General features: G+C 59.6%; 52 protein-coding genes and 1 pseudogene (1 of these 53 running past the window's edge). 14 read left to right on the top strand and 39 right to left on the bottom strand.

Annotation, left to right across the window (positions count from 1 at the left end; genetic code table 11):
- A protein-coding gene (locus tag JQ632_RS07980) for a Gfo/Idh/MocA family protein (protein WP_212401747.1) crosses the window boundary here: on the bottom strand, window positions 1-570 show its 5' portion. 438 nt of this gene lie to the left of the window's left edge; the window shows 570 of its 1,008 coding nt (coding positions 1-570); the start codon lies at window positions 568-570; its stop codon lies beyond the left edge, outside the window.
- Between the two features lie 33 nt (window positions 571-603).
- Entirely contained in the window at window positions 604-1,356 is a 753-nt protein-coding gene (locus tag JQ632_RS07975; protein ID WP_212401746.1) for an SDR family NAD(P)-dependent oxidoreductase, read from the bottom strand.
- Between the two features lie 107 nt (window positions 1,357-1,463).
- Between JQ632_RS07975 and JQ632_RS40410 the strand changes: the two genes are divergently transcribed.
- The 7 genes from JQ632_RS40410 (at window position 1,464) to JQ632_RS07940 (ending at window position 8,524) form a co-directional block, all read left to right on the top strand.
- On the top strand, window positions 1,464-2,264 hold the full coding sequence (locus JQ632_RS40410; protein WP_212401745.1) for an IclR family transcriptional regulator: 801 nt from the start codon (window positions 1,464-1,466) through the stop codon (window positions 2,262-2,264).
- 163 nt (window positions 2,265-2,427) lie between these two features.
- Window positions 2,428-3,480, top strand: a complete 1,053-nt coding sequence (locus tag JQ632_RS07965; protein ID WP_212401744.1) for an ABC transporter ATP-binding protein — start codon at window positions 2,428-2,430, stop codon at window positions 3,478-3,480.
- Between the two features lie 71 nt (window positions 3,481-3,551).
- Entirely contained in the window at window positions 3,552-4,487 is a 936-nt protein-coding gene (locus JQ632_RS07960) for a carbohydrate ABC transporter permease (protein ID WP_212401743.1), read from the top strand.
- Between the two features lie 10 nt (window positions 4,488-4,497).
- Window positions 4,498-5,346 carry a carbohydrate ABC transporter permease gene (locus JQ632_RS07955; RefSeq protein WP_212401742.1) on the top strand — a complete coding sequence of 283 codons (849 nt, stop codon included), beginning with the start codon at window positions 4,498-4,500 and terminating at the stop codon, window positions 5,344-5,346.
- An 82-nt stretch (window positions 5,347-5,428) separates the two neighbouring features.
- Window positions 5,429-6,703 (top strand): ABC transporter substrate-binding protein, encoded by a 1,275-nt coding sequence (locus tag JQ632_RS07950; protein ID WP_212401741.1) that lies wholly within the window; start codon window positions 5,429-5,431, stop codon window positions 6,701-6,703.
- Between the two features lie 71 nt (window positions 6,704-6,774).
- Entirely contained in the window at window positions 6,775-7,623 is an 849-nt protein-coding gene (locus JQ632_RS07945; protein ID WP_212401740.1) for a fumarylacetoacetate hydrolase family protein, read from the top strand.
- Between the two features lie 304 nt (window positions 7,624-7,927).
- Window positions 7,928-8,524, top strand: coding sequence for a fumarylacetoacetate hydrolase family protein (locus tag JQ632_RS07940; RefSeq protein WP_212401739.1), 597 nt, complete (start codon window positions 7,928-7,930; stop codon window positions 8,522-8,524).
- Between the two features lie 290 nt (window positions 8,525-8,814).
- On the opposite strand, the gene JQ632_RS07935 is transcribed toward JQ632_RS07940, so the two are convergent.
- The 22 genes from JQ632_RS07935 to JQ632_RS07830 all read right to left on the bottom strand — a co-directional run bounded on the left by JQ632_RS07935 (window position 8,815) and on the right by JQ632_RS07830 (window position 31,343).
- Window positions 8,815-9,951, bottom strand: coding sequence for a CaiB/BaiF CoA-transferase family protein (locus tag JQ632_RS07935; RefSeq protein WP_212401738.1), 1,137 nt, complete (start codon window positions 9,949-9,951; stop codon window positions 8,815-8,817).
- Between the two features lie 33 nt (window positions 9,952-9,984).
- A complete protein-coding gene (locus JQ632_RS07930; RefSeq protein ID WP_212401737.1) occupies window positions 9,985-11,133 on the bottom strand; it encodes a thiolase C-terminal domain-containing protein in 1,149 nt (382 codons plus the stop codon).
- Window positions 11,130-11,546 (bottom strand): Zn-ribbon domain-containing OB-fold protein, encoded by a 417-nt coding sequence (locus tag JQ632_RS07925; RefSeq protein ID WP_212401736.1) that lies wholly within the window; start codon window positions 11,544-11,546, stop codon window positions 11,130-11,132. Before JQ632_RS07925 ends, JQ632_RS07930 begins: the two co-directional genes overlap by 4 nt.
- An 11-nt stretch (window positions 11,547-11,557) precedes the next feature.
- The gene (locus tag JQ632_RS07920) at window positions 11,558-12,463 is read right to left on the bottom strand and encodes a MaoC/PaaZ C-terminal domain-containing protein (protein WP_212401735.1); all 906 of its coding nucleotides are present in this window, start codon (window positions 12,461-12,463) and stop codon (window positions 11,558-11,560) included.
- A 9-nt stretch (window positions 12,464-12,472) separates the two neighbouring features.
- Window positions 12,473-13,393: an SDR family NAD(P)-dependent oxidoreductase gene (locus tag JQ632_RS07915; RefSeq protein ID WP_212401734.1), complete on the bottom strand. Its 921-nt coding sequence runs from the start codon at window positions 13,391-13,393 to the stop codon at window positions 12,473-12,475.
- Between the two features lie 93 nt (window positions 13,394-13,486).
- Window positions 13,487-14,194: a TetR/AcrR family transcriptional regulator gene (locus tag JQ632_RS07910; protein ID WP_212401733.1), complete on the bottom strand. Its 708-nt coding sequence runs from the start codon at window positions 14,192-14,194 to the stop codon at window positions 13,487-13,489.
- A gap of 249 nt (window positions 14,195-14,443) precedes the next feature.
- Complete coding sequence (locus tag JQ632_RS07905; RefSeq protein ID WP_212401732.1) at window positions 14,444-14,902, bottom strand: DUF3237 domain-containing protein; 459 nt, start codon at window positions 14,900-14,902, stop codon at window positions 14,444-14,446.
- Between the two features lie 178 nt (window positions 14,903-15,080).
- On the bottom strand, window positions 15,081-16,271 hold the full coding sequence (locus JQ632_RS07900) for an ABC transporter substrate-binding protein (RefSeq protein WP_212401731.1): 1,191 nt from the start codon (window positions 16,269-16,271) through the stop codon (window positions 15,081-15,083).
- A gap of 448 nt (window positions 16,272-16,719) precedes the next feature.
- The gene (locus tag JQ632_RS07895) at window positions 16,720-17,721 is read right to left on the bottom strand and encodes a branched-chain amino acid ABC transporter permease (RefSeq protein ID WP_212401730.1); all 1,002 of its coding nucleotides are present in this window, start codon (window positions 17,719-17,721) and stop codon (window positions 16,720-16,722) included.
- Window positions 17,722-17,723: 2 nt separating this feature from the next.
- Complete coding sequence (locus JQ632_RS07890; RefSeq protein ID WP_212401729.1) at window positions 17,724-18,602, bottom strand: branched-chain amino acid ABC transporter permease; 879 nt, start codon at window positions 18,600-18,602, stop codon at window positions 17,724-17,726.
- A gap of 11 nt (window positions 18,603-18,613) precedes the next feature.
- Window positions 18,614-19,327 carry an ABC transporter ATP-binding protein gene (locus tag JQ632_RS07885; RefSeq protein WP_212401728.1) on the bottom strand — a complete coding sequence of 238 codons (714 nt, stop codon included), beginning with the start codon at window positions 19,325-19,327 and terminating at the stop codon, window positions 18,614-18,616.
- Entirely contained in the window at window positions 19,324-20,112 is a 789-nt protein-coding gene (locus JQ632_RS07880; protein ID WP_212401727.1) for an ABC transporter ATP-binding protein, read from the bottom strand. The genes JQ632_RS07885 and JQ632_RS07880 overlap by 4 nt, the downstream gene beginning before the upstream one ends.
- 188 nt (window positions 20,113-20,300) lie before the next feature.
- Window positions 20,301-20,969 (bottom strand): nitroreductase, encoded by a 669-nt coding sequence (locus JQ632_RS07875; protein WP_249151568.1) that lies wholly within the window; start codon window positions 20,967-20,969, stop codon window positions 20,301-20,303.
- Window positions 20,970-21,695: 726 nt separating this feature from the next.
- Entirely contained in the window at window positions 21,696-22,898 is a 1,203-nt protein-coding gene (locus tag JQ632_RS07870; protein ID WP_212401726.1) for an ABC transporter substrate-binding protein, read from the bottom strand.
- 57 nt (window positions 22,899-22,955) lie between these two features.
- On the bottom strand, window positions 22,956-23,657 hold the full coding sequence (locus JQ632_RS07865) for an SDR family NAD(P)-dependent oxidoreductase (protein ID WP_212401725.1): 702 nt from the start codon (window positions 23,655-23,657) through the stop codon (window positions 22,956-22,958).
- A 71-nt stretch (window positions 23,658-23,728) separates the two neighbouring features.
- Window positions 23,729-24,739, bottom strand: a complete 1,011-nt coding sequence (locus tag JQ632_RS07860; RefSeq protein ID WP_212401724.1) for a nitronate monooxygenase family protein — start codon at window positions 24,737-24,739, stop codon at window positions 23,729-23,731.
- Between the two features lie 24 nt (window positions 24,740-24,763).
- The gene (locus JQ632_RS07855; RefSeq protein ID WP_212401723.1) at window positions 24,764-25,951 is read right to left on the bottom strand and encodes an acetyl-CoA C-acyltransferase; all 1,188 of its coding nucleotides are present in this window, start codon (window positions 25,949-25,951) and stop codon (window positions 24,764-24,766) included.
- A 14-nt stretch (window positions 25,952-25,965) separates the two neighbouring features.
- The gene (locus tag JQ632_RS07850) at window positions 25,966-27,096 is read right to left on the bottom strand and encodes an acyl-CoA dehydrogenase family protein (RefSeq protein ID WP_212401722.1); all 1,131 of its coding nucleotides are present in this window, start codon (window positions 27,094-27,096) and stop codon (window positions 25,966-25,968) included.
- A gap of 24 nt (window positions 27,097-27,120) precedes the next feature.
- Window positions 27,121-28,302 (bottom strand): acyl-CoA dehydrogenase family protein, encoded by a 1,182-nt coding sequence (locus JQ632_RS07845; RefSeq protein ID WP_212401721.1) that lies wholly within the window; start codon window positions 28,300-28,302, stop codon window positions 27,121-27,123.
- Window positions 28,303-28,313: 11 nt separating this feature from the next.
- A complete protein-coding gene (locus tag JQ632_RS07840; protein ID WP_212401720.1) occupies window positions 28,314-29,051 on the bottom strand; it encodes an SDR family oxidoreductase in 738 nt (245 codons plus the stop codon).
- 44 nt (window positions 29,052-29,095) lie between these two features.
- Window positions 29,096-30,583 (bottom strand): class I adenylate-forming enzyme family protein, encoded by a 1,488-nt coding sequence (locus JQ632_RS07835; protein WP_212401885.1) that lies wholly within the window; start codon window positions 30,581-30,583, stop codon window positions 29,096-29,098.
- 121 nt (window positions 30,584-30,704) lie between these two features.
- Window positions 30,705-31,343 (bottom strand): 2-hydroxychromene-2-carboxylate isomerase, encoded by a 639-nt coding sequence (locus tag JQ632_RS07830; RefSeq protein ID WP_212401719.1) that lies wholly within the window; start codon window positions 31,341-31,343, stop codon window positions 30,705-30,707.
- Window positions 31,344-31,534: 191 nt separating this feature from the next.
- Between JQ632_RS07830 and JQ632_RS07825 the strand changes: the two genes are divergently transcribed.
- Complete coding sequence (locus tag JQ632_RS07825; protein WP_212401718.1) at window positions 31,535-32,050, top strand: helix-turn-helix domain-containing protein; 516 nt, start codon at window positions 31,535-31,537, stop codon at window positions 32,048-32,050.
- 68 nt (window positions 32,051-32,118) lie between these two features.
- Here the strand turns inward: JQ632_RS07825 and panC are convergent, their stop codons facing one another.
- The 6 genes from panC to JQ632_RS07795 all read right to left on the bottom strand — a co-directional run bounded on the left by panC (window position 32,119) and on the right by JQ632_RS07795 (window position 40,343).
- Window positions 32,119-32,967, bottom strand: coding sequence for a pantoate--beta-alanine ligase (gene panC, locus JQ632_RS07820; protein WP_212401717.1), 849 nt, complete (start codon window positions 32,965-32,967; stop codon window positions 32,119-32,121).
- Complete coding sequence (gene panB, locus JQ632_RS07815; protein WP_212401716.1) at window positions 32,964-33,848, bottom strand: 3-methyl-2-oxobutanoate hydroxymethyltransferase; 885 nt, start codon at window positions 33,846-33,848, stop codon at window positions 32,964-32,966. Before panB ends, panC begins: the two co-directional genes overlap by 4 nt.
- Window positions 33,849-33,875: 27 nt before the next feature.
- Window positions 33,876-34,331, bottom strand: a complete 456-nt coding sequence (gene panD, locus JQ632_RS07810) for an aspartate 1-decarboxylase (protein ID WP_212401715.1) — start codon at window positions 34,329-34,331, stop codon at window positions 33,876-33,878.
- A 242-nt stretch (window positions 34,332-34,573) separates the two neighbouring features.
- A complete protein-coding gene (scpA, locus tag JQ632_RS07805) occupies window positions 34,574-36,709 on the bottom strand; it encodes a methylmalonyl-CoA mutase (RefSeq protein ID WP_312015580.1) in 2,136 nt (711 codons plus the stop codon).
- An 83-nt stretch (window positions 36,710-36,792) separates the two neighbouring features.
- Window positions 36,793-38,808: an acetyl/propionyl/methylcrotonyl-CoA carboxylase subunit alpha gene (locus JQ632_RS07800; protein ID WP_212401883.1), complete on the bottom strand. Its 2,016-nt coding sequence runs from the start codon at window positions 38,806-38,808 to the stop codon at window positions 36,793-36,795.
- 2 nt (window positions 38,809-38,810) lie between these two features.
- Window positions 38,811-40,343, bottom strand: a complete 1,533-nt coding sequence (locus JQ632_RS07795) for an acyl-CoA carboxylase subunit beta (RefSeq protein ID WP_212401714.1) — start codon at window positions 40,341-40,343, stop codon at window positions 38,811-38,813.
- Window positions 40,344-40,562: 219 nt separating this feature from the next.
- Here JQ632_RS07795 and JQ632_RS07790 point away from each other — a divergent pair, with 219 nt between their 5' ends.
- A complete protein-coding gene (locus tag JQ632_RS07790) occupies window positions 40,563-41,969 on the top strand; it encodes a short-chain fatty acyl-CoA regulator family protein (protein WP_212401713.1) in 1,407 nt (468 codons plus the stop codon).
- Window positions 41,970-42,168: 199 nt separating this feature from the next.
- Here JQ632_RS07790 and JQ632_RS07785 read toward each other — a convergent pair whose 3' ends face one another.
- A complete protein-coding gene (locus tag JQ632_RS07785; RefSeq protein WP_212401712.1) occupies window positions 42,169-43,053 on the bottom strand; it encodes an SDR family oxidoreductase in 885 nt (294 codons plus the stop codon).
- Window positions 43,054-43,133: 80 nt separating this feature from the next.
- On the opposite strand from JQ632_RS07785, the gene JQ632_RS07780 reads away from it, so the two are divergent.
- Window positions 43,134-43,754, top strand: a complete 621-nt coding sequence (locus JQ632_RS07780) for a TetR/AcrR family transcriptional regulator (RefSeq protein WP_212401711.1) — start codon at window positions 43,134-43,136, stop codon at window positions 43,752-43,754.
- Between the two features lie 89 nt (window positions 43,755-43,843).
- Here JQ632_RS07780 and JQ632_RS07775 read toward each other — a convergent pair.
- The 3 genes and pseudogenes from JQ632_RS07775 to JQ632_RS07765 form a co-directional block, all read right to left on the bottom strand.
- Window positions 43,844-44,666: pseudogene (locus tag JQ632_RS07775) on the bottom strand (altronate dehydratase); the annotation flags it as partial.
- A gap of 366 nt (window positions 44,667-45,032) precedes the next feature.
- The gene (locus JQ632_RS07770; RefSeq protein ID WP_212401710.1) at window positions 45,033-46,148 is read right to left on the bottom strand and encodes an NADH:flavin oxidoreductase; all 1,116 of its coding nucleotides are present in this window, start codon (window positions 46,146-46,148) and stop codon (window positions 45,033-45,035) included.
- A gap of 268 nt (window positions 46,149-46,416) precedes the next feature.
- Window positions 46,417-48,360: an AMP-binding protein gene (locus tag JQ632_RS07765; protein WP_212401709.1), complete on the bottom strand. Its 1,944-nt coding sequence runs from the start codon at window positions 48,358-48,360 to the stop codon at window positions 46,417-46,419.
- A gap of 333 nt (window positions 48,361-48,693) precedes the next feature.
- Here JQ632_RS07765 and JQ632_RS07760 point away from each other — a divergent pair, with 333 nt between their 5' ends.
- Together JQ632_RS07760 and JQ632_RS07755 are read left to right on the top strand one after the other, a co-directional pair.
- On the top strand, window positions 48,694-50,373 hold the full coding sequence (locus JQ632_RS07760; RefSeq protein ID WP_212401708.1) for a tannase/feruloyl esterase family alpha/beta hydrolase: 1,680 nt from the start codon (window positions 48,694-48,696) through the stop codon (window positions 50,371-50,373).
- Between the two features lie 236 nt (window positions 50,374-50,609).
- On the top strand, window positions 50,610-51,020 hold the full coding sequence (locus JQ632_RS07755; RefSeq protein WP_212401707.1) for a hypothetical protein: 411 nt from the start codon (window positions 50,610-50,612) through the stop codon (window positions 51,018-51,020).
- A gap of 127 nt (window positions 51,021-51,147) precedes the next feature.
- Here JQ632_RS07755 and JQ632_RS07750 read toward each other — a convergent pair whose 3' ends face one another.
- Window positions 51,148-52,152, bottom strand: a complete 1,005-nt coding sequence (locus JQ632_RS07750; protein WP_212401706.1) for an NADP-dependent oxidoreductase — start codon at window positions 52,150-52,152, stop codon at window positions 51,148-51,150.
- Window positions 52,153-52,183: 31 nt separating this feature from the next.
- The gene (locus JQ632_RS07745; RefSeq protein ID WP_212401705.1) at window positions 52,184-53,047 is read right to left on the bottom strand and encodes an alpha/beta fold hydrolase; all 864 of its coding nucleotides are present in this window, start codon (window positions 53,045-53,047) and stop codon (window positions 52,184-52,186) included.
- Between the two features lie 278 nt (window positions 53,048-53,325).
- Here JQ632_RS07745 and JQ632_RS07740 point away from each other — a divergent pair, with 278 nt between their 5' ends.
- Window positions 53,326-53,757 (top strand): helix-turn-helix domain-containing protein, encoded by a 432-nt coding sequence (locus tag JQ632_RS07740; protein ID WP_212401704.1) that lies wholly within the window; start codon window positions 53,326-53,328, stop codon window positions 53,755-53,757.
- Between the two features lie 183 nt (window positions 53,758-53,940).
- Here the strand turns inward: JQ632_RS07740 and JQ632_RS07735 are convergent, their stop codons facing one another.
- Window positions 53,941-54,123, bottom strand: a complete 183-nt coding sequence (locus tag JQ632_RS07735) for a hypothetical protein (protein ID WP_212401703.1) — start codon at window positions 54,121-54,123, stop codon at window positions 53,941-53,943.
- A gap of 383 nt (window positions 54,124-54,506) precedes the next feature.
- Between JQ632_RS07735 and JQ632_RS07730 the strand changes: the two genes are divergently transcribed.
- The gene (locus JQ632_RS07730; protein WP_212401702.1) at window positions 54,507-54,743 is read left to right on the top strand and encodes a helix-turn-helix domain-containing protein; all 237 of its coding nucleotides are present in this window, start codon (window positions 54,507-54,509) and stop codon (window positions 54,741-54,743) included.
- A 94-nt stretch (window positions 54,744-54,837) separates the two neighbouring features.
- On the opposite strand, the gene JQ632_RS07725 is transcribed toward JQ632_RS07730, so the two are convergent.
- Window positions 54,838-55,518 carry a response regulator transcription factor gene (locus JQ632_RS07725; RefSeq protein WP_212401882.1) on the bottom strand — a complete coding sequence of 227 codons (681 nt, stop codon included), beginning with the start codon at window positions 55,516-55,518 and terminating at the stop codon, window positions 54,838-54,840.
- 271 nt (window positions 55,519-55,789) lie between these two features.
- Complete coding sequence (locus tag JQ632_RS07720; protein WP_212401701.1) at window positions 55,790-57,370, bottom strand: Do family serine endopeptidase; 1,581 nt, start codon at window positions 57,368-57,370, stop codon at window positions 55,790-55,792.
- Window positions 57,371-57,671: the final 301 nt, after the last annotated feature.

Genomic DNA, 57,671 nt, shown 5'->3' with positions numbered 1-57,671 from the left:
GCCAGTCAGAGTCGCGATCAGGTCGATAAAATGAATTCCAACATTCAGCAGTGAACCGCCGCCTGCATGCTGCTTGTCCAGCATCCAGTTGCACCCGTTGCGCTCATAGCGCTCGACAGAGCCAACAACGAATCTGAACGAGAAATGCTGAAAGCCTTCCGGCGTAAATCCCTCGGCGGGCGAAAGTCGCGAAGCCCAGTCGCTTACACGATTAATAAACGGAACGCTGACGTAAACGCCACGCTGCTCCGCCAATTGCCGGATCCGACGAACTTCTTGAAGATTGAGTCCGCAGGGCTTCTCGATCAGAAACGGAATACCACGGTCGATTAGCCGCTCGGCCAGTTCCGCCATCCTGGAATGACGACTGAACACCAAGGCAAAGTCGAAATCTTGTTCAAGAAGATCCTTGTTAGAGTCGAAGAGTTTACAGTTCAATTGCCGCGCAAAACGTGCGCCAGCAAACACCTCGCTATCTGAGATGCCCACCACCTGGATATCAGGATCTCCCAGCGGTGAGAGATACAAAGGGAAATGCCAGTGGCTGACGTCGAATATTGCGACCTTCATAGGAGCTCCGTGACAACCCGATTGTCGAGGCAATCAATCCATGTAGGAGCCGCCATTGACGCTTAAGGTCTCTCCGAAGATGTAGCTTGCGTCTTCTGACACGAGGAAAGCAGTGGCCCGCGCGATCTCCTCTGGGCGACCAAGGCGACCAGCGGGAATGCGCGAGATGGTCGTCGCCTTCATCTCGCCGCTCATTTCGTCGCTAAGCTCCGTTGCAACCAATCCTGGCGCGATGGCATTGACGTTGATGCCAAATGGGGCCGCGTAGAGCGCGAGAGATTTCGTCAAGCCAATAATTCCAGCTTTGGCAGCGGTATAATGCGCGTTTCCGATAAAATCGCCGCGCTTACCGGCCACTGAACTCACGTTGACGATCTTGCCGTATTTTTGCTCCTTCATCCCAGCAAGAACCGCCTGGCAGCAGTTGAAAGAACCTTTCAAATGGATGTTGATCATACGGTCCCATTTTTCAGGGCTAATCTCCGGAAAACTGACAAAATCACCGATCCCAGCATTGTTGATCAGGATGTCGACACGATCGTAAGCCTCCCGGATTTTTCGGAAGGCTTCTTCGACTTGTCTCTGCTCCGCCACGTCGAAGGCGATCGGGCTGGCTCTCTCACCTCGAGCGCGGACGACGTCCGCGGCTTCTTCTGCGGGTTTGAGTGTGCGATCGGTTATGACCACATGAGCGCCGCGGCCCGCCAGAACATCGGCGATGGCCTTCCCCAATCCGCGGCCAGCTCCCGTGACCACGGCGATTTTTCCCGACAGGTCTTGCTGCATGGTAGCTCCCGGTTTCTTTCAGCGGGTATTGGGTAGCCAAGGTTTGCGAAACTCAGCGAATTATGCTAATGGAATGACGTTCCAGTAATCACCTTCTAAGTGGTGTCATGCGGCTTGTCAAATCCCTCGTCGAACACTGCTTCGACCTCATCACCCTGCTAAGCGAGAACGCCGGCGCTATGTCGCTCGGCGAGATCAGCCGACGTCTTGACGTGCCAAAGAGCGGAGCTCATCGGCTCCTAACCACCCTGTGCGACTTGGGCTGGGCTGAGCAGGAGGCTGACAGCGGCTTCTATCGCTTGTCCTTGCGCTTGGCAGTGGTGGGGCAGCGCCTCTTGGTAGGAACGCGCATACCTGACATTTGCCAGCCAATCCTCGATCGATTGGCAAACACAACAGAGGGCCTCGGTAGAATCGCGATTGTCGACCCCGACGGATTGACGTGGATTGCTCACTCGCAAGGCGCCCGCTCCGGCTTGATTTACCAGCCAGAGCTCGTTGCGAAGGTGCCCCTTCATATGACAGCGAATGGAAAAGCTTGGCTGTCTACTCTCGATCGAGACGAAGCTCTGGCCCGCGCAGTCGCCAGCGGACTAGGACGCACGGACATCGGAGGGCCTCGGGTCATTACGACAAAACAAACATTCTCGGCCGCCCTGGACGAGACACTGGAGCGAGGCTGGGGCTCCGCAATCGAAGAGGCCGAGCCGGGAGTCGCTGCCGTGGCGGCCCCAATCCGCGTGGCCGACCAGGTCGTAGGAACCGTAAGTGTCGCGGGTCCGATCCATCGCTTTTCTCCGCTCGTCGTTCCGCAGTTGGGGGAACAGGTAAAGGCAGCCGCACAAGAGCTTTCGGCCCTTTGGCCATACCGAATCGCCTCTCCTGCGAAGCAGGCGAGGACGGTGTAATCTACCCCAACCTCTTGATCTAACTATCCGATTCTGACTTGCCTCGCGACATCGTGCTGAGGCGAGAAGTTCGCATTGACAAACGACTCACTAACGGAATAGCATTCCATTAACGATCGGACGCCAAGCAAAACAACCGCTCTGCGGACTAGGGAGGAAACTAGTGGCGAACGTTGAGCTCAAGGCGGTCCGGAAGACGTACGGGACCGCACCAGTGATCCACGGCGTGACAGTCGACATTCGTGACGGCGAGTTCGTGACGCTGGTCGGGCCGTCCGGATGTGGGAAGTCGACGTTGCTGCGCATGATCGCCGGCCTCGAAGATATCTCGGGCGGGGAGATCCAGATCGGTGGCCGCACCGTGAATAGCGTTCCACCAAAGGAGCGTGACATCGCGATGGTCTTCCAAAACTACGCGCTGTATCCCCACATGACCGTCGCGGAGAACATGGGCTTCTCCCTGAAGCTGAAAAAGGCTCCGCGTGAGCAGCGCGAAGCGGGCGTAGGGCGTGCTGCGGAGATCCTCAGCCTCACCAAGCTTCTCGACCGATATCCTCGCGAACTCTCGGGCGGCCAGCGCCAGCGCGTCGCGATGGGCCGCGCCATCGTCAGAAATCCGCAGGTCTTCCTCTTCGATGAGCCGCTGTCGAACCTGGATGCGAAACTCCGCGTGCAGATGCGCACCGAGATCAAGGAGTTGCATCAGCGCCTCAAGACCACGACCGTTTACGTAACCCACGACCAAGTCGAGGCCATGACCATGGCTGATAAGATCGTCGTGATGCATGATGGAATTGTCGAGCAAGTTGGCGCTCCGCTTGAGCTCTACAACCATCCTGCAAATATGTTTGTGGCTGGTTTCATCGGCTCTCCAGCAATGAACTTTCTGAAAGGCCGCTGCGAACGAGGCAGGTTCCTGCTTGAAGACGGGTCGGCTCTGGCCCTGCCGGCCAGCTTGGAACATCTGTCTTCCGACGCTGTCTACGGCGTCCGGCCGGAGCATCTGGTTCGGAGCGATGACGGATTGCCTCTCACAGTAGCAGTCGTCGAACCGACGGGAGCCGAGACGCAGGTCATTGCTCGCCACGGATCTCAGAGCATCGTTTGCATTTTTCGAGATTCGGTTCTTCCACAACCCGGCGAAACCATTCGAGTCAGGCCGGATGTTTCGCGCGTTCACGTCTTCAGCGAACGCGACGGCCGCCGCCTTTCCTAAGTGCCGAATAATTTGCTCCCTGGCTGCATCGACAAAGCGGCCGTGGTCGAGAGAACTCACACGGAACTACAATGTTAGCAAGCCGCACACAGGCCGCGACCACCTCCCCCGGGGTTGGTGTTGGGGACACGCCGGACACCCACAACGGAGTTCGTTTTTCATGGATTCCCTATCTCTGGTTCGCACCAGCGATATTGGTCCTGTTTCTGATTACGCTCTATCCTACATTCTTTGTTGGTTGGTTGAGCTTTCAAAAGACAAGGTACTATGAGCTCACGGGATTTGTGGGCCTCGCCAATTATGCGGAGGTCCTCAGCTCCTCCGCGTTCTGGAACACTGTGTTTGTCTCGCTGACTTACGTCGTGGGGTCGCTCACAGGCGCGGTGGTTCTGGGCATGGCCGCGGCCCTCGTCCTGAACAACGCGGGCCCAACCGGCTCTGTCTTGCGCGTGTTCATTCTATTCCCCTGGACGCTGTCAATGTCAGTCGTGGGCAGCATCTGGCTTTGGCTTCTAAACCCGTCGTTCGGGCCTATTCCCTACTTGATGCAGGTCATTGGGCTTGAGCCTGGCCTCATGTTGGGTGACCCGGGCCTTGCATTGCCCCTGATCATTATCGTCACCGCTTGGTGGTCGTTTCCCTACGTCATGGTCATGGCCACCGCTGCCATGCAGTCAATTCCGCAAGAGCTTTACGAAGCAGTGGAAATTGACGGTGGTGGGGCGCTCGTCAAGTTTCGATATGTCACCCTGACGCACATCCTTCCGACGTTGGGTAGCACTGCACTTACCCTGTCGATTATGTATCTGACCCTTATGACGCTGATTATCGTCATGACTGGCGGCGGTCCGCTGGGTTCAACGACGACATTAAGCTTCGAAGCGTTCCGTGGAACCGTCCAAGCCGTCAATATTGGACCCACGGCGGTCGTCTCGATCGTTGTTCTTTTGATCAACGTAGCCCTGGGTGTGGTCTACACCCGGCTCACTGGTCGCGTCACTGGATAGGATTTATTAAATGAGTGCCGCCATGTCCTCTGGCCGTCCAAGTGGGCGGTTTCCCGCAATCCTCCTGTCTTTCGTCTTTGCCGTCATTGTGCTCGGGCCTGTGGCGTGGGCTCTGGCGACTTCGTTCAAGACCGAAGTCGAAGCTGTGGCCGTCCCGCCGACGCTTTGGCCCAGTACTGCAACGTTGGAAAACTACCTGAAAGTTTTCCGCGACCAGTCGTTCCTTCGAGATTTCTGGAACTCCGTCGCCTACTCCGTCGGCGCCGTGGCTCTCGCACTCCTGGTCGGGATCCCCGCGGGCTACGCAGCCGCGCGGTTTTCCTTCAAAGGCAAGCGGGCGCTGATGCTCACGATTCTTGCAACCTCAATGGTGCCGGGCGTCGCACTCTTGGTCCCCACGTTCTACCTGCTCGACTCGATTGGGCTGCTCAATAGCGGGATCGTTGTGACGATCATTCTGTCGGCGAGAATTATTCCCCAAACCGTGTGGTTTATTGCGAACTTCGTCGAAGCCGTCCCCGTGGAGATTGAAGACTCCGCCTTCATGGATGGCGCCAACCGGTTTCAAATCATCTGGAACCTCATCCTTCCGCTGATCCGGCCGGGCATCGCTGCAGTCGCGACGATCGGCATCGTCACGACTTGGAATGACTACATCACGGTTGCGGTCTTTGCACCCGACGTAGCCAAGCGAACTCTTCAAGTTGCCCTGGTCAACCAAGTTTTCGACGCGGTCGGCATCTCCTGGTCGTACATGATGGCCTTCGTCGTCATCGCATCGATGCCGGTCATTCTCATGTTCGGCCTTGTTCAAAAGTGGTTCATCTCCGGCCTTACGGCAGGAGCTGTGAAAGGCTGACGCCACGAAATCTCGGACCTGCACGTCAGCGTAACAAACGAGAGAAAGGCGAACACCCATGAATGCTACGTCACGACGCGCAATGATCAAGGCAGCAGCGGCACTAACTATCAGCGCTAGCGTATCCGCCTCATTCATGGAGCGTGCCGCCGCCCAAGCGACGGAAGTCGTCTACTCGACATTTCTCGATCCAAACAATACCAATGATCCTCGATCTGCAGCCCAGACGAAGATGATCCAGGCTTTCGAGAATAAGCACCCGGACATCAAAATTCGCCTTCTGGTCGACCCTACCGGCCAATCGGTCACTAGGGCAGTAAAATCCCGCAGCGATACGCCAGATGTTATCCGTGTTGTCAGCTTCGGGCTTCCCGAGTACGCGGCGACGGGCAATCTCGTCCCGCTCAACGACCTCGTCAAAAAGGAGGGGATTCCGGATGATGACTGGCTGTTGCCCCTATCGACGGCGCAGATCGACGGAAAGCTCTATGGCATTCCTCAGGATTTTCGCATCCCCATCCTTGTTTACCGCAAGGGCGCCCTTCAAGAAGCGGGTGTGACGCCGCCGAAGACGTGGGACGACGTTTGCGCGGCCGGCTCGAAATTTAAGCAGCCGAACGTCATTGGATTTGCCGTCCCGCTTGGCGCGACCGGGGGTATCGGAGGCGCACAAAGCCTCGCTGAGTTCTTCCTGAGCACGATGCTTGTTGGCCCGACCGGTCAGTACTTCGCTCCGGATGGAAAGATCGCGTTCTCAAAAGAGAATTTTATCCGCGCCGGAGAATCGATCAAGGACTTCTTTACAAAATGCAAGGTCACGTCACTGCGTAGCGCACAGATGGGGATCAACGAGGTTCATGACGGCCTCAGGTCCGGGACCATAGCGATGACCAATTTTGGTTTGTATCGCTTCAAGACTATTCAGGCGCAAGGGGCGGGTGACGATCTGGGTTGGGCTCCTGCACCATCGTTCTCGGATGCGGACAAGCAGACTGTCTACAGCTATTCCATCGCCTTGAACAAGCATTCGAAGAAACAGGATGCCGCTTGGACCTTCATGAAGTTTGTGATTTCGCCAGAGGCACAGGCGATCGCCGCCGAAGGCGGCGAGGTGGTGTCCAGAAAATCGGCATATACTACGCCGTATCTGCAAAGCGATGCAGGCAAGAATCAAAAGCAGTGGGCTGAGTTGGTGAGCCAGCGCGGCCGTGCCGTGGCTTATTCCCCGATCCTATCAACCTTCCACACTATTCTTGGCGAAGCTTTCCAGCGGATGGTGCTGAAAGATGAGTCACCCGAGAACGCCTACGCAGAAGTCGTCAAGCGCTATGACGAGGCGCTGACCAAGGCGCAATGATCGCACCATAAAGCCAAGCGTGTGGGATGGTAGCCTTCTTCACTCCACTCACCGTTCATGGAGATTCAAATATGAAGTTGTTTCGCTACGGACCGCCTCGCGAGGAGCGGCCTGCTCTTCTCGAAAGTGACGGCACAATTCGGGATCTCAGCGGGATCATCCAAGACGTGGATGGGGCGTCTGTGACCCCCGATGGGCTTCGACAGATTGCAGCACGCGATCCCAAAACGCTGCCTATCGTGAGCCAAGTAGATCGGATCGGCCCCTGTCTCGGCGGCGTGGGCAAGTTCATCTGCATTGGGCTCAATTACATCGATCACGCACAAGAGACGGGTAATCAGGCGCCCGCCGAGCCCGTCGTGTTCATGAAAGCGACGAGCGCCATCGTCGGTCCCAATGACAACATCGTCCAACCGCGCGGGTCCAACAAACTGGACTGGGAGGTCGAGTTGGGGGTCGTAATCGGAACGAAGGCAAAATATGTGTCCGAGGAGCGTGCCCTCGAACATGTGGCGGGCTACTTCCTTGCCAATGATGTCTCTGAAAGGGCGCTGCAGAGCGAGGGTACCGGTCAGTGGACCAAGGGCAAGAGCTGCGATACCTTCGGGCCGATCGGACCTTGGTTCGTCACCGCCGATGAGATCCCGAACCCCCAAGCGCTCCGGCTCTGGCTCGATGTTGACGGCGTCCGGCGCCAGGACGGCACGACTGCGAACATGATCTTTAGCGTTGCCCAGCTTGTGAGCTATCTCAGCGGGCTCATGACGCTTCACCCTGGTGACGTGATTATCACGGGAACACCCGCCGGCGTCGCCCAAGGGATGAAACCTCCAGCCTATCTACGCCCCGGCCAAATCATCACGCTCGGTATCGAAGGACTGGGCGAACAGAGGCAGACCGTCGTAGCTGACGCAGCCTGATAGTACGTCCGCGGTGAGCGGTCCCTTCCGCACTTGCAGTGTCCATGCGATCGCTCCCTGACTGGGGCAGCGCGCTAGCAGTCGATTCGTCGTGTCATCATCGGCCGGGATAGGGTCAACAGGTAACGAGGTCAGAATGGCTCTTCAGCATTCGCCCCCTTCCGAAGGACAATCTCTCGCAGACGAGTTGGTTCGCGCCCACTTGACCGGAAGGGGAGTTGTTTCCTCCTCTCTTCCTGTGCCGCATAGTCCAGCGAGTGCCATGCAAGTACAAGCTTTGGTGCAGGAGCGCCTAGCTAGGCCCGTGGGCGGCTGGAAAGTGGCGATAGGGCCGCAGCAATTGCCGGTCGCCGCCCCGCTCTTGGATTTATATCCAGACTCATCAGACATTTCGTTATTTCGCAACTGCACGATAGAGGTCGAACTTGCGGTTCGCCTCCGTACAGATCTTCCAAGGCGTGAGGCCGGGACTTACGAGCGCTCCGATATTCTCGACGCGATCGAAAACGCTGTGTTGGGCATTGAGGTGATCGGGGGACGGTTCGATAGCGTGGCAAATGTGTCTTTCTTATCATTTCTCGCGGATAACCTTGGAAACCGGGCCTATGTCGTCGGCGACAGCGTGCCGCTCTCTGCCCTCAGCGAGGTCAATGGCCTCGACTGTCTTGTGACGCTGGATGGACAACCTCTCTATCAGGCCCCTGCATCCCATCCCGCCGGGGATCCGCTATTGCCTTTGCTGGCTTATGCGAACGCGCAAAGCGACTATCTCGGGGGATTGAAGGCGGGACAGCTCGTGACGACAGGGAGCCTTAGCGGCGTCCTGCCGGTCCGTGCCACTGGCCTGTTAGAAGCTCGTATTTCGCAGGTCGGCCGGACTTCCGTGCGGTTTTCTGATTAGCGCCGATTCTCGTTCGTCGCGTGCATCAGGTCCGGACGCTCTTCGCACGCCCCAGTCGGGACGGAGCGGCACTCGAAGCCGGCGCCAAGACGATGTCTCTGAAGCGCGTGATCGAACCATGATGTCGCTTCGGCGGTTTTGGCCTGCATCGCTCACCTTAACGCCAGCACGGGCTCGCGTATCGTCGTAGACGACGAGAGACATCTATGAGCCCAGCGCGCCACTCGACGGCTCCTGCGGCCTCACCAAAGCTTAAGTACAAGACTCCCAAGTGCCCTTTGCTTAAGGGCCTATGAAAGCACCGTACGTTGGCTGGGTCGTTGTTTCGGGTCGATCTGCCATTCACGCAGCAGATCATCGACGCCCACACCTAGCTCCGGAACCGGACCCGGATCATTCGCCGGCGTGCGGCTAAAGCGAGGCGCTGCGGCCGGTTGCACAACCCCCTCAACGTCAACGAAAGTCCGGCGATGACGCAGGTGCGGATGTGTCGGGGCTTCCGACATCGACAGCACCGGCGCGGCGCAAACGTCGAGAGGCTCGAGTTGCGCCTGCCATGCGTCGCGTGTTCTCGTACGAAATCGCTCCTTCAGCAGCTCCCGCATGCGCGGCCAGTTCTCTCGATTCGCTCGTGAATCGGCCAGACCTGGATCAATGCCAATCTGTCGCAGCAATTCGTCATGGAAACGCTGTTCGAGCGCACCAATTGCCAGCCATTTGCCATCTGCGCACTCATACACGTCATAGAAGTACGCGCCAGAATCGAGCAAATTGGTTCCACGCTCGGACGTCAAGTTGCCTGCCGCCGCCATGCCAAAAAAGGCAGCCATCAGCGACGCAGTGCCGTCGATCATCGCGGCATCAACTACCTGCCCGAGACCTGACTTCTGACGCTCCACCAACGCTGACAGGATACCCAAAGCAAGATACAGCGCCCCGCCGGCAAAGTCGCTCACCAGATTGAGTGGAACCGTCGGGGGTTGATTCCTGCGACCTATCGCGTTCAACGCGCCGCTCAACGCCAGATACGTGATGTCATGGCCGGCTCGCATCGCCAGCGGACCGTCTTGTCCCCAACCAGTCATGCGGCCGTAAACCAGCTTCGGATTGAGCGCCATGGCGGGCTCCGGTCCGATTCCGAGCCGCTCCGCGACTCCGGGGCGGAAACCTTCAATCAGCACATCGGCTTTTCCCACTACGCTGAGCACGAAATCACGAGCATCGCTGTTCTTAAGATCGAGTTGCAGCGATGGCCGCCCGCGTAGAATTATGTTGCAGCCGCGAGGAAGATCATCAACGAGATCGGGGCTTCCATCGCGCTCGATGCGAAGTACGGATGCACCGAGGTCGGCCAACAACATCGTGCACATTGGCGCCGGGCCAATTCCAGCAATCTCAACAACACGGATCCCGCTCAACGGTCCCATTTTGTCATGCTCCGCAGTGATACGCGAGCGCACTTAGGGAACGAGGTTGCCGAGCACGATAGTGCTGCTTACGCTGAACATTCCGCCGACACCATGGGCCACCGAGATCTTTGCGTTCGGGACCTGAGCAGGCGCAATTCCTCGAACTTGGCGGACGCTCTCCTGCAACGCGTACATGCCGTACATGCCCGAATGCATGTAGCTTAGTCCGCCCCCATTCGTGTTTACGGGCAGAGAGCCGCCGGGTGCCGTATGGCCCTCCGCAATCATGTCCGCAGCTTCACCGCGTCCGCAGAAGCCCAGATCCTCCAAGCCATAGAGCGGCAGGTGAGCGAAGGCGTCGTAAATCATCAGGTGATCGACGTCGTGGTGGCTAATACCGGCGTCTTTGAACGCCGCCGCGCCCGAGCTTCTGAAGGCCGCCGAGGACGTAAAGTCCTCCATCTGACTGATCATCGTTGTCTCGCTCGCTTCGCCCGACCCTAACACGTAGACCGGGCTGCTGGAGAATTCGGTGGCACGCTCCGGCGCAGTTATGATCAACGCCCCCCCTCCGTCAGTCTGCGGACAGCACATCAGCAGCGTGAAAGGATAAGCAACCATGCGAGAGGCGAGCACGTCGTCGACGGTGATTGGATCTTTGAACGTGGCCTTCGGATTCAACGCCGCCCACTGCCGCTGGATGACCGGCACCATGGCCAATTTCTCCAGGGATATCCCGTAGGTCTTCAGGTATCTCAGGACAGGTATGGTGAACATGGTGGGAGCGCCGACAACTCCGAACGGCGCCTCGAACTGACCAACCAGACTCATCGGTTGGGGAGGCCAAGGAAAGAAGGGGGCTGGGACCCTCGACTTTCCGCTCTCCCCGTGAGTGATGAGCACGGTGCTGCACAGGCCCTGCCGGATGGCGGCGACGGCATGGCGCACGTGCATCATGAACGAGCACCCACCGACCGCCGTACCGTCGATCCAAGTCGGCTTGATGCCCAGATAGTGTGCTAACAGGACAGGATCTTCGCCTGCCGTTGCTAAGCCGTCGATTTTTCCAGCGGCGATTCCGGCGTCCGCAAGCGCGTTAATCGCCGCGTCGGCGTGAAGCTGCAACTGCGACATGTCCGGCACGACGCCGATCCTAGTGGTTTCCGCTGCTCCGACGATGGCCGCTTGCGCCTTGCTCAAGATGCTTCTCCTTGGGGTTCGAAGAGCGGGAGTGTTATCTCGTTGGAGAGTTCCTTGAACGTCACTCGCAACGGCATGTCCAGGACGAGCGCCTCCGGAGTCTGCGGGACGTTGATGATATTCGTCATCAACCGTGGCCCCTCTTCCAGTTCGACGACCGCGATTGAATAAGGCGCTTCGAAGCCAGGTGCTGCGCGATGGCTGATCACATAGCTGTACAGCCGAGCCCGCCCGCTGCATTCTCTTGGAGCGACATCGCGGCTACCGCATTTGCAGCAAAACGGTCGCGGCGGAAAATAGGTATGCTCGCATTGGCGGCACTGTTGAAGCACGAGACGACCTTGACGCGTACCGTCCCAAAAGTGCTTCGTCTCGGGCGTCGCGGTCGGAACGTAACGTTTTCCCTTGTCCATGTAGATGTTCCTTAGTGACTGGCTGAGCCGCTCGGATCGACGGTGGCGTTCGTAGCCGCGTACTCGACAAAACCGTTGTCGAGCACCACCCGGTTGCGCTCGATCACCTTGCAGCGGAAAAGGGCTGAGCCCTGATGCTCTCGCCAGATTTCCGTTTGGATGGTTTCTCCGGGAAACACGGGCGCCGTGAATCGAACGTCCATCCGTTGAAGGCGCTGAGGTTCGTAGTCGCACAACACTTTCAGCAAGGCATGCCCCGCGATGCCGTAGGCACATGAGCCGTGCAAGATCGGGCGCTCAAATCCAGCGCCCGTTGCGACACTGGGATCGGCATGCAACGGATTGCGATCTCCTGTCAGTCGGTACAGCAGCGCACTCTGCGGCAGAGTCGACAGCGCACAGACGTGGTCGGGAGCGCGATCCGGAACAGCGCGAGGGGATGGCGTCTTTCTAACCTCGCCGGAAAAGCCACCGTTACCCCGTAATACGAAACAGCCCAGCTCGGTGGCTAACGGATAATTGCTCTCAGCGTCCCGGATGCCACGCTCGAAGTAGAGCATCGCTCCCTTGCCTGCCCCCTTGTCGACGATGTCCAAGATGCGCATTCGGCTGATAATTCCGCCCACGGGCGAAAGAGGAGCATGAATCGTAAGGCTCGATTCGCCATGCAGCATCTTGCGCAAGTCGATGCCGATAGCCGGGTCAGTCAGGAATCCCGTGTCCGTCATGCCCAGAACGATGGGCATTGTCGGAAATGCCTGAAGGCTCTTCTCGTAGACGAACTTGAGTTGACGCGGATCGACCGGATCTGCCCCGACCCCCAAGCTGAGCGCGTAAAGGATAGTATCCTTGTCGTCGTAATGGCGAACGACGTCCTTGAAGGGCCAGTTCATCAGGCGGCTATGGTCAAGTGTCATGTCGAAGCCTCAGACCGGATCCCAGCTGAACACGTCCAGGTGCGACGTCAGCGGGAAGAAAGACGGCGAAAGCGCGGGCAGCATGACATCCGCAAGACTTTGCATGCCCCACCCGCCATCCCGATGAACCGATCGGATGGGCCGGGGCTGGCTCATCAGAAATATCTCGTTGCCGCGCACCTTGAAGATCTGACCGCTGACCGACTTGGCAGCGTCACTTGCCAGGAAGGCGCAGAGCGGAGCGATCTTTTCCGGCCCCATCTTCTTCTGGAACATGGCCGCCCGCTCTTCCTCCTCCTTGGACCGTATCGGGACACTTGCGAGCAGACGGCTCCATGCCGAAGGAGCGATACAGTTCGATCTGACATTGTATTTGGCCATGTCGAACGCAATTCCGGTCGACATTCCCACGATGCCCATCTTTGCGGCGGCGTAGTTCGCCTGTCCGACCGCCCCGATCAATCCCGCCGGAGACGTGAAGTGGATGTAAGATCCGGAAGCCTGCGCCTTGAAGTGCGGCGCGGCCGCTCTCGAAACATAGAAGTAACCGAAAAGATGGACCTGCATGACCGAGGCCCACTCCTCCTCCGTCATGTTGTAGAACATGCGGTCACGCAGCATTCCGGCATTGTTCACGACCGCGTCGATGCGACCGTAGTTGTCGAGTGCCGCTGCAATGATTTGCTTGGCCGAAGCTTCGCTAGCGATGCTGTCGCTGTTCGCCACGGCCGTTCCCCCGGCCCGTTTGATTTCGGCAACAACCTCCTCGGCGATGGAGGCGTCGCTGCCGGAGCCGCTGGGTGCGCTCCCCAAATCGTTGACCACGACCCGAGCGCCTTCTTTTGCCGCAAAGAGCGCAATTTCACGGCCTATACCGCGCCCTCCGCCGGTCACCAGAAGAACCTTGTCAACGAGATCGATCTCGCTCATGCGGCGCCTCTCCCGAATTTCCTATGTGTTCGACTAGCATTCCTATTAGATCAACCAGTCACAGCCGTCAACATCCGCGCATGATTAAAGTCACTATTGCCGCAACAGGCCGCCGAGGAAAAAGTCGAGCAGTGCGTCTGGGATCGCACCAGCAGCCTTCCGATCCTTCATGTCCACGCCGTGCGCAAGCCTTATCAGCGGAGCCAGGCAGAAGATGAACGAAGACGAAAGAAGTATGCCGTGAGTAACCAGGAAGGGGGGCAAGTCCTTCGCAACCCCTGTGGCTATCGCCGCCTTCACAATATTCTCAAGCACATCTATTCTTTTTTGAAAATGCCTGCGCACAAGCCACTCCAGCCTCTCGCTATCCGCGATCGACTCTAGCACCAAAATGCTCGCAAGCTCGGTCCTCGACGCCGACATGGCGATGAACCTCCGCACAATGACACGGAGTTGATCTACGGGATTTAGATCACGCAGTTCCTGAAGATCTAATGGAAATCGCTTGTCAAGATCGTGCATCAGATAAGTCATGGCATCCTTCCACAACTGATCTTTCGACCCGAAATGATAGTGTATGATGGCCTGAGAGAACCCTGCGGCGGCCGCGATATCTCCGGTCGAAACGCCATCGAAGCCCTTTTTGGCAAACAGCTCAACTGCCGTCTGCAGCAAACTGTCGCGAGAGCTGAGGCTTGCCGCATCGGGCTCCGCTCCACGCTTCCCTGCGGCCCGTTTTGGTTTCTTATTGGGCCGGACAGCGGACGACTGCACCCTCTGATTCTTGCTGCTAAATCCCACAACCGATTCCTCTCGTGCCTCCAAGGCCCGTAGGATGGTTGTAAAGCATTTTTGGGCGACGGTACAACGAGTTCGTCGCTACCGTAATCGCGAAGGGGCTTGCGAGCACCGATGATTGGAAGTTACCGCAGATTCGGTTGTGGGTGTTGACTGAGAGCTTGGATCAAAGACGACCACCAAGAATGGTTTCATGCGAAATAAGGATCTTGGGTTGATGGCCGCTGTTTCGCGGGCGGCACTGTGAAAGACTTACAGCACTTGGTGCACGTCGATCACTACGCGGTCACCGAGGCGGGCGATGGAGGCAATGAAGATATGCTGCATCAACCACTTATATTTTTCGTGACCGGTCTCAAATCTTGGCGCGGTACGACAGTATACTAGCTTGGGATCGACCGCCTCGCCGCGACTCAGCTTTTGCAACAATTCGGCGGGACCGAAGCGGAGGCCTCTATTTTCGACATAGACAACGGCACCGTCGTCCGTCTCAAAAGCATACTTGGCTTCGATCTCCATCAATCCGTTGGGTCGGATCATCTGGAAGTCGGCACCGGCAGCGCAGAACTTACCGTTGATCTTGCCCCTCACCTCGCCGCCCAATATCGGAACGATCCGGCGGATGCCGGTACCGATGTCGCCCGCGGAGGTTACTTCGCCGACATGTGCCGTGATGGTGAATACGTATTTTGTTTCGAGGGCTGGGGTCATGATCTATATCCTTCGATGTCGACTAAGATGCTGAGGGAAAAAAAGCCCGGTATTCACTTATACCGGGCTTAGTTGAAGGACTCGCCGGCGCGAGCCCTTGGTCCGGCCGGGAGGCGGCCGAAGCGTAGAGTGGGCCCGGACACCCGGCTCAGAGCCGCAGCGCCCGGCGCTCGGCGGTTCATTCAATTGGAACGAATCTTTTCCCGTCGAACTGCGTGAGTATTTGATCTGAGATGAGATGTCTTTGTGTAGGCGAGGTGTTTATCTTCACGCCCGGCAGCAGGAGACCGCCGAGGTCCACATTGTGGAGATTCATGGAGATGGAGTTGATATTCTCCCGCGTGAGGTTGTTGCCAGCTTCGCGCAGGATATGAGCGAGAAGTCGCCCGTATAGATAGCCTTGCACATTGATCACGGAATACAGATTTGCGCCGGGACGATACTTCTTCATGAACTCCTTGTACTCGAGCGCAGCCGGTTCTGTCTCCCAGGTCGGATCGTACGCGGATTGGATGTATTGATATGAGATAATGCCGACCGCCTTTTCCATTCCGACCGGCTCGAATACGTCGATATTGGCCCACTTCCCGTTCAAAAGGTGAAGTGGCTTCCATTTTAGGTTTGAGAGCGTGCGAATTGATTGGACTGCCGCCCTGCCCGCACTGACGTTCAACAGGACGTCTGCTTCTGTCGCGGCGAGCTGAGTGATCTGAGAATCGATCGTCGGCTCCGTAACCTCGTAGGCAGCCTCCTTCACTATCTGAATGCCGGGAGACGACGCAATCGCGTCCTTAAATCCTTTTGCGTAGTCCTTGCCGAAGTCATCATTCTGAAACAGGATCGCGACTTTTGCAGTCTTGAACTTTTCGGCTACATATTTCCCGAGCGCGACCCCTTCCGCAAGATTGCTGGGAATGACGGAACTGCTCCAAGGGAAGGCTGGATCGTTGAACCGCGAACTACCAGTACCCGCGAATAGCTGCGGGACCTTCTTGGCGTTGAGGTATTTTTGAGTAGCAGTGGCGGTTGGAGTTCCGAACGGGTTGAATATCGCAAGTACTTCGTCCTGCTCAACAAGCTTACGCGTCTGTTCAATGGCTTTCGCGGGGCTGTAATTGTCGTCCAGCGAGATGAAGGTCACTTTCCTTCCGTTTATGCCGCCGCGCTCATTGATCATGGCCATGTAGGCCGCTTCAGTAAGCCCCAGCTCGCCGACCGATGAGAGCGGACCGCTATACGGATAGGTCTGGCCGATCTTGATTTCGCTGTCCGAAGCGCCCGGGTCGTATTTGCTGGGCGACTGAGCAAGGACTGCGTTTCCTATCAGCCCGAACATGCAAGCGAAGCTAAGGCACCTCAATGCGTTCATCTAAAGTCCTCCCCACTAAATGGTTGATTGCTTCATTGCGATCTGCGTTTGAGACGTGCCGCTCACCGCGATCTTTTCCTACTTGTTCGCATATTTTTCCTACTTAAACAACCAGTTTTTGAAATCGAGTGTCTCGGCGCGCTACCCCGATTGGGCCGAACGCCGGGGAGATGCGCCCGGATAGCAATCGGCTCGACCCTCCGGTCACTCTCGCGACGCGATACTGTTCTCTAGGGGCAAATCCGAGCTTGTCGTTCCACGTGGCGTAAAGGTACCCAAATGGGCGGGAGAAACAGCAGACGGTCCGCCTTACGCATACTGATGCTCTCGAACGCGCACCTTCGCGACGAACTCATGTACGTCCGAAAAGGTCAAGCGCGACGGACTGGATCATTGACTCAAAAGTAGGAGTGATGGCCTTAGAGAAATAGCCGCGCCAGATATGCCTTCAGGTTCTCCTCCGCTCCACGAGTCTTAGAATATCCCTCGCCCCATGCGGCACGAGGTAGATGACGAGGAACAGCAGGACACCGAACACCGCGCCGGAGAGGCCCTTGGAGATGCCCTCCGCGATATTCGGCACGAAGATGATGAAGGCCGCGCCGACGATCGAGCCGGGCAGCCAGCCGACGCCGCCGACGACCATGCCGAGGAACAGCGAGATCGCCAGCGTGATGGTGTAGCCGTCGGGCGCCACGAACTGTACCGCGATGGCGCCAAGGCCGCCGGCGACGCCGGTGATGCCCGCGGAGACGCCGAAGGCCAGCGTCTTGTACAGCGCGACGTCAACGCCCATTGCGGAGGCCGCGATCTCGTTGTCGCGGATCGCCATGAAGGCACGGCCCGAGCGCGAGCGCAGCAGGTTGACCGAGGCGACGTAAATCGCGATCGTAATTGCCAGGGAGAAATAATACAGCCATAGGTCCTGCGAAATCGGCAGGCCGAATGGCGCGTCGGGCTTGGTGACGACGAGGCCCTGCACGCCGCCGGTCCAGCCCTCGAAATAACCGAGCTTCAGCAGTTGCGGCAAGGCGGTGGCGAGCGCGAACGTCGCGAGCGCGAGATAGACCCCGGAAAGCCGCAGCGCAGGCTGCCCGAACAGGTAGCCGAAGCCGAAGCAGACCACGCCGGCAATCGGCAGCGTCAGCGCGTAGTTGACATTGAATTGCTCCATTAACACGGCGGTCGTATAGGCGCCGATGGCGTAGAACGCGCTCTGGCCCAGCGAGAACTGGCCCGAGCCACCTGTCAGGATGTTCAACGCCAGCACCGCGAGCCCGTAGATCAGAAGCATCGTCATCTGGAAGATGATGAAGTTCTTGACGAAGACCGGCAGGATGACTAGTGCCGCGAGCACCACCAGCGAGGTGCCGGTACCCAACGTCATGACTCGCTTCGGAACAGCCTCTACGGCTTGACCTTCCGTGACGACGTCTTCTGCTGCGCTCATGATCACACTCGCTTGACGATAGGCCGGCCGAACAAGCCCGCCGGTTTCACGACCAGGACGGAGATGATCAGCGCGAGCGCGATCGGAAGCTTCAGCTCATTGCCGACGCCGGGGATGTAGGTTCCGACCAGGTTCTCGAAGATGCCAACCAGGAAGCCACCGGTGACGGCGCCGAGCGGTGAGCTCAGGCCGCCGAGTACCGCGGCGGCGAAGCCGTAGATCAGCACGCCGCCCATCATGTTGGGCTCGAGGAAGACGACCGGTGCGACCAGCATGCCGGCGATCGAGCCGATCGCGGTCGCCATGCCCCAGCCGAGCGCGACCATCCAGCTCGTGTTGATGCCGACGAGGCGAGCCGATTCCGGCACCGAAGCGGCCGCACGCATCGCCAGGCCGATACGGGTATACTGGAAGAAAAAATAGAGGCCGAGCAGCAGCAGCACGGTAACCCCGATCATGCCGGCTTGGTGGGTCGAGATTAGCTGGCTGCCGAGGAGCGGCGCGGAGCCGAACGGAGTCGGATATTGCTTGATGGTGAAGTCCCAGATCAGGCCCGCCGACGAGTTGATGATCGCAAACAGCGCGATGAAGCCGGCGACGTTGGTCAGCACCGGCGCCTTCGCGAGCGGCTTGAACAGGATGCGTTCGATCGCAATGCCGCCGACGAAGGAGAGCGCCAGCGTAATCACGAAGGCGCCCCAATAGGGCACGCCCCATTGCATCAGCTGCCAGGAGATGAAGGTCGCGAACATCGCCATCTCGCCCTGCGCGAAATTGAGATGGTCGATCGCCTGGTAGATCATGACCACGGCGAGCGCCATGCAGGCATAGATGGCGCCGGTGGCAATGCCGGCCAGCACCTGGTTGGTAAAAAGCTCCATCGGCCGGCTCCTCAGTAACCCAGATAGGATTTGCGGATTTCTTCGTTGTTCGCGATGTCCTTGGCCTTGCCGGACATCACGATACGGCCGGTCTCGATCACATAGGCCTGGTCGGCGAGCTCGAGCGCGAGCTGGGCGTTCTGCTCGACCACCAGGATCGACACCTTGTCCTCGCGGTTGATCTTGCCGAGGATGCCGAACAGGTCGCGCACCACGAGTGGCGCCAGGCCGAAGGACGGCTCGTCGAGCAGCATCAGCCGCGGCCGCAGCATCAGTGCACGCGCGACCGCAAGCATCTGCTGCTCGCCGCCGGAGAGCGTGCCGGCCTGCTGCGTGTGGCGCTGCTTCAGCACCGGGAAATGCGCATACATGCGCTCGATGTCGGAGATGATGCCGGCATTGTCCTTGCGGGTGATGGCCCCCAGTTGGAGATTCTCCTCCACCGTCATGGTGGTGAAGGTGCCGCGCCCCTGCGGCACATGCGCGATGCCGAAGCGCACGATGTTCTCGGTCGATTTGTTGTTCAGCGGCTTGCCGTCGAACTCGATGCCGCCGGTGGAGCGTACCATGTTGCAGATCGCACGCAACGTGGTGGTCTTGCCGGCACCGTTGGCACCCAGCAGCGTCGTCAGCGAGCCCTCGTTGAGCGAGAAGGAAAGGCCATGAAGCGCCTGGACCTGGCCGTAATAGGCGCGCAGGTCCTTGACGTTGAGCAGCGTCGTCATTGGTCCTTGCTCCCGAGATAGGCCTTGATGACGTCGGGATCTGCCTGCACCTGGGCGGGCGTGCCTTCCGCGAGCTTCTTGCCGAAATTCAGCGCCACGACGTGATCTGCGATCGACATCACGAGGCCCATGTGATGCTCGACCAGCAGCACGGTCATGTGGCGGTCGTCGCGGATGCGGCGGATGAGGTCGCCGAGCACATAGACTTCCTCATGATTGAGACCGCCGGCGGGCTCGTCGAGCAGCAGGATCTTTGGATCCGCCGCCAGCGCCCGCGCCAATTCGACGCGCTTCTGGGTGCCGAACGGCAGGCCGGAGACGGTCGTATGGGCGACCTCTTCGAGGTCGAGATAGGCGAGGATCTCCTGCACCTTCTTGTTGACGCTGGTCTCGCTGCGCCGGACCCAGGCGAGCCTCAGAGAGTCGCTGATGATGTCGCTCGAAGTCTTCGAATGGGCGCCGACGCGAACGTTGTCCATCACCGACAGGTTCGGAAAGAGCGCCACGTTCTGGAAGGTGCGGCCGATGCCGATTTCGGCGATCCGGTGCGGCGGTCGCGTCAGGATGCTCGCGCCTTCCATCAGGATGTCGCCGGACGACGGCTGGTACAGGCGCGAGAGGCAGTTGAAGAGCGTGGTCTTGCCGGCGCCGTTGGGGCCGATCAATCCGAGGATCTGACCCTTGTGCATGTCGAACGACACGCCGTTGAGCGCGATGATGCCGCCGAACACGACGCTGACGTCGCGAACCGCGAGCAGGATATTCACGGTTGCGGATGCGCGCAATGTGCTGACCTCATTGGATAGTCGACAGTATTTTTATGCGCAGTCGGGCCACCTACTCAGCGGGGCAGCTCGTAGTTGAGCTGGGACAGCGCCGAACTAGCGTAGTCGGCACCGACATCCAGTGCGCAGTTTCCCTAACCCGTTCATTCAATTCGAATGAACCGTTGCCCGTCGAAAGCCCCGGTGGATCAAAATCCGCGAAAGGTCGTGAATTCTTCCACCGGCACGCGATCGGTCGTGAAGTTGTTGATGGGGTGAGCCAGATCGGCATAGCCCAGGGACATCCCGCAATAGACGACGAGGTTTGGTGGCAAGCCCAAATGCGCTGATACGGTTTTCGGCCAAGCAGACCACGCCTCCTGCGCGCACGTACCGAGGCCGGCCTCTTCCGCCAGCAGCATCACGGTCTGAATAAACATACCGAGGTGTACCCACTGGGGCTTGTCAAAACAACGATCGATCGCAAAGATCAGGCCCACGGGCGCGCCAAAAAACTCGTAATTCCGGGCGAACTGCTGCAGACGTCCTGCCTTGTCTTCGCGCGGCACTTTTATCGACGCATAAAGATCTTCTCCGTTTTTCTTGCGCCGAGCGTTGAACGTATCCGGCAGTTGGTCCGGATAGACCTTGAATTCCCCACCCTCTCTTGCCCCTTTGAGGTTATCGAGGGTTTTCTTCTTCAGTTCAGCCAGGTCGTCACCGACCATCACGTAAACGTTCCATGGCTGCAGATTGCCCCCTGATGGTGACCTAGCCGCAGCTTCCAATATGCTTCGCAAGAGATTGGCGCTAACGGGCTTATCAATGAACGCCCTCGTCGATCGCCTCGCCCGCACGGCTTCGCTCACAGACATCATTCCAACTTCCTCCCCGAATGCGCAGCGCCCGAGCGATGCAGGCCCGCTTCATATTTTCCATGGTGACGCCGCGGTCCGAGCTAGGCCTGGGACGCGGTCCATCCTACTCCCTATTAGATTACATGTATTTCCTACTTGATCAACCAGTTTTTTCCATAGTTAAGTCAGTAAACCGGTCGGATTGGTTTCTTCTGTCGCTTGACACAGGCGCTTCATGTAGCCGGAGGCATCAACCCCGCCGCATGCTCCAACGCGCGTGTCTCGCGGGACCAATAATGGGATGACGAGCAAGCCTCGATCTCCTGGCCCGCTGCATCAACGCCATGCACTTAGGGACCGACTTCGCGACAGACCGACGTGTCGAAACGACGCATAACTTGCCCCTCGGAATGTGAAAGCTTCAAACGGCCCCCACTCCTTGACACTCTCGTGCCGCCGAAGAGCCGTCCGCAGCATCACAAGCAGAGGAACCGCGCACAAATCGCCTGGGCTACCACGTTCGCCTCAACTGTGAGATCACTCGAGATCCGACCAGCTCAGTATGTTGGCCAACTGTCTTTCGCTCTCCCGGCTGCCCTCCATGTGGGGTTCTGCCCATGGCAGCCTCAAGTAACGTCGCATTTTCACGCCTGTGATGCCCTTGCCTAAACTCTCCGACAGGACTGGTTTCGGTTACAGTCTAATTGCTCCGCTCAAGCCAACACCAGCACTCGCCCTACTACTGATTCAGTTCTGGTCGGCATTCAGAACGCTGCCGAACTGCTCCCAGGAGTTTCCAGTCCAGCGTTGCAGCTGAAGCTGCGTGTACGCCATACTGTTGCTCGGGCCAGTGTTGATCGCAATACCGGGCATCAGCGTCGGAAGCACGAGTTCCTTGATGCTGCGCGCCTGCTTCAGAATATTCTCGCGCGACAGGTCGTTGCCGCATTGCTTGAGCACCTGCTCCAGGATCTGGCCCTGCTGGGTTCCGAACAGATAATTATTGTCGCCAATGTCGGAGCCGGGAAGATATTTCTCGAAGTACTCGCGATACCACTTCATACCGGGGTCGTTGGCCCACCTCTTGTCGTTCGGGTCCTTTGTGACGGTCGCTGCAACAACCCCGACCGCCTTGTCCGCTCCGGCCGGCACGATGGTTGCGGAGACCGAGCTCGATACATAGTTGATGATGGTGAGCGGCGACCAGCCGATCTCGTTCGCCTTCTTGATTGCCTGGGCGGTGAATTTGGGCGTGCCCGCGATCACGAAGGCCTGGGCTCCCGATGCCTTGAGCGACACCACATGGGACTCAATGGTGGGTTCGGTAACTTCGTAGGGCGAGGCGGCCACCTTCCGGTCGAAATCGGCTTTCAGCACCTCCTTGAACGCCGCGACGAAGTCGCGGCCGAGGTCGTCGTTTTGGTAGAGGATCGCGATCTTCGCATCGGGCGCAGTTTGAGTGATGTACTTCGCGTAGATCTTGCCTTCGGTATTGTAGCTCGGCAGTCCCGTGGTCGTCATCGGAAAGTCGGTGAAATTGGCAAATTTGGTCGCACCGCTGACCACGAAGAGGTGTGGCACCTTTTTGCCATTCACATATTTGACGGTCGCGCTGAGACCCGGTGTCCCGAGTGGGCTGAACAGCAGTGCCACCTCGTCACCCTCGATCAGCTTCCTGGTCTGTTCGACGGCCTTTGGCGGACTATAGGCATCGTCATAGGTCACGAGGTTGATCTTGCGGCCATTTATGCCGCCACGGTCGTTGATCGAACGAACGTACGCAATGAGGCCCTTGCCGGTGTTGCTGAGCGGAGACGCGGGACCGCTGAACGGGAAAGTCGCCCCAACCTTAATCTCCGATTCCGTCACGCCGGGTGCATCGGCATGAACCGGCATCGCGGCAAATGCCGCCAGCGCGGCCACGGAAAGTACCAATCTCCTTATCAACATCGCATGTCCTCCTAAGCTTGTTATGATCTGAGCGGCTCTGCCTGGCTGGCTCGCGAACTACCAGGCTTCTCCGAACGGCCTGATCTCTACATTGAACGACCAGGCACTGCGGTCCTGGTGAACGACGTGCCAGATCTCATCCGCGATCGCCCGCGGTTTGATAAAGAAGTCGTCCGTCCGGTCCGGCCAACGCTTTCTGGTCCATTCGAGATCAATCACGGCGTCGATGACGACGTAGGCGACGTGGACGCCTTGCGGTCCGAGATCACGCGCTATCGCCTCGGCAAGGATCCGTTGCGCCGCCTTGGTCGGCGCGAAGCCGGCAAAGCCCGGCTTGCCTCGCAACGCTGATGTGTTTCCGGTCGCGACAATGGCCCCACGGCTCGCCTGCAACATCGCCGGGGCAAACCGCCGCGCCAGATACAGCAGTCCCATCGTGTTGATCTGGAAGTTACGATTAAGGATCGCCGGATCGATCTCGCTGAACTTGCCAAATGCGCCGCCGACGGCGTTATGGATGACGACGGTGGGACTGCCCAGATCTTGCTCGACGGTGGATGCCACGAGCTCAACTTGCGCAGCATCGGACACGTCGCATCGATAGGCCTTTGCGCCTGGCAATTGGTGCGCCAGCGCGGCGAGGCGTTCCTGGTTCCTGGCGAGAAGAGCGAGGCGGTATCCTCCCTCGGCAAATCGTCTTGCCAGCGCCGATCCCGTGCCCGGCCCAACGCCGGTTATCAGACAGACAGGTGCGCTCATGTGGTACAGACCTCGATGTTCGGCCGACGGCCCATTCCGGCTCGTAACCCTGCCCTGCGCAGATTCGCGGTTCAGGCGACTGCGCGCGCCTTGTCCGTTTGGACCTTGCCGTCGAGGAAGCCAGTCAGCCGCTGACGAATGATCGTCTCCGCTTCGCTCATGATGCGATCGATCAGCTCCTTGACAGTCGGGATGTCGCGGATCAGCCCGACCACCATGCCGCAGCTCCACGCACCCGCATCCATCTGGCCATCGACCATCACCTTCGGATAGACGCCGGCCACCTGGTCGAGGATGTCGTCGATCTTCAAGCTTGCGCCCTTTTCGCGTTCGATCTCGAGCAGCTCGTCGACGCCCTTGTTCCTGAGCACGCGCTCGGTGTTGCGCAGCGCGCGCATAACCAGAACGGTGTCGAGCTCGGTCGCCTTGACCAGCGCCTGCTTCACATTGTCATGGACCGGGGCTTCCTTGGTGGCGACGAAGCGCGTGCCCATGTTCATTCCGGAGGCGCCCATCGCGAGCGCGCCGACGAGGCTGCGTCCATCTGCCATGCCGCCAGAGGCTACGAACGGGATCTTCAGCTCATCCGCCGCCCGCGGCAGCAGGATCATGTTCGGAATGTCGTCCTCGCCGGGATGACCGCCACACTCGAACCCGTCGACGCTGACGGCGTCACAGCCGATCTTCTCGGCCTTCAGCGAGTGACGAACCGAGGTGCATTTGTGGATCACCTTGATGCCGGCGGCCTTCAGCGCCGGCATGTAGGCTTCCGGGCTGCGGCCCGCGGTCTCCACCGCCTTGATGCCGCCCTCGCGGATCGCAGCGATATATTCCGGATAAGGCGGATCCGACAGTGTCGGCAGGAAGGTCAGGTTCACGCCGAACGGCTTGTCGGTCATGTCGCGGCAGCGGGCGATCTCCCTGGCAAGAAGCTCGGGCGTTTTCTGGGTGAGGCCGGTGATGATGCCGAGCCCTCCGGCATTGGACACCGCTGCCGCCATCTCGGCGAAGCCGACATAATGCATACCGCCCTGGATGATCGGATGCTGGATGCCGAACAGTTCAGTGATCGCTGTCTTCACGAATGATCTCCCCGCGTTTGCCGCTCAGTGAACGATTTCAAACAGGCCGGCCGCGCCCATGCCGCCGCCGATGCACATGGTCACGACACCGTATTTCGCCTTGCGCCGGCGCCCCTCGATCAGGAGATGGCCAGTGAGGCGCGAGCCGGTCATACCGTAGGGATGGCCGATCGCGATGGAGCCGCCGTTGACGTTGAGCTTATCCGGATCGATGCCGAGCTTGTCGCGGCAATAGATCACCTGAACCGCATAGGCTTCGTTGAGCTCCCAGAGATCAATGTCGTCGATCTTCAGATTATGACGCTTGAGCAGCCGCGGGATCGCCGCGACCGGGCCGACGCCCATCTCGTCCGGCTCGACACCAGCGGCGACGAAGCCGCGGAAGATGCCGAGCGGCTTGAGGCCTTTCCTGGCCGCGATCTTGTCGCTCATGATCACGCAGGCCGAAGCGCCATCCGAGAGCTGGCTCGCGTTGCCCGCGCTGATGGTCTTTCCCTCGAACACCGGCCTGATCTTGGCGAGCCCTTCCGCGGTGGTTTCCGGACGCGGGCCTTCGTCTTTGCTCAGCGTCACCTGCTCGTAAGTGACCTCCCTGGTGTCCTTGTTGACGAGCGTCATTTTGGTCGTGATCGGCACGATCTCGTCGTTGAAGCAGCCGGCCTGCAAGGCGGCGCCGATGCGGCGCTGGCATTCGAGGCTGTATTCGTCCTGCTTGTCGCGGCCGATCTTGTAGCGCTCGGCGACGACCTCCGCGGTATCCAGCATCGACATGTACATTTCGGGCTTCATCGCCATCAGCTCATCGTCGACGGAGTGGAACTTGTTCATGTGCTCGTTCTGCACGAGGCTGATCGACTCGATGCCGCCGCCGATGGCAACCTCGACGCCGTCCAGCATCACCGAGCGTGCGGCCACCGCGATGGCCTGAAGTCCGGACGCGCATTGCCGGTCGATGGTGGTGCCGGCGACGGTGACCGGCAGACCGGCGCGGATCGCGCCCTTGCGCGCCACGTTCATCACCATGGTGCCTTGCTGCATCGCGCAGCCCATCACCACGTCTTCCACCTCATCAGGCGCGATGCCGGCGCGCTTCACCGCTTCGGCCATCACGTGCCCGGCCATGGTCGGGCCGTCGGTGTTGTTGAGCGCGCCGCGATAGGCCTTGCCGACGGCCGTCCTTGCGGTGGAGACGATGACTGCTTCAGTGGTCACGCTGGCCTCTTCTCTTACGCGGCCGCACCCAGCTGCGCGTAACGCAGCAGGTGGAAGGCGGGATCGCCAAACTGAATGTTAATGGACGAGATTCGCTTGAAATAGTGCCCCACGTTGAGCTCGTCGGTCATGCCCATGCCGCCGTGAAGCTGCACCGCCTGGTCGGCAACGAACTTGCCGGCATAGCCGATCTTCGACTTGGCACCGGAGGCGAGCCGCGACAGGCCGGAATCGCCGGTGCCGAGGCTCAGGCTCAGATGCTGCATCAGGGAGAGCGCTTCCTGATGAGCAATGAACATGTCGACCATGCGGTGCTGCAGCACCTGGAATGAGCCGATGGTGGTGCCGAACTGCTTGCGGGTCTTCGAATAGTCCAGTGTCGCGGCGTTCAGTTCGCCGATGGCGCCGACGGCCTCGGCAGTGAGCGCGCCGATGGCCCGGTCGCGACCGGCTTCCAGCAAGGCAACGCCCTCGCCTTCCCGTCCGAGCAATTGTCCGCGGACCTCGCGCAGGCTGACATCCGCGGCCCGGCGGCCGTCGATCGTCTTGAAGCTCTGGAGATCGAGACCGGCGGCGCGGCGGTCGACCACGAACAGGCTAACACCGCCACGGTCGCGCTCGCCGCCCGAGGTCCGCGCCGAGACGATCAGATAATCGGCCCAGGGCGCGGCGATCACCATGGTCTTGGCACCGTTCAGAACGTAGTCGTTGCCCTCGCGCCGTGCTCGCGTCGCGACATTGGCAAAATCGAAGCGGGATGCCTTCTCCGTCCAAGCAAGCGCCCAGATCTTGGTGCCGTCGATGATGCCAGGAATGAAACCCTGCCGCTGTTCCGGCGTGCCAACGTGCTCGACCAAGCCGCCGGCCAGCACCACCGTCTCGATGAATGGCTCGACCACGAGATGACGACCAAACTCGTGCATGATGATCATGGTCGACAGCGGGCCGCCGCCGAGACCGCCGGCGTCTTCCGAGAACGGCGCAGCGAGCAGACCGAGTTCGGCGAAGGCCGCCCACTGTTTCCGGCTGAAGCCTTCCTCGCTCGCCGCGATCTTGCGTCGCGCCTCGAAATCATACTGGTCGCGCAGCAGCCGCTGGACGCTGGAGCGCAGCAATTCCTGCTCTTCCGTGAACTGAATATCCATCCGACCCTCCCAGATCCGGCGTGACTAGAGCCGGAGCACGGCCTTGGCGATGATGTTTCGCTGGATCTCATTGGATCCGCCGTAGATGCTGAGCTTTCGCGCGTTAAGGTATTTCTCCGACGCAGTGTGGCCGTAATCGGGCCCCGGCATGAAGCGGTTGGCGCTGGCCGGATGCTCACGAATGGCAAGGCCGTAATTGCCGATCGCGCGGTGGGTGAGCTCGGTGATGTCTTGGAAGATCTCAGTGCCGCGGATCTTGAAAAGCGAGGCCGCCGGACCCGGATCGATGCCGCGCGCCATCTGTGCGACGACACGCAGCTCCGTCGCCTCCAAGGCCAGCACGTCGAGCTCAATGCGGGCGATGTCGCGCAGGAATTCGAGATGGGCGGGATCGTCGGCCGGTATCTCGGCCTTCACGATCTGCTTCAACTTGCCGATGTAGCGGGTGGAGCGGCCGATGCCGGCCATGCTGGTGCGCTCGTTGCCGAGCAGGAACTTGGCGTAGGTCCAACCCTTATTCTCCTCGCCAACCAGATTCTCGACTGGGACGCGCACGTTTTCGAGAAAGACGTCGTTGACCTCGTGGCTGGCGTCGATTGTGATGATCGGCCGCACGGTGACGCCCGGTGACTTCATGTCGATCAGCAGGAAAGAGATGCCGGATTGGGGCTTCGCGTTTGGATCGGTGCGCACCAGGCAGAATATCCAGTCGGCATGCTGCGCCAGCGTGGTCCAGGTCTTGTGGCCGTTGACAATGTAGTGGTCGCCGTCGCGCACCGCCTTGGTCCGGACCGTCGCAAGATCGGAGCCGGAGCCCGGCTCCGAATAGCCCTGACACCACCAATCTTGCCCGGACAGAATCCGCGGCAGGAATTTCTTCTTCTGCGCTTCATTGCCGAAGGTGTAGATAACTGGACCGACCATGGTGACACTGAACGCCAGCGGCGGCAGCGTCCCCGCCCGGGAGGTCTCCTGCTCAAAGATGAAGCGCTGCGTGATCGACCAGCCGGGTCCGCCATACTCCTTGGGCCAGAGCGGGGCGATCCAACCCTTCTTGTAGAGTATCCGGTGCCAGAGCAGCGACTGCTCCTTGGTCAGATCGGTTTCGGGGTTCGGAACGCGCATTTCCTCGGGGTAATGATCCCTGATGAACGCGCGAACCTCGTCGCGAAACGCCACATCTTCCGGCGACATTGCGAGCTCCATCGGACCGGTTCCTACCACTTCTCGCCGAACGGACGGATTTCGAGCTCAAATGTCCAGGCGGTCTTTGGCTGCTGGTATAGCTGCCAGTAGGCGCCGGCGACGGCCGCTGGAGGCATCAAGAGGTTAGAATCGTCAAGCGCATTGGGACCGAGCGCCTCAAGCCTGCGCTGGCGCACCCACTCCGTATCGACGCCGGAGTCGATGATGAGATGCGCAACATGGATATTCTTCGGACCTAGCTCGCGCGCCATCGCCTGCGCCACGGCGCGTAGGCCGAATTTCGCGCTGGCAAAGGCGGCATAGCCGCTGCCGCCACGGAGCGACGCCGTCGCGCCGGTAAAGAAGATTTTGCCGCCGCCGCGGGTCGTCATCAGCCGCGCCGCTTCACGCCCGGCGAGGAAACCAGAATAGCAGGCCATCTCCCACACCTTGCGAAAGACGCGCTCTGTAGTTTCGAGGATCGGGAAATTGACGTTTGCACCGATGTTGAAGATGCAGACTTCGAGCGGCGCGTGGCTGTCGGCGTCATTGAGGAAGGAGATGATCTCCTCCTCCTTGCGTGCGTCGAGCGAGCGCGCGTGAATCTCGCCGCCGGCCGCTTCGATGTCCTTGACCAGCGGCGCGAGCTTGTCGCCGTTGCGGCGGCCGGCATAGATCGAAAATCCCTCGACCGCGAATTTCTTGGCGATCTCGGCACCGATGTAGTCCCCGGCGCCAATTACGGCTGCGGTGGCGTTTCTCTTCTGCATGGCCTGTTTCCTTCGTTCCGAGAGATCTTCTTGCGGGCAAAGCATCAACGCGGACTGCGCAGCGACTCAGCCAATTTGTGCTTCAGGATCTTGCCCGTCGACGTCGCAGGCAGCGCGTCGATCAGGAGGATTTCCGAAGGTCGCTTGTATGAGGTGAGTTGCGGAGCGATGTGGGCCATCAGATCCTGCGCTGTCGCCTTCGAACCCTGGATGAGCTGCACGAAGGCGACAACCTCTTCATTGCCCTCGACCGGCCGGCCGACCACGGCACATTGCACGACCGCGTCGTGCGTGCTCAGCACGGCTTCGATCTCGGCTGGGTAGACGTTGAATCCTGACCGGATGATCATCTCCTTGGTGCGCCCAACGATGTAGAGAACATCGCCTTCGAAGCGAGCCAGATCGCCGGTGTTGAACCAGCCATCGGGATCGATCGCCTTCGCGGTCAGATCCGGTGCCCGGTAATAGCCGCGCATTACGTTCGGCCCACGGACATGGAGTTCACCGATCGCATCTCCCGCCACCGGTCTGCCGTCGCGGCCCACGAGCTTGGTTTCGAGGCCCGGCAGGATGGTCCCCACCGCATGATCCGCCCTCGGGGACTCGATCCGCACGCCGGAGATGCCTGGCGAGCATTCCGTGATCCCGTAGCCATTGAGTAGGGGCAAGCCCAGCTCCTGCTCGACGCGCGACTTGAGCTCGAGGTCCAGCGGCGCGCCGGCGACCGCGATCAAGCGCAGGGCGCCGCGATCGATCTTCGGTAGGCCAACATTGCGGCGGTACTCCAATAGGCGTTGATAGGTCGCAGGCACACCGTTGAGGATGGTGACGCCCTCCTCCGCCATCGCCTTCACCAAGGCTGCCGGATCGTATTTTGCAACCAGGCGCACCCTCGCGCCGACCATCAAGGTCATGGCGAGCAGAGAGATGCCGACGATGTGCGAGATCGGAAGCACGCAATACTGCACGTCAGCTGCGGTCATCCTGCGCCAGCCGGCGGTGCCTCGCGCACTGAACAGGAGATTGCGGTGGGTCAGCATCACCCCCTTGGGCGTGCCCGTGGTGCCAGAGGTGTAGATGAGAACTGCGATTTGCCTGGCGCCATCGGCTTCGACCGGCTCCGCCGCTGTCTCCGTGTCCAGCGCGGTCACGCCGATACCGCGCAACGGCCCAAGCTCCTGCACCGGCGCATCGCACCGTGCAGCATGGGCGGCGGCTTCCTGCGACACCCCGGCAGTGAAAAACACCCGCCTTGCCCCGCTGTGGTCCCGGATCTGGTCTACCTCGCGCGGCGATAGCCGCGGATTGACGACGATCGCCCAAGCATCGAGCAAGCTCGCGGCGAGCAGCAGACAGGCGAGTGGGATCGAATTCTCGCTGACGATCATCATGCGGTCTCCGGCGCGGATGCCAAGCGTACGCAGCTTGTCAGCGACCGCCTGAACCGCAGCATCGAGTTCGCGATAGGTCAGCGCAGCCGTGTCGTCGACCAGCGCCACGCGATCCGGCGTTGCTGCGACATGCGGCGCCATCACTTGATGGATCCGGCTTGGTAGACCGTCCACGCTCCCAATTGTCTCCTGGGTCAATGAGACCACGGCACCCTCCCTGAGAAACGGCTTTTTGCCTGTTACTTTTGCTAAGATGTTATGATCACGCCGTCTCGCGCCGGGCGCTGGCGAGCTGCGCGAGGATTTCCTCTTCAACGTCGCGCAGACTATCCTTGCCGAAATAGATTTCGTCGCCGACGAAGAAAGTCGGAGAGCCGAAGCTGCCGCGCTCCACGGCACGCGTGGTGTTCTCTATCAGCTTCTTTTTGACATCATCCTGCTTGGCGCGCGCGAGGATGCGGTCAACGTCGAGACCAGACGACAGGAACGCCTCACGAAACACCTGGGGGTCGTCCATTCTCTTGGGCTCGACCCACATATGATGATAGGCGGCGCGGAAATACGGCTCAAACCAGCCCTCGAATTCGGCCGCGACGACACCGCGCATCAGGCCCAACGTGTTCACTGGAAAGAACGGGTTTTGCGCGAATTTCGTGATGTTGTGGCGGCGCAGGAAGCGCGCGGTCTCGAGGGCATTGTATTCCGGCTTGTTCTTGATCCCGCGCAGCGAGTCCGCCGGCGACATGTTGCCCGTTGCCTTGTAGACGCCGCCAAGGAGTACCGGCACATAGTCGAACTTGATGCCGGTACGCTTCTGGATTTCTGGCAATGCGAGCTCAGCAAGATAAGCGTTCGGACTTCCGAAATCGAAGTGAAACTCGACCTTCACTCCAGCAACCATGGCGGCCCTCTTCCCTTCGATGCGTCAGCGGTTTGACTGCCGCCTCCTTTGACGTGACCGAACCATAAGTTCTTTTATAGAACTGTCAATGTGGCATTTGCCATCACGCACTAAAAATCACGCATCCTATTGAAATGACGTTAGTTCTCTTTTAGAATTTATTGCAGAATCAGATGACGCGGAGGAAGTTGATGAAATGGGATGCACTTGAAGAGGAGCCGTGCTCACTCGCCCGCACCGTCGCGGTGATTGGCGATCGCTGGAGTCTGCTCGTACTTCGCGAGTGCTTTCTGCGCACCCGCCGGTTTGACGACTTCCAGGCGTCGCTAGGGATTACCCGCCATCTGCTCGCTGACAGGCTGAAGAAGCTGGTGCGCTTCGGCGTGCTGCGGAAAATTCCCTATCAGGAAGCACCAAAGCGTTACGAATATATCCTGACCCAGAAGGGCTTGGATCTGTACCCGATCATTATGTCGATCGTGCACTGGGGCAACGTGCATATGGCCGATTCCCGTGGTCGGCCGATGCTGCACGAACACAAAAACTGCCAAAAGCTGTTCGACCCCGTCATGGTCTGCTCGGAATGCGGTGAACCGCTGGCAGCCAAGGCTGTGCATGTGCATCCTGGACCCGGTGCCCGGCCATCTTCGCCGGTTCATGCAAAAGCACAGGAACAAGCCAAGGGTGGTCGAGCGGGTCGAAGGTGAGGACGGCTCGCGGGAGGCGCTTCGCGTCGGACAGCATCAATCGAGACGATTCTTTCGCCCCAGTCGCGCTACGGAGTTGGCTGAAGTATCACGTTGTCGATAAGCCTCGTCGAGCCGACATAGGCCGCCACGCATAGCGCCGCAGGGCGGTGCAGCGGACTTACGGCGGGCTTGAGCGAGTCACCGTCGACGAGCTCAAGGTACTGCAGCCGGTCGACTGTTTCCAAATGCCTCTTGGCAATTGCAATTAGCTCGTTCACGTTCCGCTCTCCCAAGCGGAACTCCTCAGCCGCGGCGAATAGCCCACGACTGATGGCGAGCGCCCGCCTTCGGTCTTCCTCGCTGAGATACCGGTTGCGGCTGCTCATGGCGAGATTATCCGCTTCCCGAACGGTCGGCACGGTAACAATCTCGATCGGCAGATTGAGATCGATGGCCATGCGATGTACGACCGCACACTGCTGAAAATCCTTTTGCCCGAAGAAGGCGACGTCCGGCTGTACCATGTTGAACAGCTTGCTTACGACCGTCGCGACCCCACGAAAATGTCCCGGCCTGAAAGCGCCGCAGAGTGGTTTCGCAAGCTCGCCCGGCTCGACAAAGGTCTCGAATTGGGCCGGATAGACTTCCTTCGCGATGGGCGCGAAGACGATCGCAACACCGGCATCGCGGCACAGTTCTTCATCGCGCTGGAAGTCACGTGGATACGTGCTGAGATCCTCGTTTGGCCCGAACTGAGTGGGATTGACGAAGACGCTAACCACGGTGACGTCGCATTGCGCCCGGCTGGCCTCGATCAGCGCCAAGTGGCCGTCGTGCAGATAGCCCATTGTCGGTACAAATCCGACACGTTTGTCGGCTTTTCGAACCTCTGCGAGAGCGCGACGAAGCTCGGCGACTGTCGTGATTGTCTTCATTGTTCACATCGGGTCCGGTTTGAAGGCGTCCAGTTTGCGATCGTCTCACCGATGCCTTCGGGAAGCCGATAGGACTCTTGCGGCGTCGGAAATGCACCATTGCGGACATCGGTAACCCAACGCGACAGCGCATCCTGCAGCACCCGAAATCCGTCGGCGTAGGCACGGACGAATTTTGGGACGTGGCCTTCAATTAAGCCAAGCACGTCGTGAAACACCAAAACCTGCCCCGAACACCTAGGACCTGCGCCAATTCCGATGGTAGGTATCGTCAGCGTTTCTGTCGCTCGCGCGGCGAGCTCGGCCGGAATGCCTTCCAGGACCAGAGCGAAGCAGCCGGCCTCCTGTAGCCGATGGGCGTCGTCGAGCAGGCGCAGAGCGTCGTCAGCCTTGCGGCCCTGCACCTTGAATCCACCCATTGCGTTGACGCTCTGCGGGGTCAGGCCGAGATGCCCCATCACGGGAATCTCGCTGTCGACCAAGGCACGTATCATTTCGACGCGCTTGGCTCCGCCCTCCAGCTTTACGGCGTCGGCGCCCCGTTGCAAGAAACCTCCGGCGTTACGGATGGTCTCCTCTCGGCTAAGATGAAAGCTCAGAAATGGCATATCGGCCACGAGCAAGGATCGAGGTTTCGTACGCGCAACCGCCTCGAGATGGTGATTCATCATCGTCATGGAGACCGGCAGCGTATTCTCGAATCCGAGGCAGACGTTGCCGACGCTGTCTCCGATAAGGATCATATCAACAATCGGATCCGCGATGCGTGCGGTGACTGCATCATAGGCGGTCGTCATCACGAGGCGCCGCCCGTCCTGCTTCCACCGTTGCAGCCCTGGAATCGAGACCCGCTCGACTGTGGCTTCCGAGGTGTGGCTCATTTTCGGTCCTTATGTCGTCAGCCGGCCCTAGTTCGATTCCATCGTTCGATGTGGTATGGGCTTTACGTCGCCTGCCTCACCTAAGATTTCGAAGCGATAGCGCTCCGCATCATCCCGAGTAAGTGAATATGTCAGGCGATCAACAATGTGGTTGTTGCGATCGAAGGCAAGAATCTTTGGTCTTAGACCAGCGATTTGGGCATCATTCACGTACGTCGAACTGCAGACGATGATCTGGTCGCCGACCTGGCAAGTACGCGCGGCGGCGCCGTTGAGAACACAACAACGCGAGCCGGCTTGGCCAAATATTACATAGGTCGAAATTCGCGCCCCGGAGTTCTTGTTCCAGATCTCCACGAATTCCATCGGCAGAATGCCTGCCTCATGGCACTGATCCGGATCGAGCGTGATCGAGCCGTGATAGCTAAGGTTGGCCTCCGTAACGTGAATGCCATGAAGTTTTGCTGCCAGCACTTTTCTCATCTGAACAATCCGTTGAAATTTGCGGGCGTCCACGGAGCCATCGACTTCCTAAGGGCGACAACAAAAAGCTGTCAACGGTCAGGCGAAGAAAGAAAGCCGCATCTCCAAAACAGAGGACGGCCGCATCGAATCATCTAATGGTCGCGCGATCATTGAGGGATCCTTCCAATTCTCATTTGAAGTCGTCTCTTCATCAGTGTCTGATTATGAAGCGCGCTCCGCAGAGGTCGCTCCGCCAAGCTTCAAACTAGGCGGTTCCTTCGCCGACCCTCGACAAGATCAAGAATCGCTCGGGCAGCCTCGAGCACATTCGTACCTGGCCCGAATATGGCGGCCACTCCGGCGCGGAATAGATTATCGTAGTCCTGTCGGGGCACCACTCCACCGCAAACGACGATGATGTTCTTTCCGCCAGCCGCTTTCAGCTCCTCAACTATCTGCGGGACAAGCGTCTTGTGACCAGCCGCAAGTGATGAGACACCAACCACATGTACGTTAGCGCGAACTGCCATCGTCGCCGCCTCTGCTGGCGTCTGAAACAACGGACCGGCAATCACATCGAAACCGATATCTCCGAATGCGGACGCAATAACCTTAGCACCTCGATCATGGCCATCCTGCCCAAGCTTTGCTACCATGATCCTTGGTGGTGCGCCGATCGCCCGCGAGACTTCGCCGACCCGAGATACTAGGTTCGTGAACTCGGGATCGTCTCCATAGGCAGCGCCATACACGCTCGAAACAACATCCGGGATAGCCTCGTGATCACCGAAGGCCTCTCGCATTACATCAGACATCTCGCCAACCGTGGCACGAGATCTGGCGGCGTCCGTCGCCGCATCCAGCAGATTGCCGTCCCCCGTTCGGGCCACGCGATTTAACGCGGCCAGCGCCCCTTCGACCTGTTTTGGATCTCGCGCTCTCTTCAGTTCCGCAAGACGCCTGATCTGCGACGCTCGCACGCTGGAATTGTCGATCTCCAGGATATCGATGGGCTCCTCTTGTTCGAGCCGATAGCGATTAACCCCGACGATCACCTGATCTCCGCGGTCAACCGCAGCTTGTTTCCGTGTCGCAGATTCTTCGATCAGCCGTTTTGGCCAGCCGGTCGCGATCGCGCGCGCCATTCCTCCCATTTTTTCGATTTCTTCCATGAGCTGCCAAGCCTCGCGGGCTAAATTGTCCGTCAGACGCTCAATGTAGTAGGATCCCGCGAGAGGATCGACGACGTCGGTGACGCCTGTCTCATGCTGAAGGATCAGCTGGGTATTGCGCGCAATTCGCGCCGAGAATTCGGTTGGCAGCGCAATTGCTTCATCGAAAGAGTTTGTATGTAGCGATTGCGTTCCCCCTAACACGGCAGCCAACGCCTCGTAGGCGGTCCGCACGATGTTGTTATAAGGGTCCTGCTCCTGAAGAGAGACTCCAGACGTCTGACAGTGAGTGCGAAGCATCAGGGACGATTGCTTCTTGGGCTGAAACTCCGCCATGACACGCGACCAAATAAGGCGAGCAGCACGCAGCTTTGCCGCTTCCATGAAGAAGTTCATTCCGATCGCGAAAAAGAACGAAAGCCGTCCGGCGAAGTCGTCGACATTGAGGCCCTTGGCAAGCGCCGATCGGACGTATTCACGTCCGTCAGCCAACGTAAATGCAAGTTCCTGGACGAGCGTCGCTCCAGCTTCCTGCATGTGGTAGCCGGAGATCGATATTGAATTGAACCGGGGCATGTGCTGCGCCGTGTACGCAATAATGTCTGCAATGATGCGCATCGACGGCTGTGGAGGATAAATGTATGTATTTCGAACCATGAACTCCTTGAGAATGTCGTTCTGGATCGTTCCGGAAAGGGCCTCCCGCGGAACGCCCTGCTCTTCGCCAGCGACGATGAAGGTTGCCAGGATGGGAATCACCGCACCGTTCATGGTCATCGAGACGGACGTTTCCCCAAGAGGAATGCCATCGAAGAGAATTTTCATGTCTTCGACTGAATCGATGGCCACGCCGGCTTTGCCGACGTCCCCTACAACGCGAGGGTGGTCCGAATCATAGCCGCGGTGTGTCGCCAGATCGAACGCGACGGACAGGCCTTTTTGTCCAGATGCCAGTGCGGCGCGATAGAAGGTATTTGATGCCTCTGCCGTCGAGAATCCCGCATATTGTCGAATTGTCCAGGGCCGGCCGGCATACATCGTCGCCCGCGGACCACGAACAAACGGCCACATTCCAGGCAAGGAGTCCATGTGGTCGATACCGTTCAGGTCGGCCGCCGTATACACGGGCTTAATAACAATATTCTCCGGCGTTCTTCGCACGAGCCTGGCGGGATCGCCCTTTAATTCCTTCTCGGCAATGTTCTTCCACTCGTCGGGGAACACGATTGACCTCCTTGTCTCGCGGTCTCTTTAGGTCCAGTCGTCGATCGACGCACTGGCGATACAGGTCTTTTACTGGTCGCGATTCATGCGAAATCGAGAATCAACGCGTCGACCGCGAGCGTCGCGCCGGCGCTGGCGTGGACCTTCTTTACGGTGCCGTCGCGCTCGGCGCGCAGCACGTTCTGCATCTTCATGGCTTCGACGACCGCCAGCGCTTCGCCGGCCTTGACCTCCTGCCCCTCGGTCACCGCGATGGAGACCACGAGACCCGGCATCGGGCACAACAGCTTCTTGCCAGTGTCGGAGGCGGTCGCGATCGGCATCAGGCGGGCCGAGGTGGCTTCCGTCTCGGTCCAGACATAGACCGGCACCTCGACGCCCTGGTGGGCGAGCCGGATGCCGTTCGCAATCGGACGCGCCTGCACGGCGATAAAGTAGCCATCGATGGTGCCCTGCCAGACCGGATCGCCCGGCGTCCACGACGATTCCAGCAGGTGCGGCTGGCCGATCTTGCCCTCGCCGTCGACGAAGCGCACCGCGATCGCGGTCCCCTCGCGCGCGACCTCGAGCGGGACCTCCTCGCGCTCGAGCCACACCGCGCGGCGCCGCTCGCGCTGCACGATGCGGCCTCCCATCTGGCCCGAGATCTGGCGCTTGCGCTCGCCGAGCACGTGATCGATGAAGGCGCCGACCGCGGCGATGCGGCGGGCGAGCTCGCCCTCGGCCGTGCGCGGCGCGAAGCCGCGCGGGAATTCCTCCGCGATGAAGCCGGTCGAGAGCCGGCCCTCGCGCCAGCGGGGATGGCTCATCAGCGCCGATAGGAACGGGATGTTGTGGCGGATGCCGTCGACATAGAACGAATCCAGCGCAGTTGCCTGCGCCTCTATCGCCGCCGCGCGCGACGGCGCATGGGTAACGAGCTTTGCGATCATCGGATCGTAATGGATCGAGATCTCGCCGCCTTCCTGTACGCCCGTGTCGTTGCGAATGGTGATGCCGTCATGGCTCGCTTCCGACGGCGGGCGGTATTTCACGAGACGCCCGATCGACGGCAGGAAGTTGCGGAACGGATCCTCGGCATAGACACGCGATTCCACCGCCCACCCCGTCAGCGTGACGTCCTTCTGCGCGATGGCGAGCTTCTCGCCGGCGGCGACGCGGATCATCTGCTCGACGAGGTCGACGCCGGTGACGAGCTCGGTGACGGGATGCTCGACCTGGAGACGCGTATTCATCTCCAGGAAGTAGAAGCTCTTGTCTTGCCCTGCGACGAATTCGACGGTGCCGGCGGAATCATAGTTCACAGCCTTGGCCAGCGCGACCGCCTGCTCGCCCATCTTGCGGCGGGTGGCCTCATCGAGCAACGGCGAAGGCGCCTCCTCGATGACCTTCTGGTTGCGGCGCTGGATCGAGCATTCGCGCTCGCCGAGATAGATCACGTTGCCGTGCTTGTCGCCGAGCACCTGGATTTCGATGTGGCGGGGATCCGTGATGAATTTTTCGATGAAGACGCGGTCGTCACCGAACGACGATTTGGCTTCCGCCTTCGCGAGATTGAAGCCTTCGGCGACCTCGCCTTTCGAATGCGCGATGCGCATGCCCTTGCCGCCACCACCGGCAGAAGCCTTGATCATCACGGGGTAGCCGATCTCGTCGGCGATCCTGACCGCGTGCTTGTCATCCTCGATCACGCCGAGATAACCCGGCACGGTCGAGACCTTGGCCTTCGCCGCCGCCTTCTTGGATTCGATCTTGTCGCCCATTGCGGCGATCGCGCCCGGGTTCGGACCGATGAAGACGATGCCGGCGGCTTCCAGTGCGCGCGGAAACGCCTCGCGCTCGGACAGGAAGCCGTAGCCGGGATGCACGGCCTCGGCGCCCGTCTTGCGGCAGGCTTCGACGATCTTCTCGATCACCAGATAGCTCTCGGCCGCGGCGGGCGGGCCGATCAGCATGGCCTCGTCGGCCATCTCGACATGGAGGGCGTCGCGGTCGGCCTCGGAATAGACGGCAACCGTCTGAATTCCCATCTTGCGGGCGGTCTTGATGACCCTGCAGGCGATTTCGCCGCGGTTTGCGATCAGGATGCGTTTGAACATTGTCACAAGGGCAAATTGTCGTGCTTCTTGATAGGCATCTCGGTCTTCTTGTCCTTCAGCATCGCCAGCGCCCTTGCGATCCGCATTCTCGTCGAGTGCGGCATGATGACGTCGTCGATGTAGCCGCGCTCGGCAGCGACGAACGGTGACAGGAAGCGGTCTTCGTATTCCTTGGTGCGGGCGGCGATCTTGTCGGGGTCGCCGATGTCACTGCGGAAGATGATCTCGACCGCGCCCTTGGCGCCCATCACGGCGATCTGGGCGGTCGGCCAGGCGTAGTTCATGTCAGCGCCGATTTCCTTGGACGCCATGACGTCGAAGGCGCCGCCATAGGCCTTGCGGGTGATGATGGTGACGAGCGGCACGGTGCACTGCGAGTAGGCGAACAACAGTTTGGCGCCGTGCTTGATCAGGCCGCCATATTCCTGCGCGGTGCCGGGCAGGAAGCCCGGCACGTCGACGAAGGTGACGATCGGGATGTTGAAGGCATCACAAAAACGGACGAAGCGCGCGGCCTTGCGTGAGGCGTCGCTGTCGAGCACGCCGGCCAGCACCATCGGCTGGTTGGCGACGAAGCCGACCGTGCGGCCGGCGATGCGGCCGAAGCCGGTGACGATGTTTTTCGCAAACGTCTCGGAGATCTCGAAGAAGTCGCCCTCGTCCACGACCTTCAGGATCAGCTCCTTCATGTCGTAGGGCTTGTTCGGATTGTCGGGGATCAGCGTGTCCAAGGACATGTCGATCCGGGCGGTGTCGTCGAAGCTCGGCCATTCCGGCACGCCGTCGGTGTTGTTGGACGGCAGGAAGTCGATCAGGCGCCGCATCTGCAGCAGCGCGTCGACGTCGTTCTCGAAGGCGCCGTCCGCGATCGACGAGCGCGTGGCGTGCACCGAGGCGCCGCCGAGCTCTTCGGCGGTCACCACCTCGTTGGTGACGGTCTTCACCACATCGGGGCCGGTGACGAACATGTAGCTGGTGTTCTTCACCATGAAGATGAAGTCGGTCATCGCCGGCGAATAGACGTCGCCGCCGGCGCAGGGGCCCATGATCACGGAGATCTGCGGGATCACGCCTGACGCGATGACGTTGCGGCGGAACACGTAGGAATAGCCCGCCAAGGCAGCTACGCCCTCCTGGATGCGCGCGCCGCCGGCGTCATAGAGGCCGATGATCGGCGCCCGCGCCTTCATCGCCATGTCCTGGAGTTTTGTGATCTTCAGAGCGTGGGTCTCGGACAGCGAACCGCCGAACACCGTGAAGTCTTTGGCGAAGACGAACGTCTTGCGGCCGTTGACGGTGCCCCACCCCGTGACGACGCCGTCGCCGGGGATCTTGTTCTTCTCCATGCCGAACTCGGTGGAGCGGTGCTCGACGAACATGTCGAACTCCTCGAACGATCCCTTGTCGAGCAGGAGCTCGATGCGCTCGCGCGCGGTCAGCTTGCCGCGGGCGTGCTGCGCCTCGATGCGCTTCTCCCCGCCACCGAGCTTGGCGCCGGCACGACGCGCGTCGAGGCTTTCGAGTACTGCAAGCATCAGCTGCGCCTCCGTCTTGGGCTACTTTGCGAGGCCGAATTTTTCGACCTCTTGGCCAGTCCGAAAGTTTCGGCAGGAGGCAAGGTGAATCTTGAGGCCTAGGCACAATCAATTCGGCGGAGCGGGCTGATACGTGCGAAGTCCAAGGCTGGGAAGGGTTGAAAAGGTATAAACGCGCATGGTACGATGTTGCGAATTGCAAACTGCGAAATTGCGAAAATGCGCTCTGGCAAGCTCTATATCGGACGAAAAATCCGCGAGATCCGCGGGACGGCGAAGCTGACCCAAACCGCCTTTGCGGACCGGCTAGGCATCTCGACCACCTATCTTAACCAGATCGAAAACAACCAGCGTCCGGTCTCGGCCGCTGTGCTTGTATTGCTCGCGGAGCGGTTCGGAATTGATTTCAGCTCGATATCGGCGAACGATAGCGACCGCTTGATCTCGATGCTAACGGAAGCGTTGGCAGATCCCGTGTTTGCAGCCTATACGCCCAGCTTTCAGGAGCTAAAGCTAATCGCTCAGAACGCTCCGAGCTTCGCGCAAGCACTCCTCAACTGCCACCAGGCCTATCGGCGCAACAGCGAACAACTTGCAAGCCTCGACGGTCACCTTGGTAGCTGGACCACCGAACCGACTCCCTATGAAGAGGTTCGCGACTTCTTTCATTTCGTCGACAATTACATTCATGATCTCGACGTCTCCGCTGAGAAGCTCACGCAAGAGCTCGACATACCCAGTAGCGATGCCAGCCTATCCCTCGCCAAATATCTGGAGGCTCGGCATGACCTAAAAATTGGCAGAACGGATCCTGGCGATAGCGCTTTGAGACGCTTCGACCGATCATCCAAGACTCTCTTCCTCAATCCATATCTGCCGGCCGCGACCCGCAGCTTCCAGATGGCGTTTCAGATCGCAGCGCTTGAACATGAAGAGCAAGTTGAAAAGATTGCGGAGCGGGCCCAATTCCGTACGGCCGGCGCGCGAGAGATTTGCAAAGCCGGGCTACGAAACTATTTCGCAGGCGCAACGATACTGCCGTATCAGCCATTCCTCGCGACCGCGAAGGACTTGCGTCACGATCTTGAGCTGATAGCAACTCGTTTCGGCGCGAGCCTTGAGCAGGTCGCGCACCGTCTGTCTACCTTGCAACGCCCAAGTCAAAAGGGCGTACCAGTTTTCTTTGCACGCGTCGACCGCGCCGGAAACATCACCAAACGTCACAGCGCCGCAAAGCTGCAGTTCGCGCGCTATGGCGCCGCATGTCCGCTATGGAACGTCCATCAGGCGTTCGAGTCACCGAGTCGCATCATCCGTCAACTCGCTGAAACTCCTGATGGAGTGCGCTTTCTCTGCATTGCGACTGAGCTTGCTAAAGGCCACGGTGGGTACGGCACACCTCGGCCGCGCTACGCGATCGCGCTTGGTTGCGAAATTTCCTACGCTCGAGACTTCGTATACGCCGACGGTCTCGATCTGATGAGCAAGACGGCCTACGATCCCATCGGCATCTCGTGCCGCATCTGCGAGCGAGCGAGCTGCCCGCAGCGCGCCGTTCCTCCATTGAAAAGCAATTTGACAGTCCATCGCGATCGACGGGACATTCTGCCTTACAACATCTCGTGAGTATCGATAGCCGCCGAAGCCGTGGGCCATCGTTACTGCCGGATTGCCCCTCCCATCGGGCACGAACAGCCAAGCGTGAAAAGAAACTGCCGCCCTCCACCGGAATGAAACATCGCGCTTGCTAACCATGGAGCAACACTCTGTCATAGAACTTGCAGCACATCGTTTGAGGCTTCCCCAAACTTGCGAATCTATTGATCTACTTCCGAAACTTCGAGATGTTTTCGTTCAGCCAGCCCGCGGTAGACCGCGGTGCGTGGCCCGTCACATTTTCAACCGTTGACGTCGTTTCAGCGAACGCCGAGTCGTAAAAAAGACGATCCAGTCCGACCAGCAAGTCAGCTACAAATTCATTCAATCCCGAGGCGAGCAGTTTTTCGCGTTGCTCCGCGGCACTTCGCTGCTGATATGTGATGGTCCGCCCAAGCAGTTTCGATATTTCTTCGGCGACCTCTGGCATGCTCACCGCTCTTGGCCCGGTCAGGTGATAGGCGCGCTGAGCACTCGGGTGCGCGTCGTCCAGAAGAGCAGCGCGCGCGACATCCGCAACGTCGCGCGTGTCGATCAAATTAACCAGTCCATCGCCCGCCGCGCCGCCCCATGCGTCATCGGCAACTTGAGCGCCGGCCCGTGTCAGAATATCGACGAAGGTTGATGGGCGCAAAACTGTGTAGCCGACGTCGAGAGTCGCAAGATGCGCCTCGATTTGCATGTGCCAGTCCATCGGATGCAACCGAGAGGGCGGCCCCATCGCGGACAATTTTACGATGTGACCGACGCCTGCTCGGACAGCTGCATCGATCAGTGCGATTTCGTTGCCGACTTGCCGAGCTGAGGTGCCGTGGGCAAGAAAAAGCCGATCGGCGCCACGCAAGGCGTCTTCGAGACTAGACGGCACATCGAAGTCTACCGCCGCGATAGAAACATCGGACGGCACGCGCTGTGCGTCCGGATTCCGAGTCAGCGCCACCAAATGAAGAGGTTCGGATAGCAGGCTAGCGATGAGGGCTGATCCGACGCGGCCCGTCGCGCCGGCAACGGCGATCCTGGGGCGACCATCGTTGGTCCGGAAGGACTTGAGCATCGAGGATCCTTTGCATATTCTTGGAACGATCGGTTCAAGATTCTTGGAACGATCGTTCCATAATGTCAAGCGAGAATTTCATGAGCGGAAAGCCCCAATTTGATGACAGTGCCGTGATCAGCTCCGCGATGGAGGTCTTCTGGCGCCATGGCTACGCAGCATCGTCGATCGATCAACTTACGACCGCGATGGGTCTGTCGCGCTCGAGCATGTACAAGCGTTTTCGGGACAAGGACGGTTTGTTCCAGGAGGTCCTCTCGACCTACGCGCAGCGCGTTCTGAAGCGGATGAATGCGGTTCAAGCCAGTACGAAGCGCGAGCAGCTTGCAGCTCTCTTTCACGAATTCCTACCCAGGGAGGGCAAGACGTCGCGCCCCCCCGGCTGCATGCTCGCTCGATCCTGCACGGAAATGGCCGATCTGCCACCTGCGAGCCAGGCGGTCGCACGGGAGGGCCTCATGAGCCAGCGCGCCATCTTCGTCAGACTTTTGCGAGAGGCTGTCGCCAGCGGAGAATTGGCACCGGATTCGGACATCGCAGGTCTGTCGTTGCACTTCCTCGGAGTGCTGCAGGCCATGATGAACTTGCCGCAGGCCGGCGCCACGTCCGGAGAGCTTCGCCGAGTTGCCGAACTTGCGATGCTGGCATGGCCATCGGCGCCAGTCGCTTCGGCGCCTCAACGGTCTGGCAAACGGAGATGATCCAGCGTAACGCGTGCCAAGATCAGAATGCCGGGGCGCGTCTGCGCTCAGTCGATTTGGCTGTCACCAAGATTGTTCTTACAAAAGCGCTATAATATCGCGCCGATCTGCCACGGCACGAATTCCGGGTCTCCATAGCCGATGAGTTCCGACTTGCTTTGCTTGCACGATGCAACGGCAAGCATCTTCTGGAAAATCTCGAGGCCCTTCTGCTCGATCGACGCATCGTCGAGGACGTCACCGCAATTGATGTCCATGTCCTCGCGCATGCGCTCGAACATAGGCGTGCTAGCGAGCTTGATCGAGGGCGTCGGCTTGCAACCATAGGCGTACCCCGGCCAGTTGTGAAAGCCAGCAGATTGGCGCCGCCTGCCACCTGCCCGGTCGCCGAGACCGGATCGTACCTCCCGGCGTATCCATGAAGACGAAGCCCTTCGCCGTGACCGCCGCGTAGCGATAAACTGCCTGTAGGGTGATTGTCCCCCCTTTGCAACCGCGCCCAGGCTCTTTTCCAGGATCGTACTCAGTCCGCCAGCCTTGTTGCCGCGCGACGGATTGCTGTTCAATTGCGCGCCATTGCGCTTCGTATAGTTTTTCCGCCAGACCAGCTGGATCAGATCGTTGCCGATCTTTACGTCCGCTGCACGACGCGTTAGCAGGTGCTCCGCACCGTAGATTTCGGGCGCTTCCGCGAGAATGGCGGTGCCGCCATGGCCCACCAGCAGGTCAACCGCGGCGCCTAAAGCAGGGTTTGCCGTGATGCCCGAATAGCCGTCCGAGCCGCCACATTGCAGAGGATTAACTCCGACGCTGGACAGGGTTCGCGCCGTGCTGCATTGACGACGGAAGCATGTCCCGGATAGCGGCAAGTCTCGATTCGAAAGCAGCCCTCGTGCCCCCGGCATCCTGAATGTGAAGGATCGGAACGTCTCGCTCTCGGCGATCTCGCCAGTCTACACCGTCGGAGGAGCCATAGCACTGTTCTCAAGGCAACCTATCGCGAGTGTTGCTGCGCTTCGGGACTACCACAAGAACGAGAGTTGCTGGAGACGACAGATATTTCAACGCAGAAAAGCGGCTAGGTGCTGGGCAGCGAGGAGGAGCGAATGTGTGGCTTCCAAAGGTATGGCCCAGCGGATGCAAAAATCAGAGATCATCTGAGATCTAGCAGACCAACTGCCAAGTAATGCAAACATCCATTCATCGCGCGCGCTATCGATCCGGAATGAGGTGGCCCGTGAGCGGAAGGAACCATGCTCCCGCTCACGCGACTTGGCGTCACACGAGTTCGGCCAGCGACGCAGGGTCAAAGCCCTTAAAGGCGGCCTGATCGCTCCCCTGAATCTTCGCGACCCAGTTGGGGTCGGTGATCAGAGCCCGGCCGACTGCGATCAGATCAAATTCTTCCCGCTCCATCCGCTCGATCAAGCGATGCAGGCCCATCGTGCTAGACCCCTTGCCAGCAAAGGCGTTGAGGACGTCGCCATCTAGGCCGACCGAGCCAACGCTGATCGTCGCCGCACCTGTCAATTTCTTGGCCCATCCTGCGCAATTGAGCCCATTCTCCCCGTCAATTTCCGGAAACTCTGGTTCCCAGAAGCGCCGTTGTGAGCAATGCAGAACGTCGACTCCGGCTTCCACCAGCGGGAGCAGCCAATCTGCCATCAACGCGGGCGTTTCCGCCAGCCGCACGCTCAAATCCTGCTGCTTCCATTGGCTTACCCGCAGGATGATCGGAAAATCAGGACCGACCGCCTTGCGGACCGCGGCCACGATCTCGCCCGCGAACCGTGACCGCTCCTTGATCGACGCGCCGCCGTAGCGATCGCTACGCTTGTTGGTGCCCGACCAGAAAAATTGAGCAATGAGGTAGCCGTGTGCGCCGTGAATTTCTACCGTGTCGAAACCCAGGCGCTTCGCATCCGCTCCCGCCTTGGCGAAGGCTGCTACCGTATCGGCAATGGCTTCCTCGCTCATCGCCTCGCCGCGCGGCACGCCTGGCGCATCGAGGCCGGACGGGCTCTCCACCGGCGCCTCGGGCTCCCACTCCGTGTAGCGGGTCGAGCCGGTGTGCCAGATTTGCGGTCCCATTCGGCCGCCTGCATTGTGAACAGCATCAATTACGCGCTTCCACCCTGCTAGGGCCGCTTCACCGTGAAAGAAGGGAATGTTCGGATCGTTGCGGGACGAGGGCCGATCGATAACTGTGCCTTCCGAGAGGATCAGGCCCACCTGCCCTTCCGCGCGACGCCGGTAGTAGGCAGCATTCGAATCAGCTGGAATACCGTTCAAAGCAGAGGTGCGCGTCATTGGAGCCATGACGATTCGGTTTTTCAGCTCAAGCGTCTTGAGAGAGAAGGGGCGGAACAGCGCGCTGGTGTCAGAAGAAGGCATAAGAAGGCTCCAATTTGTTTGAAGCTCTTTAGGTATCCACAATAAACCTAGCGTCAATTAGGCACCTTGGATCGCTCAGGTATATCGAAAGATACCGACCATGTTAGATCTCCAACGCCAATGCTTCTCGTCGATTGCCCGACCGCGCGCCGTTTGATCAGAACGCATTTAAGTCACTCGCCCCACGCTTAGCGCTCTTGCGGGGCTCAGCGCGCGGAGGGCCACGATCGCCAACGCACGAGAGCTCATCTCCGATTCCTCTGCGCGTTTAACCTTTTGACCTGGTTTTTTTTCGTTCGGAAACTCCCGGCTCTGCCTCGCGCCGAAGTTTGCTTCCGAACGTGCGCGGCAATTTAGTGACGAACTCGATTTCAGGCGGCAGCGAATAAGGCGGTAATTGCTCTCTGACATGCTGAGCAATTCCTTCCGCAACAGCAGGCGACGGACTTAGCCGGGACTTCAAGACGACGAACGCCTTGACCACTTCGCCTCGCAATCTATCCGGTTTTGCAACGATGGCCGCCTCGGCCACGGCGGGATGCGAAGTCAACGCCGCCTCGAGCTGGCTCGGTACGACCAGATAGCCACTGCTGCTAATCGCATCTTCTTTCGTTCCCAGGAAGTAGACATTGCCCACCGCATCCATCCGGCCGAGATCGCCCGTGAGGTAGTAGCGGCGGCCAAACCGATACCGAACTATCGTGCCTTCGGTCTCGTTGTAGTATCGCTCAAACCAGTGCAGTGGCGACTTCTCCGTATCGATTGCAATTTCGCCCTCTGCGCCCGTCGGGCATTCACGGCCGGCAGCATCCAAAATGACCACTTTGAAACCCGGCACTTGATGGCCGATAGACCCTGGCGGCCGACGGAATTGCAGCGTCACGGCCTGATGGTTGGATACGAACACGCCCGTCTCGGCTTGCCCATAGTGGTCGTGAAGTCGCACACCAAGTCCTTCCGCGGCCCAGTTTATCAGTTCGTCCGGCAGGAGCTCGCCGACGCTTGAAGCGACGCGGAGGTGGAGTTCACCGGACGCAGGCACTAGCTTCTTTAAATTTCGCATCGCGTGATACCAGTATGGGGACGCCGCAAGGTTCGTGACCTTGTGCTTGACCAGCACGCGATAGATCTGACCGGCATCAAAGGGGCCGTCGCAAAGCACGGTGGCCCGTCCAAGCAGAAACGGGCCTATGATCGCATAGTAAAGGCCGCCGCCCCATGCCGGGTCGCCGAGATTCCAGTAAACATCGTCATCCCGCAGGTCGAGGCCAAGTCGCATGTGTTCCTCAATTCCAGCCAAGGCATTCACTGGAACAGGGATACCCTTAGGGGTTCCGCCGACGCTTAATGTGTACAGAAGGATGAAGGGGTCCTCTCCGCGAAAGTTGGTGATACTGTCCAGAGCTGTCGCCATGTGGAGATTGGACCAGAACGAGACATCCTTGGTATGTCCGGGCAGAGCTCCATAACCCTCGACAACTACGACTCGTACTCCACTCACAACGTCCGACAACGCGCTGCTTCGAAGTGAGCGGGTAGTGATCAGCACTTTGCTCCCGCTCTGAGTTAATCGAAACGATATGGCAGGGCTTCCGAATGCCGTGAAGAGCGGCACGTGGATCGCTCCCAGGCGCCAAGTGGCGAGCATTGCTATCAGTAACTCCGGCCCCTTCGGGAGTAGAGTTGCGACGGCGTCTCCCTTTCTTACTCCGAGGCCACGCAGGACCGCCGCGAAACGCCTCGAGTGGTCGGACAACTCCGTATAGGTGAGACGGGAGGTGTGTCCGGCAGCGCTTTCGTACACGAGGGCCACCGCCGATCCCCGCTCCGAACTCTTGTGCCGGTCGCACAGCAGTGCTGCGAGCGGAATCGAATCTCCGACGTATTTGGCATGCGACAGAGCCGACAGTCGGGCAACCGCATTTGCGCTAAGGTTATGCGTGCCAAAGCGTGCCGCCGCGATGGTACCAAGGACGAAGGTGTCGGCACCGAGATAGTAGCGGCGCGTGCTTTCGTCCTGCTCCAAAAGGCTTTCTCTAATCAAAGCGGCAAGCAGCCGGCGTACCGTCGCTTTGCTGAGTCCGGAGTCTGCGACAAGATCGGTTAGTCGCGCGCCGCGATTACCATGCGATGCCACCTCTCGAAGCAGAGTAACAGCTCGTTCGAGGCTCTGGGTCCCCGTTCCTCCTTCGGCGAGATCGGCATCTATCATGAAGACTCCTCCGGTCGGCGATGCACTTGTTGGTCCATATATTGGACCCGCCCAAGATGAAATAGCATTTCGCGCAGGGCACAGTGCCTTGATAGCCGTTGTTTTGGTTCGTAGCATTGAACAAACACATAATCGGGGTCCACGATATGGACCTAAGAATGATCGATCAGCAAACGATCAAAGATGGTCTGCGCAACGGCAGGCGAGAGAAGGGAGGTCAAGCATGCTCGTCAGCGTGAGCCAGCGGCACTTGTTCTCAATTTTCGGCTCGTCGTTGCGCGGAACCCAAATTGACAGCTCAGGCAATCAGGCAGGAGCAAGGGAGGGTGAAAGATGACCAAGAGCGAACGACGCTGGCGACGAGCCTCTGGATACTTGCAGTCCGCCGCCGCAGCCGCCATGATCGGATTCGCGGCATCACCAGCTTCAGCGACAACTTGCTCGCAGCTGGCGAGCAGCTTTCATCGACCGAACACGACGATAACGACTGCACAGAGCGTTCCTGCGGGAACGTTCGTCACGCCAACAACTCCGCCTCAATCCATCACCGGCTTGCCGGACTTCTGCAGGGTCGCAGGCTTTACCACGCCCACAAGCGACTCGCGCATCGGCTTCGAGGTCTGGATCCCCGAAACGGGATGGAATTCGAAGTATCTCCAGGTGGGTTGCGGTGGCTTCTGCGGCGCGATCTCCTACCAGCAAATGGCCGACCCGCTGCAGCGGGGTTACGCCGTTGCAGCAACCGATGACGGCCACCAGGCTAGTGTTGTCGACGCAAGCTGGGCGGCCGGGCATCCGGAAAAGCTGATCGACTTCGGCTACCGCGCTTTGAAGGAGACGACGGACGTCTCCAAAGCGATCATCAAAGCCTTCAAATCCGCCGGCGCCAGGCGATCCTATTTCATGGGCTGTTCGGACGGAGGCCGCGAAGCTTTGATGGAAGCACAGCGTTTTCCTCGCGATTTCGACGGCATCGCTGCAGGTGCGCCCGCAAACAATTGGACCAACCTTTTCACCGGCTTCTTGTGGAACGAAAGAGCCCTGTCCGCCACCAAGGCCGGCGATCTCTCCCAAGCAGATGTCGACCTGGTAAGCAATGCCGTGCTCGCACAGTGCGCCGGCCACGACGGCGGCTTAAACACCGACAAGTTTCTGAATAACCCGTTGGCCTGCAAGTTCAAGCTGGAAAAGCTTTCTTGCGGGGCGACCAACACCGCAAGTTGTCTCGCACCCGACAAGTTAGAAGCCGTCCAGAAGATCTTCTCGGGTCCGCCACGAATTTTCCCTGGCTATGGCCCGGGCGGTGAAGCGAACGTCGCCGTCGACTGGCCGCTCTGGATTCTCGGTCCCGGCAACCCGGCTCTAAGTCTGCAGGGCCTGTTCGGAAACAGCTACTTCCAGAACATGGTGTTCCCAAATTCCGGATGGAATCCCAACACGTTCAGCATCGAGGAGAATCTCCGCCAGGCTCACATACGAACTGGCGCAATTCTGAACTCCGTCGATCCGAACCTGCAGCCTTTCGCGCAAAACGGTGGCAAACTGATCCAATACACAGGTTGGGCCGACACCGCGATTTCTCCGCAAAGCGACATCGACTACTTCAAGGCAGTCAATGAAGCGATGGGGGGACCGAAGCGCACCAACGAATTCTATCGGCTATTCATGGTCCCGGGCATGGCCCATTGTGGCGGCGGACCAGGCGCGAACGCATTCGGCCAAGGTGGTGCTACCGGGCCCAACCCCTCTGATCCGGAGAGTGATATCCTCTCGGCTCTCGATCGCTGGGTCGAATTCGGCAGAGCTCCGGAAAAGATAATCGCGACCAAATACCGAAACGACGACCGGACCCAAGGCGTCGCGTTCCAGCGCCCATTGTGCCCTTTCCCCAAGATCGCGAAATACGAAGGGCACGGAGCAACCACGACCGATGCGTCGAGCTTCGAATGTTCGCGCGAGGGCGGTGACCACGATAACGATCATGGCCACGACGAACGAGCCGAAAATCGATGATCGAACAGTCGGAGCGCGCCATTGGCGCGCTCCGCGCCTCCGAAGACGAGCGCAACGTTTTTGCGATGTGACAGCGGAAAAAATGGCGAATTTGCCACACGCATGCAGAGCATGCCTACGTCGATCAACAGCTCTCTGAAAAGTCCATGAATTGTTATCCTCGAAAATCGCAAAATAATCTGCCGCACAGATCTGCAAGCCGGATCCTTATCCTTGCGATTTCCTCGGGAATGCTCGTGACGAGTAGCATCGACGCCTCTTGTGGGGATTTTCTGATCGAAGGAGAAGCGAACGCGGTGCACTTGGAGGCCCGCGGCGTTCAGCTCAGAGAATTGCTTGACGCTATGCAGGCGAAGTTCAGTTTGCGCTATCGTACAGACCGCGCGTTAGATTCGGCTGTGACGGGAGTCTTCGATGGGGAAGTGCGACGGGTCGCCGCCCGTCTTCTCCAAGACTATGATTATGTCATGGAAATGAGGCCGGAAGGCCTCCATGTCCTCATAATGCAACGTAATTCGCGGGATATCAAACCTGCCAGCTCAGTGCCACCGTCAACAAACGCGGCCATATCAGCTGCATTCCCACTGACCTCAGATCAAATCCTTGGCGTCGTTCTCACCGGACGTTTGCCGAAGCGCGAGCAATAAAGGTCACGGCCTGATTGATCTGCTCGAGCCATGAATCTGGCAAATACCCGCGTCGGAAAGTCCGACGCTTGGGCGCTCGGCCGCGAACAATTGTCATCGTGATTTTCGATGGGGCCCGCCGAGGATGCTAATCTGCCACCGTGATAACGACCTTGCCCTTTGCCCGCCCAGCCTCGACATACGCGAGCGCATCGCCGGTCTTTTCGAACGGGAATACTTTGTCCACGACCGGACGGACCGCGCCGGATTCGATCAGGGATGTGATTTCGCTCAGTTGCTGCCCCTGCGCGCGCATGAACAGGAATGAAAAGCGCACACCAAGGCTTCTGGCTTTCTTCCGCACACCGCGGCTCAGCATGCGGATCACCAGCTTCAGGAACAGGTTCATGCCTTTTTCCTTGGCGAATTCGGGGTCAGGCGGCCCGGAGATTGAGACGAGCAGGCCGCCCGGCTTGAGCACGCGCAGGGATTTTTTAAGTGCCTCGGCGTCCTGGCTGTGCAGGACCAGATCGTAGCCCGACAAGACCTTCTCGAAATCCTGCGTCTTGTAATCAATGACCAGGTCCGCGCCGAGACTCTTGACCAGTTCGACATTCTTCGCGCTCGTCGTCGTCGCGACAATCGCACCGAGATGCTTGGCGAGCTGGATGGCGAAAGTCCCCACTCCACCCGAGCCGGCCTGGATGAAGACCTTCTGGCCAGGCTTCAGCTTGCCCACCTCGACCATTGCCTGCCAGGCGGTCAGCCCCACCAGCGGGATAGAGGCGGCCTCTTCCATGCTGATGTTCTTGGGCTTTGGCGCTACGTCCGCTTCATTCATGGCGATGAATTCGGCGAATGTTCCAACCCGATGATCGCGCGGCCGTGCATAGACCTCGTCGCCGACCTTGAACCGCCTGACATTGCGGCCGGCCCTGACGACTATCCCAGCAACATCGTGACCCAGAATGAAAGGTGGACGATACGGCAATATAAGCTTGAATTCTCCGTCCCTGAGCTTGGAGTCGAGAAGGTTCACGCCGGTTGCACGAACCTGAACCAGAACATCTTCGTTCCGCATCTCCGGCTCCGGCAAATTGGCCAAGCGCAGAGCGCCTTTCTTTTTGTATTTGTCGACAACGAACGCCTTCATGCTGTTCTCCATTCGAAGTATTGCCGTGGTGTTAGGCTTCAAGGAAAGACAGGGCCTTCGGAACAAAGTCGGCGTAGTGCTGGAAAATTCCGCCATGCCCGGCGTCTTCGTAGATAATCAACTGCGCACCCGGGATACGGCGCGCCATGTCGGCGCTGTTCGCGGTCGGCACCATGATATCGTTATCGCCATTCGCTATGAGCACGGGGATGCGGATGCTGCCGAGATCCTGAGGCGTCTGCTGGCCCCAGCTTTTGATCGCCTTGAGTTGCCGCAACAAAGCCTCTGGTGTGGCTCCTCTGTCCCGATCGGCCTTGCGCTCCTTCAGCCTTTCCAAAAAGGCCTTTGCGGCTCGGCGGCCATTGGCCGTGGACGTGAAGAACAGGTAGAATTTTGGGTCTCGCAAAGTCAGCAAGCCCTTGATCATCAGCGGCCAGGACACAGGCCCAACCTTTTCGATACCTTTGCCGCCTGCCGGGCCCGTGCCGGTCAGAATGAGCTTTCGCACGAGACCAGGGGCCTTCAGCGCGATATCCTGCGCCACGAAACCGCCGAGGGAAAAGCCGAGCAGATCAATCTTTTCAAAGCCCAGCGCGGCGACCAGAGCAATCGTATCTCGCGCCATTTCGCCAACGGTGGCAGGCGCTTTCCCGCTTGAAGCGCCGATACCTTGGTAGTCGATCGCGATCACACGATGCCTGGTGGCGAGCCCATCGACGATCCGTGGATCGAAATTATCGAGCACCGCACCCCAATGATTGAGAAGGATCAGCGGGACGCCAGTGCGTGCACCGATGTCGCGATAGGCAAAGGTAGTTCCTGCAGCACTGATCGAAAGATTCGGCGCGTCGACATAGCGCACAACCGATCCGGCGTGGCTGACATAATTGGGCATCACTTGCTCCATAGTTCGGCTGAAACCGTAATCCCCAAGATCGGAGGGACTCGGTCGGATCGCGCGGCTGCTCCTTTGCGCACCACGAGATGCACGTAGTGATCGCGCCGCAACGCCGGCCTGACACCGGCCCAATACTGGCGGAAGCACCTGAGATCAGCGCAATTCGGCGTTCTGTTCCACTCACCGGCTCCGGTTCTCTCAGTTTCTCGTGGAACATCGACGAAGAGCCTGTTACTATCATTTTAGTATCAAGTCACTACTAAAAAGAGACTGACATGAAAAAACTTTCAACCCAGCCTTGCCTGATCGCCCGTAGCCTGTCGCTTGTCGGGGATGCATGGAGCATGCTGATCATGCGCGATGCCCATGCAGGGATGACCCGCTTCGACGAGTTTCGTAAGAGTCTCGGTATCGCGCCCACGATGCTGACGGGTCGGCTTTCAGCCCTGGTTGACGAGGGGTTGCTGAAGAAACGTCGCTATTCAGAGCGTCCGCCACGGGACGAATACGTGCTGACGGAAGCCGGGCGCGACTTTTTGCCGGTGCTCTTCGCGATTGGCGCGTGGGGACGCAAGCATCGCGGCGGAGGCAAGGTGACCCGGTTCTTCGACGCCGAGAAGGGAACGGAGATCGACCCCCTCACCATCGACCGCGCGACCGGCGCTCCGATCGGAACGCGTTCCATTCGTATCGCCGAAGTCAAGTGAACAATCGCTCGGCATCTTCAACTTGTGCGGCTGCGAGGCGCCCCGGTAGGATTTCAAGGCAATGAACCGAAGGAGTTTCACCTGAAAGTGGGAGGACGTTTCTCATAAAAGCCCGGACGGCTTCAGCGTGCTGCGCAGTGCCCCCTGCAACGACTATACTTTCGGCCTCCTGATCCAATGACGTCAGGAAATCGATAGATCGAGATTATCTTTGATAGAGGCAAAAGCGCTCGCCGGACCGTTCGCCAACGTCCTCGCCACTGCAAATGCTTCGTGTTGCAGTTCAGAATCGGACACCACGCGATTGACCGGCCCCAGCGCTTCGCCGCGCCGTGCATCGATCCGGCGCAGCATCCAGTCGAACATGAGATTGCTGAGATCGGGATTGCTCCGCACTATGCCGGTAAGCTTCTGCGAAACGTCTCGGACCTCGCAACGTCCGGCCCAAGATTTAGCTTAGATGCGAAACGGGGGGCGAAAGATGCGATGATAACACGAATATGATCGGTTTGACCTGGTAGCGACTAGGCGTATCTGGAGGGCGTAAGTATCGCGATCTGGGCGCATGATGCAGCAAGTTTGCTGGTCTTGGTCTTGAGCCACTAACCGAAAGAATGCTGCAATGCTCATGGCCATCAACTGCTCTGTACTCAAACCAAGCAACTGCCCGCACTGCCAACGTAGTTCGAAGTCTAAAGTCTATTGGATCCGCCACACTATCGTGCCGCGCAAAAGATTGAGCTTACGAGATGAACGAGTTCGGACAGAAGGGAGAGGTACCGCTCTCGGAACGACTCTCGGTGTCCCCTGAGGAGGCAAGTGCCCTCACCGGGATCGGGCTGACTTCCATTCGCGAGGCGATCAGCGCCGGTAAACTTAGGGCCAAGAAACACGGCAGGCGCACAATCATCTTGCGAGACGATTTGAGAGTGTGGCTCGAAACGCTGCCTGACGCTGGGAAGCCGATTGTACAAAGCCCCGCTTAAGCGGGGCTTTTATTTTGAGCTGACGGCCAAGAAGTGGTAAGAATTTGGCAATCAAAAATCAAAACACTTAGAAAAAATCAATAGGCTCCGTGCCTTATCTGATCCCGTCACGGATCATATACCCAGCGCCGCGGATCGTGTGCAGCAGCGGCCGCTCAAAGCCCTTGTCGATCTTTGAGCGCAGCCGCGAGATGTGCACGTCGATCACGTTGGTCTGCGGATCGAAATGATAGTCCCAGACGTTCTCCAGCAGCATGGTGCGCGTCACCACCTGGCCGGCATGCTTCATGAGATATTCGAGCAGGCGGAATTCGCGCGGCTGCAGCGTCAGCTCGTCCTTGCCGCGGGCGACGCGGTGGGAAAGGCGGTCGAGCTCGAGATCGCCGACCTTGTAGACGGTGTCCTCGGCGGGCCCGCCGCGGCGGCGTGACAGCACCTCCACGCGCGCCAGCAGCTCCGCGAAGGAATACGGTTTTGGCAGATAGTCGTCGCCGCCAGCGCGCAGGCCCTTGATGCGGTCGTCGACCTGCCCGAGCGCTGAGAGAATCAGGACCGGCGTCGCGTCGCCCTTGTCGCGCAGCGCGCCGATCAGCGACAGGCCGTCGCGCTTGGGGAGCATGCGGTCCACCACCAGCACGTCGTAGTCGCCGCTCTCGGCCATGGCGAGGCCTTCCTCGCCGTCGCTGGCGTGGTCGGCAATGTGTCCGACTTCGCGAAACGCCTTCACGAGGTAATCGGCGGATTCGCGGTCGTCTTCGATGATGAGGAGGCGCATCGTGCGATCGGCGGCGGTCAAGGAGGTCAACCTTTTATCAACATGGCGCGGGCAGCAAATGCATGCAAGCTGAGCGGGAGACTCTCGGGCTGAGAAAAGAGCGGGCGGTGAAGCTGGGGGACCTCACCGCCCTTAGGCCCTTCCGACGGAGGGGGGCGTATTCCACCGGAAGGTAGGCTGGGGGAGCGGGCGTTGCTCGCTCCCCGGAAGGGGGCCGGCGGCGGGGGCGACTGATGCCGGCGGCTCCCTTCATCTCGTAGACGCCTCGCCGTTAGCCTTTGGCGAGGGGGATGGCGACGAAGCGCGACTGGCCGCCGCTCTTCACGCGCATCAGCACGCTGTTCTTGTTGTCGGTGCGCGCGGCGTTGATCGCCTCACGCACGTCACCGGCGGTCGCCACGCTCTTGCCGGCGACTTCGAGAATCACGTCGCCTTCCTTGAAGCCGCGTTCCGCCGCGGCGCTCTTCGGATCGACCTGGGTGACGACGACGCCATCCTTGCCGGCGCCGGCCACGCTGTTGGCGGGAGCGACCGTCATGCCGAGCTTCGGCACGTCGGTGCCGCGTTGCTCCGCACCCTTGTCGCTGTCCTCGATATTGGCCTTGGCCTCCACCGTGTTCGGCAACTGGCCGAGCGTCAGGTTCACAACCTTGTCCTGGCCCTTGCTGAGCACGTTGAGCTTCACGCTCGCACCCGGCGCCATGCCGCCGATGGTACGGGCGAGCTCGCGCGCATCCTTCACCGGCTCGCCATTCACGGAGGTGATGACGTCACCGGACTGGATGCCGGCCTTGGCGGCCGGACCGTTGGCCTGCGGCTCCGCGACCAGCGCGCCTTCAGCCTTCTTCATGCCGAGGCTGTCGGCGATGTCCGACGTGACGGGCTGGATCTGCACGCCGATCCAGCCGCGGCTGACCGAGCCCTTGTCCTTGAGCTGGGCAACCACCGTCTTCACGGTGGAGGCGGGAATCGAGAACGCGATGCCGACGCTGCCGCCGGAGGGCGAGTAGATCGCGGTATTCACGCCCATCACGTCGCCGTCGATGTTGAAGGCCGGACCGCCGGAATTGCCCTTGTTCACGGGCGCGTCGATCTGGATGAAATCGTCATACGGGCCGTTGCCGATGTCGCGGCCGACGGCCGAGACGATGCCGGCGGTCACGGTGCCGCCGAGGCCGAAGGGATTGCCGACCGCGAGCACCCAGTCGCCGATGCGCGGCTTGCCGTCGGCCAGCTTGGCGAACGGGAAGTTCGAGCTGCCCTCGACCTTGATCAGAGCGAGGTCGGTGCGCTGGTCGGTGCCGATCACCTTGGCGGTGTAGGTCTTGCCGTCGTCGGTCGTGACTTCGACCTTGTCGGCGCCGTCGACCACGTGGTTGTTGGTCACGGCAAAGCCGTCAGCGGAGATGAAGAAGCCCGAGCCCTGGCCGGTGACGGCACGTCCGCCGCCGCGCGGTCCGCCGCGCAGGCCGGGAACACCATCCGGACCGCCGAAGCGACGGAAGAAGCGCTCCATCGGGGAACCCGGCTGGAACGGCGAATCGTCATTGTCGTCGTTGCTGGCGGTCTTTTCCTTGATGTTGACCTTCACCGACATCACCGAGGGCTTTACGCGCTCGACCACATCGGCGAAGCCGATGGGACGCTCGACCTTTCGAACCTCGGTGTTGACCTGCGCATGCGCCGGGCTGGTGAACAGATCCGACGGCGACGTCGACGTGCCAAAGCCATAGACGGCGACACCGAGGCCGGCGGCCACCGAAGCCATCAGCGCGAGCTTGCGGGCAGCGGACAACGACCGGCGGGGCTGCCGGTAGGACGGGAGGTTCGAGAGATCGGGACGATCGGTCATGCAGAGGTCTCCAGGGCCTTGGAATTCTTTGGTGCGGACTACCAGCACCTTACGCCCCCAAAGATGGGGATCTCCGCCTTACCGTGCGCTGGCGGCGGGGTTAAACTTTTGTAATGAAGGGCCGCCTTGGATGCGGCAGTTTACCGCAGCAAAAAGACGCGGTTTTGCAGGAACTTAGCCGGACTGTCGCGACAGTGGAAAAATGCGCGCCGGAGCGGCCTAGCTGTGGAATCTCAAGAGGTCGTTCTCCGGGAGGGCGAGGCGGCTGATCGGTGGTTTGGCGTGCAGGCTGCCGTGCGAG

The sequence above is a fragment of the Bradyrhizobium liaoningense genome (assembly GCF_018130955.1).
In the GTDB taxonomy this organism is placed as follows: domain Bacteria; phylum Pseudomonadota; class Alphaproteobacteria; order Rhizobiales; family Xanthobacteraceae; genus Bradyrhizobium; species Bradyrhizobium liaoningense_C.
The sequence above is the reverse complement of the archived record's forward strand: the minus strand, read 5'-3'. Positions and strand labels throughout refer to the sequence as shown.

Excerpts from the sequence above, each read along its gene's own strand:
- JQ632_RS07975 (WP_212401746.1), bottom strand. The coding sequence starts at position 1,356 with ATGCAGCAAGACCTGTCGGGAAAAATCGCCGTGGTCACGGGAGCTGGC.
- JQ632_RS40410 (WP_212401745.1), top strand. The coding sequence starts at position 1,464 with ATGCGGCTTGTCAAATCCCTCGTCGAACACTGCTTCGACCTCATCACC.
- JQ632_RS07960 (WP_212401743.1), top strand. The coding sequence starts at position 3,552 with ATGTTAGCAAGCCGCACACAGGCCGCGACCACCTCCCCCGGGGTTGGT.
- JQ632_RS07955 (WP_212401742.1), top strand. The coding sequence starts at position 4,498 with ATGAGTGCCGCCATGTCCTCTGGCCGTCCAAGTGGGCGGTTTCCCGCA.
- JQ632_RS07950 (WP_212401741.1), top strand. The coding sequence starts at position 5,429 with ATGATCAAGGCAGCAGCGGCACTAACTATCAGCGCTAGCGTATCCGCC.
- JQ632_RS07945 (WP_212401740.1), top strand. The coding sequence starts at position 6,775 with ATGAAGTTGTTTCGCTACGGACCGCCTCGCGAGGAGCGGCCTGCTCTT.
- JQ632_RS07935 (WP_212401738.1), bottom strand. The coding sequence starts at position 9,951 with ATGGGACCGTTGAGCGGGATCCGTGTTGTTGAGATTGCTGGAATTGGC.
- JQ632_RS07925 (WP_212401736.1), bottom strand. The coding sequence starts at position 11,546 with ATGGACAAGGGAAAACGTTACGTTCCGACCGCGACGCCCGAGACGAAG.
- JQ632_RS07920 (WP_212401735.1), bottom strand. The coding sequence starts at position 12,463 with ATGACACTTGACCATAGCCGCCTGATGAACTGGCCCTTCAAGGACGTC.
- JQ632_RS07915 (WP_212401734.1), bottom strand. The coding sequence starts at position 13,393 with ATGAGCGAGATCGATCTCGTTGACAAGGTTCTTCTGGTGACCGGCGGA.
- JQ632_RS07905 (WP_212401732.1), bottom strand. The coding sequence starts at position 14,902 with ATGACCCCAGCCCTCGAAACAAAATACGTATTCACCATCACGGCACAT.
- JQ632_RS07900 (WP_212401731.1), bottom strand. The coding sequence starts at position 16,271 with ATGAACGCATTGAGGTGCCTTAGCTTCGCTTGCATGTTCGGGCTGATA.
- JQ632_RS07895 (WP_212401730.1), bottom strand. The coding sequence starts at position 17,721 with ATGAGCGCAGCAGAAGACGTCGTCACGGAAGGTCAAGCCGTAGAGGCT.
- JQ632_RS07890 (WP_212401729.1), bottom strand. The coding sequence starts at position 18,602 with ATGGAGCTTTTTACCAACCAGGTGCTGGCCGGCATTGCCACCGGCGCC.
- JQ632_RS07885 (WP_212401728.1), bottom strand. The coding sequence starts at position 19,327 with ATGACGACGCTGCTCAACGTCAAGGACCTGCGCGCCTATTACGGCCAG.
- JQ632_RS07875 (WP_249151568.1), bottom strand. The coding sequence starts at position 20,969 with ATGATGTCTGTGAGCGAAGCCGTGCGGGCGAGGCGATCGACGAGGGCG.
- JQ632_RS07870 (WP_212401726.1), bottom strand. The coding sequence starts at position 22,898 with ATGTTGATAAGGAGATTGGTACTTTCCGTGGCCGCGCTGGCGGCATTT.
- JQ632_RS07865 (WP_212401725.1), bottom strand. The coding sequence starts at position 23,657 with ATGAGCGCACCTGTCTGTCTGATAACCGGCGTTGGGCCGGGCACGGGA.
- JQ632_RS07850 (WP_212401722.1), bottom strand. The coding sequence starts at position 27,096 with ATGGATATTCAGTTCACGGAAGAGCAGGAATTGCTGCGCTCCAGCGTC.
- JQ632_RS07845 (WP_212401721.1), bottom strand. The coding sequence starts at position 28,302 with ATGGAGCTCGCAATGTCGCCGGAAGATGTGGCGTTTCGCGACGAGGTT.
- JQ632_RS07840 (WP_212401720.1), bottom strand. The coding sequence starts at position 29,051 with ATGCAGAAGAGAAACGCCACCGCAGCCGTAATTGGCGCCGGGGACTAC.
- JQ632_RS07835 (WP_212401885.1), bottom strand. The coding sequence starts at position 30,583 with ATGGCGCCGCATGTCGCAGCAACGCCGGATCGCGTGGCGCTGGTCGAC.
- JQ632_RS07830 (WP_212401719.1), bottom strand. The coding sequence starts at position 31,343 with ATGGTTGCTGGAGTGAAGGTCGAGTTTCACTTCGATTTCGGAAGTCCG.
- JQ632_RS07825 (WP_212401718.1), top strand. The coding sequence starts at position 31,535 with ATGAAATGGGATGCACTTGAAGAGGAGCCGTGCTCACTCGCCCGCACC.
- panC (WP_212401717.1), bottom strand. The coding sequence starts at position 32,967 with ATGAAGACAATCACGACAGTCGCCGAGCTTCGTCGCGCTCTCGCAGAG.
- panB (WP_212401716.1), bottom strand. The coding sequence starts at position 33,848 with ATGAGCCACACCTCGGAAGCCACAGTCGAGCGGGTCTCGATTCCAGGG.
- panD (WP_212401715.1), bottom strand. The coding sequence starts at position 34,331 with ATGAGAAAAGTGCTGGCAGCAAAACTTCATGGCATTCACGTTACGGAG.
- JQ632_RS07800 (WP_212401883.1), bottom strand. The coding sequence starts at position 38,808 with ATGTTCAAACGCATCCTGATCGCAAACCGCGGCGAAATCGCCTGCAGG.
- JQ632_RS07795 (WP_212401714.1), bottom strand. The coding sequence starts at position 40,343 with ATGCTTGCAGTACTCGAAAGCCTCGACGCGCGTCGTGCCGGCGCCAAG.
- JQ632_RS07790 (WP_212401713.1), top strand. The coding sequence starts at position 40,563 with ATGCGCTCTGGCAAGCTCTATATCGGACGAAAAATCCGCGAGATCCGC.
- JQ632_RS07785 (WP_212401712.1), bottom strand. The coding sequence starts at position 43,053 with ATGCTCAAGTCCTTCCGGACCAACGATGGTCGCCCCAGGATCGCCGTT.
- JQ632_RS07780 (WP_212401711.1), top strand. The coding sequence starts at position 43,134 with ATGAGCGGAAAGCCCCAATTTGATGACAGTGCCGTGATCAGCTCCGCG.
- JQ632_RS07770 (WP_212401710.1), bottom strand. The coding sequence starts at position 46,148 with ATGCCTTCTTCTGACACCAGCGCGCTGTTCCGCCCCTTCTCTCTCAAG.
- JQ632_RS07765 (WP_212401709.1), bottom strand. The coding sequence starts at position 48,360 with ATGATAGATGCCGATCTCGCCGAAGGAGGAACGGGGACCCAGAGCCTC.
- JQ632_RS07760 (WP_212401708.1), top strand. The coding sequence starts at position 48,694 with ATGACCAAGAGCGAACGACGCTGGCGACGAGCCTCTGGATACTTGCAG.
- JQ632_RS07750 (WP_212401706.1), bottom strand. The coding sequence starts at position 52,152 with ATGAAGGCGTTCGTTGTCGACAAATACAAAAAGAAAGGCGCTCTGCGC.
- JQ632_RS07745 (WP_212401705.1), bottom strand. The coding sequence starts at position 53,047 with ATGCCCAATTATGTCAGCCACGCCGGATCGGTTGTGCGCTATGTCGAC.
- JQ632_RS07740 (WP_212401704.1), top strand. The coding sequence starts at position 53,326 with ATGAAAAAACTTTCAACCCAGCCTTGCCTGATCGCCCGTAGCCTGTCG.
- JQ632_RS07735 (WP_212401703.1), bottom strand. The coding sequence starts at position 54,123 with ATGTTCGACTGGATGCTGCGCCGGATCGATGCACGGCGCGGCGAAGCG.
- JQ632_RS07730 (WP_212401702.1), top strand. The coding sequence starts at position 54,507 with ATGAACGAGTTCGGACAGAAGGGAGAGGTACCGCTCTCGGAACGACTC.
- JQ632_RS07725 (WP_212401882.1), bottom strand. The coding sequence starts at position 55,518 with ATGCGCCTCCTCATCATCGAAGACGACCGCGAATCCGCCGATTACCTC.
- JQ632_RS07720 (WP_212401701.1), bottom strand. The coding sequence starts at position 57,370 with ATGACCGATCGTCCCGATCTCTCGAACCTCCCGTCCTACCGGCAGCCC.